We start from the raw sequence: 57,671 nt of genomic DNA on the forward strand, positions 1-57,671 counted from the left end.
CGGATGGCGATGCGGTCCTCGAGCAGCTTGTTGTAGATGAACCGGGCGCAGCCGATCGTCTTGATGAGGAACTCGGCCTGTGCCGGCGTTGGGTGAAGCCGATATTTGTAGGCTTTCAGCATGTCCGTCCCTCCTCCCTCCAGAAGATTGTGAATCATCTTCCTCATCAGATACCCGCGGAGGCGGAGGGAGAATCTGACGGAATCACGAACTTTTGTTCGCTACATCTGTCACAGGGAGAGAAGAGTTTTGGACCGGGCGATTCATCCTCCGCCTACGCCGGGCTACGCCCCGAGACGCTTAGAGGAGGGAGAATTCTCGCCTGATTTAGTTAAACAAACATTCGGCAGTATCTTTAAAAAACCAAAAGGTAAGGGCGACATAAGCCCGAGACAAGCTTTAACGTCAGCGCTCTCTTCAACAGTCGGGGCCGCGAACATCATCGGTGTGCCTGCAGCGATCATGTTCGGGGGACCGGGTGCCATCTTCTGGATGTGGGTCATTGACATCATCGGCATGGCCATCAAGTTCTCGGAGAGCGTACTTGCCGTCCACTATCGTGAAAAGAATGACGCCGGCGAATTTGTCGGTGGACCTGTCTACTACATATCAAAAGGCCTTCGTTGGAAATGGCTTGCGACTTGGTTCGCCTTTGCCCTCATGATCGAACTCATCCCGAGTATCATGGTACAGGGGAACGCCGTCAGCTCCGCAGTTCGTGAGACGTTCAACGGAAACACGCTCATCACTGGCATTGTCGTTGCCGTTCTTGTCGGTATCATCGTCTTCGGTGGTTTGAAACGGATTGCGAAAGTGACGGAGATCGTCGTTCCTGGGATGGCGCTCGTCTACGTCGGGGCAGGACTCATCATCGTGTTGATGAACTTGTCTGAGATTCCAAACGTGCTCAGTCTTATTTTCTCTTACGCGTTCGAGCCGATGGCCGCGTTCGGTGGTTTCGCCGGAGCCGCAGTCGCCGAAACAATTCGTTGGGGCTTCGCCCGCGGACTCTATTCGAATGAAGCCGGTCTTGGGACGGCACCAATCGCCCATGCCGCTGCACAGACGGATCATCCGGTACGCCAAGGATTCTGGGCGGTCATCGGAATCGTCATCGATACGTTGATCATTTGTAGTACGACCGCCTTCGTCGTCTTGTCTTCAGGTGTGTGGACAGCGGATGGAGCAATGGAAGACCCAGCAGCATTGACGACAATCGCCTTCCGTGAATACTTTGGGTATACGGGAAGTTTACTTGTCACGATCTCCCTCATTTTCTTCGTGCTCTCGACAATCATCGTCATTATCTTTTACGGCTCGCGTCAGGCGGAGTACTTATTCGGTTTAACGGCAGGAAAAATCATGAAGGCCGTCTATATCGTCTCGATTGTCATCGGTTCGATCGGAGGCGCCCAAATGATTTGGAACTTCCTCGACTTGATGCTCGCGATGATTCTCATCCCGAACATGATTGCCGTATTGTTACTCAGCAGCGAGGTGAAGCGATTAACGACCGAATTCTTCACGTCTGAGAAGTACTATAAGAAAGATATCGCTGAAGAAGAAGCATCTTAACCAACAATCCGACTGCTCACGCAGTCGGATTGTTTTGTTAGGAGGCCGGTTCGACCTTCTCGATTCCAGCCTTGACGGCTTGTACCGAGGCGTCAAACTTCTGTTGTTCTTCGTCCGTCAATTCAATCTCGATGATTTTGCGAATACCGCTTCGGTCAATCAAGGCCGGTACGCCGATATGCACATCAGTCGCCCCATACTCGCCGTCTAAATGAGCCCCAATCGTGACGACGGAGTTTTCATTTCGCACGATGGCCCGGATGATGCGTAGCAAGCCGACCCCAATCGCATAATAGGCGGCACTCTTATACTCAATAATCTGATAAGCAGCGTCACGCACATCTGTATAAATAAATTCCAAGTCCTCAAACTGATACTTCTTGTTCTCTGCCAATAGTTCATCAATACTCTTTCCGTAGATGCGGGCATTGTTCCACGCGACAAATCCAGTATCGCCGTGTTCCCCCATATAATAAGCGTGGCAATTTCGCGGCGACAGTTCGAAATAGTCTCCGAGTTTGTAGCGGAGTCGTGCCGTGTCGAGGACGGTCCCCGAACCGATGACGCGTTCTTTCGGTAGGCCCGATGCCTTCCAAGCGACGTGCGCCATCACATCGACTGGGTTCGTCGCAACGACTAAAATGCCGTCAAATCCACTCTTCATCAAGTCTTCCGTCACGGTGCGGACGACCTTCGCGTTTTGCTCAACGAGGTCCATCCGTGTTTGGCCGAGTTTTTGTGCGGCTCCTGCCGTGATGACGACGATATCTGCGTCTTTACAATCTGAATAATCGCCTGCCCAGATTCGGACCGGTGTCGGGGCGAACGAGATGCCGTGATTCAGGTCCATTGCCTCCCCTTCCGCCTTGGCATGATTCGAGTCGATTAAGACGAGCTCTTCACAAAGGGCTGCCGTCGATAATTGATAAGCAAAACTGACCCCGACCCACCCTGCACCGATGACGGCGATGCGAGTGATGTCTTTCGGGTCAATATCATCTTTATGCGGAATACGTGTCATGTGGATCCTTCCTTTCTATATATCATTCTCTTTTTAGCATACCCGACTCTTCCATCTTTAACGACAAAAGCCGCATGAAAAATACACGAATATATTAAATTTTATTGTACAAAAGGCGAGTGACCCAGCATCAATCGGGTCACTCGCCTTTTCTCTTTTATAAGCTAAACTTAGTCAGAGGTTTTTCACTGTTTTGAAGCAATGTTAAGATCTTACTTCAAAGATTTTTAAAAAATATAAAATACGGACAATTTTTAATATACTCCATAATGAGACAAATGAATATGTTGCCACAATACTCCAGTACAGTTTGGGATTACTGAGCTTTTCAAAGTAATAAACACTTAAAAATGTAATAAAAACAGAAAATACTGGAGCCCAAAAAAGAGCTGAAAGAAACAGTAGTGCAAAATTTTTAGTTGGAATGAATAAAATTAACTCATCAATTAGAATCCACCAAAAAATAAACGAAAGAAATATAAATAAAATTTTTTTCAATATAACCTCCATAAGCAACGATATTCGTTATGACTACTTTTATTTATTAAATATCCTACTTCGATTCAAAGATTCCTGTATTCCGAACATAACCAAAAATTTGAATCGTCTCACTTTCCAGAATGAACGGAATTTTTTCTCTCTCTAAAATTGAAATGAGTTCGGTGGACATATCACAAACATCTGGGTCAAGAATCACTCCCTTATAGAGCAGTACGCTTGGTCGCAAACGAATCAATTCGATGGAGCGTAAACGGGATTCCAGCCAAATCTCATCCCACTCTCCCCACGATATTTCATACTCGGATAACAAATCACTTGGAAATAACGTATCCTCCCTTAAGTATTTCATTTGATACGACGGCGCATGCGTCAACGCTTCAGAGACAGCTCGATTAAGACGTTGCCATTTTGTCTCGTTCATTACCGATGTCAATTGGTGTCTCTCTATGTATTGCAGTTCTTCTCGTCGGTTCATGCTGTTGAACCTTCTATCATAAGCTCTAATTTTTCAATCGTTCGTAATACTTCTTTACGATTCTGCTTGCGTTTCATCCAAGCGGGTAATCGACTTTCGAGACTACGGTTCGTTCCCTCGCTCGTCCGAATCTTTGCCTCGATATAATATTTAATATAGTTGAGGTGTTCACGGTTGTAAGCCCATAACACATGACCACAACAACCTGTTTGTAAAAATAGCGGCAAACCAAAATGAACATCGATTGGTTCTCCGACGTACTTCGTACCGCTCTCCTTCATTTGCAAATGACCGCAATGAAGACAACTGAGGCGCACCTCATCATTCTTCTCCCACACATCAGCCTGTCCCCCACATCTCGGGCAAATGACAAGCATGGGATTCATGAATGAATAAATCTCTCGGCTCTCTACTAAAAATCGATGGGTCACGTTATCGCCTCCTTATTTCATTATACAAAAAACCAGCGAAGCTTAGCTTCGCTGGTTTCAAAGTCACGATTATCCAATCGAACCTTCCATCTCGAACTTGATGAGACGGTTCATTTCGACCGCATATTCCATTGGCAATTCTTTTGTGAATGGCTCGATGAAGCCCATCACGATCATTTCTGTCGCTTCTTCTTCCGAGATTCCACGGCTCATGAGGTAGAAGAGTTGCTCTTCTGACACTTTTGAGACTTTCGCTTCGTGCTCGAGCGACACTTGGTCGTTCAAGATTTCGTTGTACGGGATTGTATCTGACGTTGACTCGTTGTCCATGATGAGCGTGTCACACTCGATGTTCGAGCGCGCGCCCTTCGCCTTACGGCCGAAGTGGACGATTCCACGGTACGATACTTTTCCGCCTTGTTTCGAAATCGATTTTGAGACGATTGACGAAGACGTGTTCGGCGCGAGGTGAATCATTTTCGCTCCAGCGTCTTGGTGCTGTCCTTTACCAGCGAGGGCGATCGAGAGTGTCATCCCACGTGCGCCTTCCCCTTTCAAGATGACAGCCGGGTATTTCATCGTGAGTTTCGATCCGATGTTTCCATCGATCCACTCCATTGATCCACCCGCTTCACAGACTGCACGTTTCGTTACCAAGTTGTAGACGTTGTTCGCCCAGTTTTGGATTGTCGTGTAACGGCAGTATGCGTCTTTGTTGACGAAAATCTCAACGACCGCTGAGTGAAGCGAGTTCGTTGTGTAAACCGGTGCTGTACATCCTTCGACGTAATGAACCGATGCGCCTTCGTCAACGATGATGAGCGTACGCTCAAATTGACCCATGTTTTCCGAGTTGATGCGGAAATAGGCTTGGAGCGGTTGCTCGAGTTTCACGCCTTTTGGTACGTAGATGAACGAGCCACCCGACCAAACAGCTGAGTTGAGGGCCGCGAACTTGTTGTCCGTCGGCGGGATCAACTTCCCGAAGTACTCTTTGAAGATTTCTTCGTCTTCTTTGAGTGCTGTGTCTGTATCTTTGAAGATGACACCTTTGGCTTCGAAGTCTTCTTGCATACTGTGGTAGACAACCTCAGACTCATACTGAGCCGAGACACCTGCCAAGTATTTTTGCTCTGCTTCTGGGATACCGAGCTTGTCAAACGTACGTTTGATTTCTTCTGGTACCTCATCCCATGAGCGTTCTGTCTTTTCAGATGGTTTGACATAGTAAGTGATTTCGTCGAAATCAAGTGCCGAGAGGTCTCCGCCCCATGTCGGCATCGCCATCTTGTTGAAGTGATCCAACGACTTCAAACGGAAGTCGAGCATCCATTGTGGCTCTTCTTTCATGCGCGAGATCGTCTCTACGATTTCTGTCGTCAAGCCGCGGCCTGAACGGAAAATCGAAACGTCCCGATCATGGAAGCCGTATTTATAATCGCCAATTTCCGGCATATTCTTTGCCATATCGGTCTCCTCCTTCTCCTTACGCGTCCTCGTCTACTCCTTTTTCAAGCGCCTTCCACGCAAGCGTGGCACACTTGATTCGAGCCGGGAATTTCGATACGCCTGAGAGCGCCTCGATATCACCGAGGTCAAACGTATCCGTGTCGTACTCTTTGCCTTGAACCATTTCAGAGAAGATGTTGGCGAGTTGAAGCGCCTCTTCTACTGTTTTTCCTTTGACGATTTGGGTCATCATCGATGCCGAGGCGAGACTGATTGAGCAGCCTTCCCCTTCGAACTTCGCATCTTTGACGATGTCGTCTTCGACTTGTAGTTGAAGACGAAGCGAATCCCCACATGTCGGGTTGTTCAAGTCCACCGTCACGCCATCTTCGATGACGCCACGGTTTCTTGGGTTTTTATAGTGATCCATGATGACCTGGCGGTACAACATGTCGAGATTATTAAAACTCATAATTGAAATACTCCTTCGTTTGACGTAATCCCTCGATGAAACGGTCGACCTCTTCTTTTGTGTTGTACAAATAGAAGCTCGCCCGCGCCGTCGATGATTGCTTCAAAAGACGCATGAGTGGTTGTGCACAGTGGTGACCGGCACGAACCGCGATGCCTTGCATATCGAGAACGGTCGCGAGGTCATGCGCATGCACGTCCTTCAAGTTGAACGTGACGAGACCGACGCGATCTTCAGGACCGTAAATCTCGATCCCTTCAATCGTTTTCATCTGCTCGATCGCGTAAGACGCGAGTTCACGTTCGTGTGCTTCGACGTTCTCAAGCCCTATTTCTTCTAAGAAATCGATGGCTGCCGCGAGTCCGACCGCCCCAGCAATAATCGGTGTTCCCGCTTCGAAGCGGTACGGGATGTCTTTCCACGTCGATTCATACAAATCGACGTAGTCGATCATCTCGCCACCGAACTCGACTGGCTCCATGTTTTTGAGAAGTTGTTTCTTCCCGTATAAGACACCGATTCCAGTCGGTCCGAGCATCTTATGTCCAGAAAAGGCAAGGAAGTCACAGTCGAGCGCCTGAACGTCCAGTTTACGATGCGGTGCACTTTGTGCGGCATCGACGACCATGACGGCACCAAACTCATGCGCGAGTCGAGCGACTTCGGCAATCGGATTGATCGTACCGAGCACGTTCGAGACGTGGCTCATCGCGACGATTTTCGTCCGATCCGATAAGACGGCTTGAACGGCATCCAATGTGACACGTCCGTCCGGCGTGAGTTCGACGTAACGAAGCGTCGCACCTTTGCGCTTGGCAAGTTGTTGCCACGGAATCAAGTTCGCATGGTGTTCCATCGGAGTGAGCACGATTTCATCGCCTTCACCGACATTCGCATCTCCGTAGCTCGACGCGACCAAGTTGATGGCCGTCGTCGTCCCACGTGTGAAAATGATTTCTTCAGGAACCGCCGCATGGATGAACGAGCGGACGCGTTCGCGTGCTCCTTCATACGCATCCGTTGCTTGCGTCCCGAGCGTATGGACGCCACGATGCACGTTCGAATGGTTGCGACGATAATAGTCCTCGATCGCCTCGATGACAGCGAGCGGCTTTTGTGAGCTCGCCGCGCTATCAAGATAAACGAGCGGGTGTCCATTGATTTCCTGATCTAAAATCGGAAACTGTTCACGAATCGAGGCGTTCAACATCTTAACGTACTTTCCCTTCGATGACTTCGCGGAGACGGTCTTTGACCGAATCGATTGCGAGTTCTTCGACGACAGGCGTCAAGAATCCGTGGATGATTAAACGCTCTGCCTCTTGGCGAGACAAACCACGGCTCATCAAGTAGTACAATTGAACATCATCGACACGGCCAACTGATGCCGCGTGACCTGCCATAACATCATCTTCATCGATGAGAAGAATCGGGTTGGCATCCCCACGTGCTTTTTCAGAGAGCATCAAGACGCGCTCTGTTTGAACACCGTTCGATTTTGACGCACCGTGGTGAATCATCGATGTTCCGCTGAAGATCGCAGTGGCTGCGTCTTTTTGGACACCGTGAATCAAGATGAACCCTTCAGATGCTTTTCCGAAGTGGTCGGTACGGATGTTGAAGTTTTGTTTTTGTGCACCGCGACCGATTGTCACAGCTTTTGTATCCGAATATGTGTTATCACCGACGAGGTGAGTCTTCGTCTCGACGACCGAGTTTCCGTCGTTCATGTGACCGAGCGCCCAATCGAGGCGACCATTCGCATAGACGACACCGCGACGGTTCATGAACGTGAGGGCAGATTCAGCGAGCTGATCGACACCACCGAAGACGACTTTCGCGTTCTCTCCAGCGAATACTTCCGTCACGACGTTGACCGTGTGCGGTTCGTTCGTACCAGAAAGGAAGTTTTCGATGTATGTCACTTCACTACCTTCGTCAGCGACGAGAATCGTGTGGTGATAGAGGGCACCGTTCGCCTGTTCCATCGTGAAGATCGCTTGAAGCGGATCTTTCAACTGTGTGTTTTTCGGTACGTAGATGAACGCCCCACCGTTTGTGAGGGCAGCATTCAACGCCGAAAGACGTTCTTCATCGACACGTACGCCTTCCGTCATGAAGTATTTCTCAACGAGCTCTGGATGTTGCTCCATCGCTTCTTTGATTCCCATGAATAAGACGCCTTCTGGCATCGACAATTCGTTATAGACGACATGACCGTTGCGTTCAACGAGCACGTTTGTCCGGTGGTCTCCGAGAAGTGATTCGATGTCAGCTGTCAAACCGTCTTTCGGTTCGAGATTGACATCACCCGCTGCGAAGTCCCACTTATCAATCTTAATCTTTTCAACTTTTGGCAAAGCAAGTGTCGGCGCAAGTTCTGCTGCCTCTTTACGACGGTTGACCATCCATGCTGGTCCGCCGAGCGCTTCTGCACGTGCCGACAACGCTTGTGCATCCAATTCAAATTGTACGGTCATCGTACAGCCTCCTTACGCTTCTGTGTCTACTGTCATTCCGAGATCTTGCTTCACCCAGTCGTAACCTTCTGCCTCGAGTCGTTGTGCGAGCTCTTTGCCACCAGACATGACGATTTTTCCGTCCATCATGATGTGTACGAAGTCTGGCTCGATATAGTTGAGGAGACGCTGATAGTGCGTGATGATCAAGCAACCGAACTCTTCTGAACGCATTTCGTTGACGCCTTTTGCGACAACTTTGAGCGCATCGATATCAAGACCTGAGTCGATTTCATCCAAGATGGCGATGTTCGGTTGAATCATCATCATTTGAAGAATCTCGTTACGTTTCTTCTCACCGCCTGAGAATCCTTCGTTTAAATAGCGGTGTGCCATTTCTGAAGGGATTTCGAGAAGTTCCATCTTCGCATCGAGTTCACGGATGAACTTCATAAGCGAGATTTCTTGACCTTCTTCACGACGTGAGTTGATTGCTGAACGCAAGAAGTCTGCGTTTGTCACACCACTGATTTCAGCCGGGTATTGCATTGCAAGGAACATCCCTGCTTGTGCGCGCTCGTCGACTTCCATCTCGAGGACATCTTCGCCGTTTAATTCGACGCTTCCCCCAGTGACCTCATAAAGTGGATGACCCATGAGTGCTGATGCGAGTGTTGATTTACCAGTCCCGTTTGGACCCATGATGGCATGAATTTCGCCACCTTTAATTTCTAGGTTAAGACCTTTGACAATCTCTTTTCCTTCGATTGAGACGCGGAGGTCATCAATTTTCATTTGTGGTACGTTAGACATTCGGATACCCCTTCCGTATTTTCTCGCCATAGTGAATGGCGTAGATTAGATATATTCTAATCTTAGACTAGTCATTTTTTTATTTCAAGCGACTCACCTTAGAATTCATTCTCAATAGAATGATAAAAGTTGAGAATGCTAATAGTAGGAAATCAAGACATTATCCGGCATTCTCTTCGACGAGTGCGAGGACGGCTTTCCGCTCTCGTACTGCGGCCGCGAAGAAGAAGGCACCACATCCCGTTAAGAGCGCCAAACTTCCGAAAACCGGAAGCGATGATTGGCCAAACGTATCCAGTAACACCCCACCGATAATCGGTCCGATTGTCTGACCGAGTGACGTCAATCCCATCGCCCCAAAATAAGTTCCCCGTAAATGTTCAGGAGCTAGTTCATCCGTCAATACGTCCGTCATCGTGAACATCAACACCTCGCCGACCGTGAAGATGGCCATCGCAACGAACAATACCCACTCCACCGTCGCAAATCCGATGAGTAAGAGTCCCAACGACAACGTCGAAATCCCGAAAAAGAGTGACTTGATCGGAGAGACACGAATCCCGAAACGCATAATCGGATATTGGACGATGAGAACCGTGATGGCGTTCGTCGTCAATAAGTAGGCGAATAATCTCGAGCCTTCTTCTAATCCATCGCGTAGCGCGATGAATTGCGGGAGCGTCGAATTGAACTGGCTATAACCGATAATCGCGAAGATCATCCCGATGATGACCGCACGGAATGTCCGGTCGTCTCGTAGGACGCGAAACGTCTCCGTCAAACGTGGCCGTGCCTTGACCCCATCCCCCTCTTTAAACGGATACTTATAAAACAAGATCGAGATGATAATTCCATACAATATGTACACTGCCGTCACAACAAAGAATGCGGTCTTCACACCGGTGAGCGACAAGACGACCGCTAAGAGTGGCCCGATGGCCGCGGCGATATTGATCATAAAGTAACGGACGTTATAGACGATGACCCGTTGGTCTGCCTGCGTCGTGTCACTGATGAGTGCGCGTGAAGCCGGTTCTAAGAAAGATCGCGACATGCCCATCAAGATCGATAGCATATAAAACCAAAACAGATCGGTCGCAAGCGCAAGGCCAGCGAACGTGACGGCATTGAGCACAATCCCAATCAGCATGAGTTGTTTTCGCCCATATCGGTCAGAGAGTGTCCCCCCAAAGAAGCTCATGAACAGACCCGAAAGTGCCGTCACGGCAAAGATCGTTCCAATCACACTCGCCGAAAATCCGAGCGTGGCCAGATAGATCGCAAAAAATGGCATGACGAAAAACGTCGCCAGTCGTGCAAAAAACGTCCCGAACAGGACGCCCCACGTCAGTGGATGAATCTGTCTGAGCTTCATCCAAATCCCCCCTTTTCTTTCATATATGTAGTGTACTTCTCTTTATGAAAGAACACTAGACAAAAAAAGACCCAGGGGATGATCCCTGAGTCGAGACTGCTTATTGTTTTACCGGTACAACCGCACCTTTGTATTCGTCTAAGATCCACTGTTGTGTCTCTTCAGAAGTCAATACTTCGAGGAGTGCCTTGACGCGCTCATCTTCTTCGTCCCCTTCACGTGTGACGATCAAGTTGACGTATGGTGAGTCTTCGCCTTCAAGTGCGATGGCATCTTCAAGTGGGTTGAGACCTGCATCGATTGCGTAGTTCGTGTTGATGAGAACCGCATCGCCTTCTCCGTTGTTGTAAGCTGTCGGAAGAAGTGCTGCTTCAACGTCCGTCTTGAATTTCAAGTCTTTCGGGTTGTCGACGATGTCAGAGACAGTTGCATCGACTGTTTTGCCTTCAGCAAGTGTGATGAGACCTTCTGATTGGAGCATCGTGAGGATACGCCCGTGGTCAGCGACCGATGAACTCATGATGATTTCTGCGCCTTCAGGAAGTTCGTCGAGCGATTTGTATTTTTGTGAGTACACACCGATTGGCTCGATGTGAACGCCACCCGCAGATGCGAATTTATAGTCTTTGTTTTCAGCCATTTGTGACTCAAGGTACGGCTCGTGTTGGAAGTAGTTCGCATCGAGCTCACCGCTTGCGAGCGTCTTGTTCGGAAGCACGTAGTCTTGGAACTTCTTGATTTCGAGTTTGTAGCCCTTTGCTTCATATTCTTCTTGTACGTGCTCTAAAATCTCAGCGTGCGGTACGTTCGACGCACCGACAATCAATGTTTTTTCATCGCCAGAACCTGTTTCTGCCTCTTCCCCGCCGCAAGCCGCGAGAACTGTGAATGCTGATAAAGCTGTCAATCCGAGTACTGTTTTCCAAGTTTTCATCATGAATCCCTCCAAATGGTATATGTGTTATTAAGCTGAACGTTTATCAATTTTTGTGACGAGTCGGTCACCGATGAACTGGATGACGAACACGATGATCAAGATGAGCACCGTCGCCACGAACGTGACGTCGTTTTGTGAGCGTTGGAAGCCTTCCAAGAAGGCCAAGTTCCCGAGTCCGCCGCCTCCGACGACGCCGGCCATCGCCGTATAACCGACGATTGCAACGATGGTCACTGTGAGTCCTGAAACGATTGCCGGAAGTGCTTCCGGAATCAAGACTTTGTAGATGATTTGCCATTTCGTCGCGCCCATCGATTCCGCTGCCTCAATGACACCGCGGTCGACTTCACGAAGGGCAAGTTCGACCATACGGGCGTAGAACGGTGCAGCTCCGATGATGAGTGCCGGAAGCGCCGCCGTCGAACCGAGCATGGTACCGAGCAGGAACAACGTGAACGGGATGAGTAAAATGATTAAGATGATGAACGGGATCGAACGAAATACGTTGACGATCGCGCTGACGAAGACGTAAATTGGACGATTCTTCAATAATAGCGATTCGTTTGTAATATAAAGAATCAAACCTAAAGCGAGTCCAATCACAAACGTCGCGACACCCGCGACGAGCGTCATGTATAACGTCTCCCATGTCTGTTCCATCATGATTTGCCAGTCTACGTTAGGAAACATCGCTTTCCACCTCCACTTCTACTGATTGCGAACGAATCGACGCGATGGCGCGTTCGATTTCTCGTGCTTCCCCAATCAATTGGATGAATAGCGTGCCGAGCGCACCGACTTGTGACTGAGTCACGTTCCCGCCGATGATGTTGAATCCGATGTCGTGCGTCTTAAGGACATCAGACAAAATCGGTTGTTCTGCCGTTTCGTTCAAGAATTTCAATTTGACGATTTGCCCACTCGGATAGCGTGCTTTCAAATGTTCGAACGTGAGCGACAGATCGTCGACCGCCCCAATTTGTTTCACGAATTCTTTCGTGATCGGCTGCTCCGGATGTTGGAACACATCAGAGACTTGACCCGTCTCGACAACTTTCCCTGCCTCCATCACGGCGACGCGATGACAAATCTTTTGGATAACGTGCATTTCATGCGTGATGAGGACGATTGTCAATCCGAGCTTCTTATTGATGCTGACGAGCAGTTCAAGAATCGAATCCGTCGTCTTCGGATCGAGCGCGCTTGTCGCTTCGTCACAGAGGAGCACCTCTGGATTTGTAGCGAGCGCGCGGGCAATCCCTACTCGCTGTTTTTGACCGCCGGATAATTGTGACGGATAGCTATCTTCGCGACCTGATAGTCCGACGAGCTCGACGAGTTCCTGAACCCGACGTTTCCGCTCACTTGCCGGAACCCCGATCAATTCGAGTGGGAAGCTGATGTTTTCTGCGACCGTGCGCGACCACAGAAGGTTAAAGTGCTGGAAGACCATCGAGACGTTCTTGCGAACCCCTCGTAATTCTTTCGGGCTGAGCTTCGTGAGCTCACTCCCGGCGACCTCTATTTCACCGCTAGACGGTGATTCGAGACGGTTGAGTAATCGGATGAGCGTCGACTTCCCCGCCCCCGAATATCCGATTATTCCAAAAATTTCACCGCGATCAATCGTTAGTGACACATCATCCACCGCCTGGACACGACCATTCTTCGTATCGAACCATTTGGCGACGTTTCGTAGTTGAATCAATTCCTTTCCCTCCTGACAACAAAAAAAGCGCGCACGTTTGAGCAAACGTGCGCACTTTATCGTACGGACAACGATTGCTCTCATCTGTCAAGGTTTCTCACCTTGCTGGAATTAGCACCATTTCGGATTGCTCCGCGGTTGCTGGGCGTCATAGGGCCAGTCCCTCAGCCTCTCTTGATAAGAGTGTTGTGTATTCGATTAGCTTTATCATAGCGACAGCTTTTTCTGCTGTCAAATCATTTTTTCAAAAAAATCAAAAAAAGGTGCCGTCCGAGGACGACACAGAACGTAGCACCTTGAGTCACGGAAGGACAGCCCATAGATGAAAATCTTTTGCCCGTTCAAGATTTACATCCTTATATGGGGGAGATTCACCAATCATCACTCGATCTTGACTTGGACCGTGCGATTATACGGAACGTCTTTCTTCGCTTGATTTTTTTGGGGGACAATCGAAGGGAAGACTGACGTGTATTCGTATAAAGGTAGCATCGGCTTCATCAAAACGTCTTGATGTCGGGAATATCGCGTCCTATTTTGTGTTCAAGTAAGATGTTGTAATGAATATACCATTCGTGAACTTTCTGTGTCAACTGATTATTTAAAATTTTCAGATTATTCTAATGTTCCTCTCTCACTTCACGAAAGAGAGGACGTGTTGAACGTTTTGAAAGGCATAAAGGCGATCCCGAACCTCGCCATTTTCAAGCTTTAACAACGCTGGGACGCTCATCACCTGATAGGCTTCAAGCTCGTTTGGGATATAGTTCGCATCGCGCTTTTCAATCTGAATTTCAGGGTCGACCGCCTCGACGACCGTCAACATTTTCTCCGCGACAGCGCATGTACCACACATTGGCGCGTATATATATAAGAATCCGTCTGTAATCATTTTTCTCACCTCTCCTGTCATTATAATGGTCGTTCGAGTCACGTTCAAAAATCGTGCTCTCGTGAAATTTCAGAATTTTTCAATGATTCTCTTGACTCTTCTGTCTGATAGGAATAATATGGATTCTAACTTTATCGCTTTTGTACATAACAGCAAAGAAGAAGGACAGGTGAATGAATGATGACGGAACAGGCAACAGGTACGACAAAGCAATTTACGATGAACGTCTTAAACGGTCTCAGCATGGCGATTCTGATCGCCCTCATCCCGAGTGCGCTGCTCGGCGAACTCACGAAAGCTATACTCCCTTATTTTCCGTCTCTTCAATTCATATTGGATGCGACGACGATTGCGATGCGCCTCCTCCCGGCCATTATCGGTCTTGCCGTCGCGATGCAGTTCGGACGATCGATTTTAGAGGCTGGAACAATCGCCATCGCAACCTATGTCGGCAGTGGCGCCGTTCGAATTAACGAAGGTGCGTTTGTGATGGCCGGAATCGGTGACGTGATCACAGCCGGTGTGACCGCTGCGATCGCTACGATTCTCGTCATGAAGCTCGCCCCACATTTGAAGACGTATACCGTCATCGTCATGCCGATGACAGTCATTGTCGTCGCAGGCGGCATCGGTGCCTTCTTATTGACGTATATTTCACAGATCACGACATACATCGGATACCTCATCATGACGATGACGGATCTTCAACCGGTTCTCATGGGCATCCTGATCGCGATGGCGTTCTCGCTCATCATCGTCTCGCCGATTTCGACTGTCGGGATCGCAACGGCCATCAGTCTATCAGGCGTTGCAGCCGGTGCGGCAAACCTCGGCGTCGTCGCCGCTGGGTTCGGTCTCGCCATCGCGGGTTGGCAGGCGAACGCGACCGGTACATCGATCGCCCACTTCCTCGGGTCACCGAAGATTCAAATGGCAAACTTCGTCCGACGCCCGATTATGATGCTTCCGATTTTGGCGAATGCGGCCATCCTCGGTGCGCTCGCTGGTATATTAAGAATCGAGGGGACTCCAATCAGCGCAGGGTTTGGCGTATCTGGACTCATCGGACCGGTAAACGCGCTACAACTCATGCCGGGCGGATTCGCCTTGTTCAACGTACTTCTCGTGATCGTCTTGTTCGGGCTTATTCCAGTCGGACTCGGGATTTTCTTCTATCGTGTGTTCGAACGGACGACGCTCGTCAAATCAGACCACTACCGTCTTGATTTCGAGTAAGCATTAAAAAAGCCGGCTTCTCCAATTAGGAGAGGCCGGTTTTACTTATCCTTGAATCATCGCTTCATATTCTTCTGCAGACATGAGCTTGTCGAGGTCTGACTCTTCCGTCAACTCAACTTCGATCATCCATGCATTTTCAAACGGTGACTCGTTGACGAGTTCTGGAGAATCTGCAAGGTCCTCGTTCACTGCTGTGATGCGTCCTGATACTGGCGCATACAACTCAGAGACCGTCTTCACTGATTCGACTGAACCGAATGGCTCGTCGAGCAAAATCGTACCGTCAACTTCTGGGAGTTCCACAAACACGATATCCCCTAGTTCGCTCTGTGCGAAATCCGTGATGCCGATGCGGGCTTTCGTTCCGTTCACTTCTACCCACTCATGTTCTTTCGAATAACGTAAATTTGCTGGTACTTTGCTCATCCTAACTTCCCCCTCAAATAAATTAGACTCACATCTGTATTATAGCACTTAGCCCCAAACGTCCGTAAAGGACTTTTCTGAAAATCCGACCGTCGTTTTTTCACCATTTGTGACGATTGGACGCTTCAAAAGCATACCATTGCTTGATAATAGCTCAAGTTGTTCGTCTTCTGATAGATTTGGCAGCTTGTCTTTGATGCCTTCGTTCCGATACACTTGCCCGCTCGTGTTGAAGAATTTCTTAAGCGGTAAGTCCGATTGTTTCCACAGCTCGGCGAGTTCTTCTTTCGTCGGTGTCGATTCGACGATATGAACGTATGTATAATCGACGCCTTGCTCTTTCAACCATTTTTCTGCTTTTTTACACGTACTGCATGGTGGATAGCCGTATAGTGTCACCATCTGTTCATCACCTCTTTCATCAATGTAGCATATCTAGAGAAATCAATTCACGTCTCAAGCAACCGTTCGATCTCTCGTTTCATCGTCGGATTGACGGAATGTCGCTCTTCCATAAAGCGAAGGATGACCGCTGCCGCTTCGCTTGACCTGCCGTATCCTAATACCCCGCCTGACAGGAAAGGAATCATCTCTGGATGTCTCGTCTCGACCCGACGTGTCGGGTTGAACGGGTCTCCTTGTCCACCGAGCGCCTTCAAGACGTTTTGTACTGCCGCGACTTGGACGAGTTCGAACCCGGCGAGCATCTCGCCCCGACGTTCCCGAAGCAAGCCGACATATAGGTTCGTCAATGCTTCTTCATAGTAGTAAGCCGTCGCTTCACGCGCGATCTCAAGACGCGGTGTCGCGAACACGTCGAGTGCTTCGTCCCGTCGCCAGACGACGCGTCCTGGTGTATAGGCGATCGCTGCGAGTTCATGTACTTCAAAGACGGCGAATTCACCGTAGATGCCATCGTGATACATGATCTTATGTCCGTCTTTCGTGTTTTGAAACTGATAGTGAAGCGGTTCGACTTCAAGCCAGTCGAGTCGGTCGATAAAGCGTGCCTTCTGTCCATCCTCGACAATCAAAAAGAAATCGAGGTCCGAGTAATCATCCAACCGCTCCGTTTCTTGTCCAATCGACCCTAATGCAAGCAGCATCAGCGTCCCTTCGTGTGCGGCAACCGATTCTCCGATTTGTTCCATTCGTTCAAGCAATCTATCGCGTGTTCTCATCGTCTCTCCCCCTCGTTTCTATTGTACGTGGCAGAGGTCAAAAAAAGAAAGGGCCGACCGCGTCCGGTCCACCCTTTCTGTCGATTGAATTACACGATAAACTTGTTCGCTTTGATGAGGCTCGCAGCGACTTCACGCTTCGTCCCGATCACATTGATCGGCTGATAGCGGCTGAACTTCTTCATTGCCGAGAGAAGCATGCGCTGCTCGTCACCAGACGCCGCTGCATACAACACTTCTTTCGCCATGAGTTCGACTTGTTTGAACACTTGTTCTGCAAAGATTTCTGTATAGCGGACTTTGAGAGTGTTCTTCTCTTCGCCTGTGCGTGCGATCGCCTTGTCTGTACGAGCGATGGCTGCTTCAAGCGCATAGATAGCACTGATCATGTCTGCAATCTTCGCCAAGATTTCTTGTTCGTTTTGAAGGTCTTGTTGGTACTTCTGAACCGCTGTACCTGCGACCATCAAGTTGATCTTCTTCATGTTCGAAAGGAGCATCTTCTCGCGTGCGAGCGGTGAGCCGTCCAATTCTTGCGGCATGTAGCTCATGAGCTCTTTTTGAAGTTTTTGTGCTTCTGCGAGGAGCGGCAATTCACCTTTCATCGCTTTCTTGAGAAGTGTACCCGGAACGATCAAACGGTTGATCTCGTTCGTTCCTTCAAAGATGCGGTTGATGCGTGAGTCACGATAGAGGTTTTCGACTTCATACTCTGCCATGAATCCGTATCCACCATGGATTTGAACTGCTTCGTCGACAACGTAGTCGAACGTTTCAGAAGCGAATACTTTGTTGAGTGAGCATTCGATCGCATATTCAGCAATCGCTTGTGCCACTTTTGATCCGTCGCGCATGTTCTCGTCACCAAGTGCGTCGAGGCTATCTTGGAACAAGCCGCCCGTGCGATACACTGAGCTTTCCATCGCATAGATGTTCGCTGCCATCGTTGCCAATTTCTCTTGGATGAGTGGGAATTGGCTGATCGGTGTCTTGAACTGCTTGCGCTCGTTCGCATATTGTACCGAGAGGTCGAACGCACGTTTTGATGAACCGACTGCACCGACTGCAAGTTTGTAACGACCGACGTTCAAGATGTTGAAGGCGATGACGTGACCTTTTCCGACTTCACCGAGAAGGTTGTCGACTGGTACTTCGACATCTTCAAGGATGAGCGTACGTGTCGACGATCCCTTGATCCCCATCTTCTGCTCTTCTGCGCCAGTTGAGACTCCTTTGAAGTCACGCTCGACGATGAAAGCACTGAACTTGTCGCCATCAATTTTTGCGTAGACGACGAAGACGTTCGCAAAGCCAGCGTTTGTGATCCATTGCTTCTCACCGTTCAAGACGTAGTGCGTGCCCGCTTCGTTCAAGACAGCCGTCGTTTTCGCACCGAGGGCGTCCGACCCTGAGCCTGGCTCCGTGAGCGCGTAAGCCGCGATCCATTCCCCTGTCGCGAGTTTCGGCAAGTACTTGTGCTTTTGCTCTTCTGATCCGAAGAAGACGATCGGGAGTGTCCCGATTCCGACGTGTGCGCCGTAGCTGAGTGCGAACGAACGAGCTTTCGCGAAACGCTCCGTGATGATCGAAGAAGAGATTTTATCGAGTTGGTAGCCGCCGTACTCTTCTGGAACGTCTGCTCCGAGAAGACCGAGCTCGCCTGCTTCTTTCAACAATTCGACAGAGAGGTCGAACTCGTGTTTCTCGATGCGCTCGAGAACCGGCATGACGCGGTCATCGACAAATCCCGCCGTCGTGTCCCCAATCATCTTATGCTCATCTGAGAAATCCTCTGGTGTGAAGAGACGCTCTGCGTCGAGTGCGTCAATGACAAAGCTACCGCCTTTAATCAATTCATGTTCTGTACGTTCCATATCCGATTCCCCCTTAAAGTAATTCGAAGACACCAGCCGCGCCCATTCCGCCGCCGATACACATCGTGACAACCCCATACTTCTCATTGCGTCGTTTCATCTCATGCAAGATCGAGACAGAAAGTTTTGCTCCTGTACATCCGAGTGGGTGACCGAGGGCGATCGCGCCACCGTTCACGTTCACTTTCGATGGATCGATTCCGAGTTCACGGATGACACCGAGTGATTGGCTCGCGAACGCTTCGTTCAACTCGAACAATCCGACTTCTTCTAACTTCACGCCAGCCATTTCGAGTGCTTTTGGAATGGCGACGACTGGACCGATCCCCATCACTTCCGGACGGACACCGCCGACTGCGAACGAGAGGAACTTCGCCATCGGTTGTAACCCTTGGCGTTCTGCTTCTTCACGGTCCATGACGAGGACAGCTGCCGCTCCGTCTGACACTTGTGAGGCGTTACCCGCCGTGACCGAACCTTTGATTTTGAAAGCTGGGCGAAGTTTACCGAGCGCTTCGATCGTCGAATCGGCACGGACACCTTCGTCATGCTTCACGACTTTCTCCACTTCCGCGACTTTACCGTCTTCACCGAGCACGTGTTCGATGACCGTCACAGGAACGATTTCTTCCTGGAACTTGCCACCCGCGATGGCTGCAGCCGCTTTTTGGTGGCTGTTGATGGCGAACGCATCTTGGTCTTCGCGCGAGATGTTATATTCAGCCGCGACACGCTCTGCGGTATGACCCATGCTCATGTAGTATTCAGGTGAAGTCTCCATGATGTTCGGGTTTGGACGGATGACGTGCCCCCCCATCGGGACTTGGCTCATCGACTCCATACCGCCGGCGATGATCGCCGTTGCTTGACCGATCATGATTTTCGCCGCCGCATCTGCGATGGCTTGAAGACCTGACGAGCAGTAGCGGTTGATCGTGATCGCTGGAACTTCGTGCGACAGTCCCCCCCGGACCGCCGCATAGCGAGCGATGTTCATCCCTTGCTCCGCTTCTGGCATCGCACAACCCATGATGACGTCATCAATCGGGCCTTTATATCCTGAACGCTCAAGCGTTGCCTTGATGGCATATCCCGCGAGCTCGTCCGAACGAACGTTACGGAACGAACCGCGTTTTGCTTTTCCGACCGGCGTCCGTGCGCCGGCTACGATGACTGCTTCCCTCATTTGTTATGTCCCCCTTTATCAGTTCCGTAGTGGTTTGCCTTTCACGAGCATATGTTGCATCCGTTGTTGTGACTTCGGCTCCCCGATAAGGCTCAAGAAGGCTTCACGCTCGATATCGAGGAAGTACTGTTCATCGACGAGCGTACCGTATGCCAAATCGCCACCACTGATGACGTGTGCGAGTTTCTTCGCAATCTTCAAATCATGCTCTGAAATATAACCGCCGTAGAACATTTCGTACGCCGCGAGTTCGAGCGTCGCTTTACCCGTTTGACCGACGACCGGTAATTTCTCACGAACCGGTGCCGTGTAACCGTCAGCAAGTTCGAGTACCGTCTGTTTCGCATCGAACGTCAAGTGATCACGGTTCATCGAGATGCCGTCGACCGCACGATGATAACCGAGCGTCTTCGCATCAAATGCCGACTTCGATACTTTCGCCATCGCGATGTTCTCAAACGTCTGTTGCGCAGCCTTCTCGATGTTTTGCATCGATTTCGGCGTCTGCTCGAGGAGACGACGATACGTGTTGACGTTTCCGCCCCCACCTGGGATGAGACCGACACCGACTTCGACGAGACCCATGTATGTCTCAAGCGCAGCTTGCATACGTGCTGCCGGTAAGCTGATTTCCGTTCCGCCACCCAGCGTCATGCCGTATGGGGCGGCGACGACCGGGCGACTTGAATAACGAATCTTTTGAACGACTTGTTGGAACTTGTTGATGATCCAATCGAGTTCGAACCAGTTCTCGTCTTCTGCTTCCATGAGCATCATCGCAAGGTTCGCACCGACACAGAAGTTCTTGCCGTCGTTCGCGAGAACCATTCCTTTGAAGTCTTGCTCGACACGGTCAATCGACTGTTCGATCATCTGCATGATGTCGACACCGATCGCGTTGTTTGGTGATGTGAATTCGAGTGCGACGACGTCATCGCCGATATCGACGAGGCGTGCCCCACCGTTCTCTAAGATGATGCCGTTTGATTTTGCGAGTGGCTTGAGTTTCAATTCTTTCGGGTTGACGGTCTTCTCGACATACGCCTTCGACGCTTTATCGTAATACTGGTCTCCCTTGTAGAATGACGTGTTGCCTGCAGCAAGCATCTCATCGATCCATGCCGGGACGTCGTAGCCTTCCGCTTTCATACGTTCGACTGATTTTTCAACACCGAGGGCATCCCACATTTCGAACGGTCCGAATTTCCAACCGAAGCCCCACTTCATCGCATCGTCAATCGCAACGATTGTGTCTGCAATCTCTCCAGTAAGACGTCCCGAGTAAGCGAGCGTCTTCGCCGTGATTGGCCAGAGCAGTTGTCCGACGCGACCTTTGTTCAAGATGGCACCTTTCAACTTCGCTTTCGAACCAGGAAGTGATTTGATTTGATCGAGCTCAGGACCTGTAATCGCTTTCAATTGTTCGTATTCGAACGTTTGAAGATTCAATTCCTGAATGACCTTTCCTTCTTTCTTATAGAAGCCTTGACCGGCCTTCTGTCCGATCCAGCCTTTTTCCACGAGTTGCTTCATTTCTGAAGGGACGTCGAACGTGTCCTTCTCTTCCCCAGCTTCGAGCGTCTCGTAGACGTTACCCGCCACGTGGACGAACGTGTCGATTCCGACGACATCGAGTGTGCGGAACGTCGCTGATTTCGGACGACCGATGAGTGGACCTGTGATCGAATCCATCTCTCCGATTGACGCGTTTTGCTTGAGCATCTCTTCGAACGTGACGAGGAGACCGTATGTCCCGATGCGGTTACCGATGAAGTTCGGCGTGTCTTTGGCTTCGACGACACCTTTCCCGAGACGGTCTTCCGCGAAGCGTGACATGAAGTCGATGACCGGGCGTGCTGTCTTCTCCGTCGGGATGAGTTCGAGCAACTTCAAGTAGCGCGGTGGGTTGAAGAAGTGCGTTCCGAGGAAGCGTGATTTCAATCCTTCCGGAAGGGCACTTGCCATCGCTTCGATGGAGATTCCTGACGTGTTCGAGCTGAGGATCGCATCTTCACGGATGTAAGGTGCAATCTTCTCGAAGAGCTGTTGCTTCACATCGAGGCGCTCGACGACGACTTCGATGACCCAGTCCGCTTCTTTCAAACGCTCTAAATCATCTTCTAAGTTCCCGACTTCGATGAAGTTGAGATGGTCGGCTGTCGCAAGTGGTGCCGGATTTTGTTTCAATAGCTTCTGACGGTTTTCTGAGGCGATGCGATTTCGTACTTCTGGTGACTCGAGCGTCAACCCTTTCGCTTCCTCTTTTGCTGTCAATTCACGTGGTACGATGTCGAGCATGAGCGAACGAATCCCCGCGTTCGCCAAGTGAGCCGCAATCCCCGCCCCCATTACTCCTGAACCGATGACGACCGCAAAACGAATTGAGTTCGTCAAACGGAGGTCGGTTGATTGTTCGATGTGACTCGTCATAGTGTTCCCCCCTAAAATGAGAATGAATAGTGATTCATTTCACGCGTAAAAAAAATCGCAATCACCATCGTGTTTACTCTTCTATCATAAATGAATGAACATTCATTCGCAAGCGTTCATTTTTCAATTTCATTCCATTTTTTGATTGAGCGATTAGTTTTCAATAAGTGTGGTATAGACAACAAGAGTCAAATTTAGAAAGGGGAATGTACACATGCATGATAATCGTTTAAACACTGTCGGTAGCCGAAAAGACTTTGAGTCGTTCAAAAAGAAAGCTCAAGAACAGGCACACCAACCGGGAATCGATTCAAAGATGGAACCCTTCCCGATCTATGAACGGGAAGACTATAAGGGAAGTGACAAGTTAAAAGACAAGGTCGCAATTATCACCGGCGGGGATTCCGGGATTGGGAAATCGGTCGCCATCTTCTTCGCCCATGAAGGTGCGAACTCGGTCATCGTTTATAAGGATCAAAACGAGCTCGAGGACGCGGAAGCGACGAAAGAACGGATTGAAGATTTGGGGCAAGCCTGCCTCTTGCTGCAGGGAGACATCGGGGAATCTTCCTTCTGTCAACAAGTCGTCGAGGAGACGCTTGAGACGTTCGGTTATATCGACATCCTTGTCAATAACGCTGCCGAGCAGCATCCGCAGGAATCACTTCTCGACATCTCGGACGAACAACTCGAGAAGACATTCCGCACGAATATCTTCAGCATGTTCTACTTAACGAAAGCCGCGCTTCCTTATTTAAAAGAAGGGGCGAGCATCATCAATACGACTTCGATTACGGCCTATGAAGGAAACGACCAATTGATTGACTATTCATCAACGAAAGGCGCCATCACCGCGTTCACCCGCTCGCTCGCCAAAAACTTGGCGGATAAAAAAATTCGCGTCAACGGAGTCGCACCGGGTCCGATTTGGACACCGCTCATCCCGTCAACATTTGATGCAGAGAAAGTGAAATCGTTCGGGGACTCTTCCGGTATGAAACGTCCGGGGCAACCGGCCGAACTCGCACCGGCCTATGTCTATCTTGCAAGCGATGACTCGACGTATGTCAGTGGTCAAGTCATTCACGTCAATGGTGGTACAGTGATTAACGGATAATAGGTGAGACTCAGCGATTGCTGGGTCTTTTTTTGTTAATTCCTTTTGTTTCCCTTCTCCATCTTTTCTATGTTTCAATAAGGAAAAGATTACCACTTTCTATAGAATGGAGGAAACGTATTGATCACTCACTATCACTTAACGGAGCACGATTTTTTCGCTCTTCAAAAAAGTTCCTTTCACCAATTACCATTTCATAAAAAAAGACGAATTGCCTTTACAGTGGTATTAGAAATACTCGCCATTTTTTATGGGATTTTATTATTGGCTAATGTATTTCCTCAGAGGATAAACAAATTAATCCGAGCTGAATGAAGTTCTCGAACGCCGAAGCCTTCAATACTTAGTCGGAGGACACACCTACAGACAACTCATCATCAAAAAAAGGCACATAACAGCTCTGTCATGTGCCTTTCCTCTTATCGTTTGACCATTCCTTTTAACACGAACGCCACGTTTGCCGGACGCTCCGCGAGGCGGCGCATGAAGTAACCGTACCAGTCACGGCCGTATGGCACGTAGACGCGGACTTTGTATCCTTGGCGCACCAGCTCGAGTTGACGCTCGACGCGGATGCCGTATAGCATCTGAAACTCGAACTGGTCGAGCGGGATGTTGTTTTCTTTGACGTGCTCGATGACGGCGTCAATCATATGGTCATCGTGTGTCGCGATGGATGCATAGTTCCCGTTCGCAAGATGGAGTTTAACGAGCTTCACGTAGTTATGGTCGACGTCCTCTTTCTCAGGGAACGCGACCGTCGCCGGCTCTTTATATGCCCCTTTGACGATCCGGAGGTTCGGCTTGAGCGGTGCGAGGTGATTGATGTCATCTTCCGAGCGATACAAGTACGACTGGATGACCGTCCCGAGACCGTCAAATTCAGCCTTCAGCTTCTTGAACAATTCGAGCGTCTTCTCACAACGCTGCTCGTCTTCCATATCGATGGCCACAAAGACCCCGACTCTTTGTGCGACCGTCAAAATTTGACGCATGTTGTCTGCAATCAATTCGTCCGAGATGTCGAATCCGAGTGACGTCAATTTAAGGGACATATAGGCGTCCAATTGCTCTTCTGCCATAATTTCAATCGCACGAATGATTTCGTCACGATTCGTATTCGCTTCCTCGACCGTCTTAATAAATTCCCCGAGGTGGTCGACCGTGACCGACAACCCTTTCGCGTTCAATTCGCGAATCGTCGGAACGGATGCTTTAAAGTCTTCCCCTGCTACAAAGCGTGATGCACCAAATCGTAGGCCATATTTCTTTGCCAAACTGTTGAGTGTTTTGTTTTGTGACATGTAGATAAATCCATCGCGCAACACTTTTTCCATCTGATTTTCCCCCTTACTTTTACACCCATCTATCTCTATGATGATGTCTGCAATTATTATGACACACAAACGTCAATTCGTCTGTATTTTTGTAACCGTTTGCAGCACTTTCTTCCCAACTTTTCAAAAAAGACAGACGCCCCGTAGGACGGCTGTCTTATAGGCTTGTCGAAGGTGCGACATAGAGCAAAATACTTAGGAAGATGAACACGCTTCCGGCTAGGACGAACAAGTGCCAAATCGCATGGTTGAACGGCAGTTTTTGCCACACATAAAACACGATTCCGACCGAATAGGCGATCCCTCCTGCGAGGAGAAGCATGAACCCTTGATGACCGAGTGATTCATATAACGGACGGATGGCGATGATGCAGATCCAGCCGAGTGCGAGATACGTCACATTCGACACCCACATATACTTCCCGGTCGAAAACAGTTTCCAGACGATTCCGAGAATCGCCACACCCCATACAATCCCGAACAACGTCCAGCCGAGCGTCCCATGAAGCGTCACAAGGGCAAACGGCGTATAGCTTCCGGCGATGAGTAAGTAAATCCCCGCGTGGTCGAACACTTGTAGCACCCGCTTCGCCCGTGGATGCGGGATGGCGTGCATGAGCGTCGAGAATAAGTAGAGTAAAATCATCGATGCCCCGAACACGCTGACCGCCGTGACGTTCCACGTGCTCCCACTTTCCGTCGCACTCATGACGAGTAAGACGAGGGCGACGATGCTGAAGATGACTCCTAAGCCGTGCGTGATTGCGCTCGCGATCTCTTCCCCGAGCGTGTCGGCATGGAGCATCTCTTTGAGTTGTTCTTGTTTCATATGCTCCCACCTTCCATAACTGTTCCCTCTAGTATGGACATTTCCCGATTTAAACGCAATCGAAAACACAGGCTACCGATTAGCCCGTGTCGAGATTATGCGACTTCTTTCACTGGAACGTCACATTCCATTTGTGCAGCCCGCATCGCGCGTGCCCGCTTGTGGAACAAGACGAGCAACGTCAACGTTCCGAGTGTCGAGATGACGTACGGAAGAACTCCGTCCAGCTTGAAGCCGATCGGTGCCGTCAAGATGTAGAACCAGACTGCATACAACATGAACGTCCCCGGTAGGAGCGCGATGTAGTGGTTTTTCCCTTTAATGTAGAGGTACATCGCCCCGACGAACAGTGCGATGACCGCTGTCGTCTGGTTCGCCCAGTTGAAGTATTGCCAAAGCATCTGGAAGTCCATGTTCGTGAGCACGTATGAGATCGCGAAGAGTGGAAGTGCGATCCAGAGGCGTGACGAGAACTTCTTCTGTGCGATCGACAAGTAGTCCGCGATGATCATACGGGCACTACGGAATGCCGTGTCGCCTGACGTGATCGGTAAGACGATGACACCGAGAATCGCGAGCGTCCCACCGATGCTACCGAGCATGAGTGTCGCCACTTCTTGGACGACGAGTGCCGGCGTCCCTGAGTTGATGAGTCCGAGCAATTCACCTGGCTCGAAGATGGCCATCGCAGCCCCAGCCCAAATCATGGCAATGACTGCTTCGGCGATCATCATACCGTAAAAGATTTCACGCCCGTTGCTTTCTTTCATCGTCGTCCGCGAGATGATCGGCGACTGTGTCGCATGGAAGCCAGAGAGCGCCCCACACGAAATCGTGAAGAAGAGGAGCGGCCAGATTGGCAAGCCGTCCGGATGCATGTTCGTCAATGTCATTTCTGGGATTTGGTAGCCTTGTGCGAACAAGCTGACCGCAATCCCGATAGCACTGACGACGAGTAGTGCCCCGAAGAACGGGTAGATGCGCCCGATAATCTTATCGACCGGGAGAAGCGTCGCCAAAATATAGTAGGCGAATACGCCGAAGATGACGAACATGAGCGTCGATGCATTCCCATCGAACAAGTTGTTGATCATGTTACTCGGAGACGTGACGAACACCGTTCCGACGAGTAAGAGAAGTAAAAGTGCGAATCCGTTGACGATATGGCGGAGCGAGCGTCCGAGGAACTTCTCCGCTAGTTGTGGCAAGTGTGCCCCGTTATTCCGAAGGGAAATCATTCCTGTCAAATAGTCGTGTACCGCCCCAGCAAAAATCGACCCGAAGACAATCCAAAGAAATGCGACCGGTCCGTAGAGCGCCCCCATGATCGGTCCAAAGATTGGTCCGACACCGGCGATGTTCAGTAATTGAATCATCGAGTTCCGTTTTTTACCCATCGGCACGTAGTCGATGCCGTCCTGGGAAGCGTAAGCGGGCGTCGTCCGCTCTTCCTTGATGCCAAACGTCTTCTCGACGTAACGACCATATACCAAATACCCGACCAAAAGTAGTGCGAGTGCGACAAAGAATGTAATCATCTGTCAGTCCCCTTTTCCGTCCATATGTAGCTGATCCCCGTCAGCTCTTCGGTTTACATGTGTCATGTAACCGATTACATGATTGATTATACAAGAAAAATCTATGGGATGTAAGGGTTTTCATTCACATTTTTGCCACAAAAAATGAGCCCCCATTCAGGAAGCTCATTTCCAATTAACGAAGCGCTGGTTCACCGACGTGGCCGGCACCGACGACTTTCATTTCTGACTTCGTCTGACCGTCTTTTTCACTGACGACTTCGACTGTTTGGCGAAGCTTGAGCGGTTTGACAGACAGTACATATTCCCCTTTCTCATTTGCGACCGTCTCAGCCAATAGACGATTGCCGTCGCGAAGCGTCACGTCAGCTCCAGGAGCCGTCATACCCGTCACGCGTTTTGAACCTGGTTTGATTGTATCTACCGTGAGGGTCAATACGAACTCTGGTGCTGTCGGCTCGAGACCGAGCGTATACGTCCGGAAGAGACGCCCCGCTGCGTCCGCACGAGTCGCGTCTGTCGCTTCGATGCCTTCGTAAAGGTTCAAGTATTGCTTGCCGGCATCTGCTGTCTCAAATGTCACAGAACGTTTTGCGTCCGTGACAATCTTCCAGTTGTTGTCGGCTTTATAGTCCAAGTTGCTGCCACTCGACACGATATAGTCCGAGATGACGTTACGTGTCTCATACGCTGAGCGATAGACGATGTTCTTCCCGCCACCGAGACCCGGGAACGAAGACGAGCCGGCACGGTAGTTGTTCGTCGCGACCAAGAACTCTTGGTCCATCGTGATCGGTTGACCGTTATACTCGACGTTCTTCACACGATTGGCGTTCTCGTTGACGAGCTTCCCGCCGACATCGAACTTCGCCGGACCTGTGACATCGATCTCATACGTCAAACCGTCGAGGACGTCGAAGTTATAGCTACGGAACTGGAGGTTGAGGAGATTTTCCCCATCTGTCTCGATTTGGTCATATGCCCCCGCTGACATCTCGAGCCAGTCCATGACGTCTTTCCCTGTCACTTTGACGACTTCAAGCGTGTTCGGATAGACATATAGGTCCGCCACGTTCTTCAAGGCGATTTGACCTTTCGGGATGTTCGTGTAATAGCTTGCGTCCGTCAACTCACGCCCACCCGCTTTGAACGGTGCCCCTGCCGACAAGAGTGGCAGGCCTTTGTAAGGTGAAAGCTCAGGGTTCGTCTCGAGTTCTTTCTCGACGTACCATTTCTGTGCGTTCGTCACGAACTGGACCGACGCATCGTCACGGACGAGCGCGAAGTAGCTTTGAATATCGTCTTGAATTTGACCGACCGGCTGGTTGATGTAGTCAATCGTCGCCAGGTGGTCGTCTTCGATCAACGCCTGGATTGTCGGGTCGACCGCCGTATCAGCCGTCACCGTGTCGAGCGCAGCTGATGCGTCAAGAATCTGCCATTTGCCGTCGACGAGTTCGAGTTCGAAATCGATGACACCGAGGTCTTTCCCTTGGTTGTTCGCCATGACGACCGGTTTGCCGTTGATCGTCCCTTTTGCCATATCGACGTTCGGGAACGAAGCGAACATGCCTTTCGCATCCGGGAAGCGACCGTGCTGGTGCCCCGTCATGACCATGTCGAGCCCATCAATCTTCGTGAGCGCATATCCGACGTTCTCTTCGCTGTCGAGCTGTTCGTCCGCGAGTGCCGCACTTTCGCCGATGCCTGAGTGCGCGAGCGCGACGACGACGTCTGCTCCTTGGTCTTTCAACTTTTGAACCGATTCACGCGCCGATGGGATGATGTCCTCTGCCGTCACGCGGCCTTGTAGGTTCCCTGAATCCCATGACATGATTTTCGGCGGCACGACACCGAACACACCGACTTTGATTGTATGTATTTCCCCGTCTGTGTCCGTGACCGTCCGTTCGATGATTTGGACCTCTTGTCCATCCACGTTGAACTTCGAGACGATCGGGTTGCCTTCTAAGTCTTTAACGTTCGAGTTGACGAAGCGGAGCTTCCCTTTCGACCCTTCCATCGCGTTGTACAAGAATTCGAGCCCGAAGTTGAATTCGTGGTTCCCGAGTGTGACAGCGTCATAGTTGAGTGCTGCCATCGCCTTATACATCGGATGTTCGAACGCTTCATTTTTCCCAGCTTGAAGCTCACGAACATAGTCGCCAAACGGTGTCCCTTGAATCGTATCGCCGTTATCGAACAAGAACGTGTTCGATTCCCCAGCGGCTGTACGATGTTCATTGATGAGTGTCGCGACTTTCGTCAACCCGATCGTGTTGTCGACCTTGTCTTGGAAGTAGTCATAGTTCGTGATGTTCGTATGTAAGTCTGTCGTCTCTAAGAAACGGAGCTTGACGATATCCTCGTCGACTTCTGCCAAAACGTTTGGTGCCTGTAGCGGTAAAACGGTTGGTAACACGAGCGCGGTCGCGATCGACCATTTTAATGCACTTTTCATGTGATTGTCCCCTTTGTCTGGTTGATAAGTGTCTAACCATACTCAATATAACACCAGCCTCGTTGACCTTCTATTAAAATTTTGTATAAAAAAGACCCAATTTCCTTTACAGAAATTAGGTCTTTCGTCTTATGAGCGTTTAATCCGTACGGTGAACGGGCCGTCCCCTTCCACGTTCTCGAACGTGACGGAAATCGGGTAGGCATGTTTGCTGTGAACCGGGTTCTCGAGACGGATTGTCGTGAGACCGACAACTTCTTCTCCACTCATGAGTTCGAGTGGGAGTTGTTCCACATTTAAATCGTGGGCATAGCCGTTTCGGAGAAGGAGTGTCGTCGTGACGTGCGTCTCATCTTGTTCGACGGCGACGAGCATCATGTTGAACTCGTCTTCTCCGACCGGTGGAGTCGCAACGTTCGTGCGCATCACTTGTTGCCACGCCCCTGGCGAGAACTGTTCCATCGCCTCGCGTGAGATGGCTTGGATCGCGTCGATCGGGTTCATTTGGAAGACGAGACGAAGTGGTGATGACGTTTCAATCTCGCCAAACAATTCATCTTGAAGGAAATCGAGGTAGACGGGCTTACTCGTCCACGGCTCGAAGTTCGGGAGCGCCGAACGTTCCAATACTTTTCGACCGAGCGGCATGTTGTTCGCGTCGAGCAACAAGACCGGAAGTTCGTTGATTTCAAACGAACTCGGGAGCGTGTTGCGGAACAACGCGACAATCGACAAGTCCTGACCGAGCGACTCGGCGCTCAACAGTTCGATTGAGAGCTGGTTGTCGAGGAGTGCCGGGAGTCGTTTCGCATGATAACGGAAGACGTACTCATCTTCTTTCGGGATTCCCATCTCATCATCGAAGACGAGCGTCAACTGACGCCCTTCTTCCGTTTTGCCTGTCTCGATTTGTTTTCGCTTACGAAATCCTAACATTACACTTCCTCCTCTGCCGTCTCGACGAAGTACAGGTCGAGCTGGCATAGTTCTACCGTCACGTCACGGGCGATGTTGACATACGTCTGTTCGAAGATGTCCAACCCTTCTTTGCTGAAGAGACGACTTGGATCTTCTTGGGCATAGCTCCGTAGACCGATTCCTTCTTTCAATCCACTCATCATCGTCAAGTGGTCCGTCCATTTCGTATCAAGGGCACGAAGGAGCGACTCTTTCGTGAATAAGACGACGTCTTCTCGCGTAAGGCGCGCTTCTGTTTTTTGGATGATTTCTTTCATCCAATCCTTCAACGCTTCTTTCAACTCGTACGTATCCGCGATGTCGTTCGACCAAGTCGGCTCTTGCATCGTCAAATAGCGCAAGTCTTCTTTCAATTCGGCGACTGGCCATTCTTCCGGAACGAGTTCGTCCGAGACGTGCATATCGATACTGTTTTCGAGGGCGAGACGCATCATGCTGAGCACGTTTTTCGTGATGGCATCCGCATCGGCATTGACGGCCTGGTCGCGAATCGTATAGATGATGTTCCGTTGTTCGTTCAAGACGTCATCGAGCTTGAACAAGTAGTCACGAATCGATACGCCGATTCCTTCAATCGTCGTCTGGGCGTATTCCACCACATCGATCGCTTCTTTTGACGAGATCTCACCGGTCGCGTTCGGTTTCAGTTTCTTCTCGACGCGCTCTAGTTTTTGCGCGGCATATCGTTTCACAATTTCATCTTCGAGCGAGACGAAGAACTCAGTCTCCCCTGGGTCACCTTGGCGCCCGGAGCGTCCACGAAGCTGGTTGTCGACACGTTGCGACTCATGACGTTCCGTCCCGACGACGAATAGTCCACCTGCTGCTTTCGACTTCGCATCGAGCATGATGTCCGTTCCGCGTCCGGCCATGTTCGTCGCAATCGTCACTTTCCCGAACTGCCCAGCATCGGCGATGATGTCGGCTTCTTGTGCGACCGTCTTCGCATTCAACACGTCATGTTTAATCCGTTTCTTTTTCAAATGTTTACTGATTGCCTCGGATTGCGCGATCGATGTCGTCCCAATCAAGACCGGACGTCCCATCGCATGCAATTCGTCGACTTTTTCCGTCACGGCCGCATACTTCTGTTCGATCGTCATGAAGATACGGTCCGGATGGTCGATTCGTTTCCGTTCACGGTTCGTCGGCACTTGCACGACGTCCATGTTGTACGTCTTCAAGAACTCTTGGCGTGACGTCTGTGCCGTCCCCGTCATCCCGCCGACGAGCGGATACATGCGGAAGTAGTGCTGGATCGTGATCTCCGCCGTCGTCTTGTTCTCCTCGGTGATCGTGACGCCTTCTTTCGCTTCAAGCGCCTGATGCAATCCTTCCGAGAGACTACGTCCTTCCATGATACGTCCCGTGAACAAGTCGATCAGCTCGATCTTGTCGTCACGAACGATATAGTCGACATCGAGCTCGAACAACACGTTCGCACGAAGCGCCTGGACGAGATAGTGGTAGAGCACCTGATGCGACGCACTGAACAAGTTGTCGATGGCGAACAACTCTTCAATCTTGGTGATTCCGGCTTCGGTGAACGAGGCCGCCTTCGATTCCAAATCGACTTCATAGTCCGTCTCTTCAAAGTTCGAGATGACTTGTTGTGCGAGCTGTTTCAAGCGGATGTGCGAGCGGTCCTTTTGTGCGATGATGAGCGGCGTCTTCGCCTCATCAATCAAGATGCTGTCCACTTCGTCGACGAGGGCGAAATGGAACGGGCGCTGGACGCGCTCTTCTGGCTTCCCGACAAGGTGGTCACGCAAATAGTCGAACCCGAACTCGGTTCCGACCCCGTACGTGATATCTGCCTGATAAGCGGCGCGCTTCTCGTCTGGTTCGATGTCCGGCACGTTCAAGCCGACCGTCAAACCGAGGAAGTCATGGATTTTACCGATTTGTTCGGCGTCACGTCTCGCCAAATAATCGTTCACGGTGATGACGTGGACGCCTTTTCCTTCAAGTGCCTTAACGTAACTCGGCAAAGCGGCGACGAGCGTCTTCCCTTCCCCTGTCGGCATCTCCGAGATGTTTCCTTCGAGAAGGGCGAATCCACCGATGAGCTGGACGTCGTAATGACGCATGCCGAGCACGCGGACCGATGCTTCGCGGACGAGGGCGAACCCTTCTTCGGCGATGTCATCGACTTTCTTTCCATCTAAGAGACGTGCTTTGAGCGTCTCCGTATATGTACGCATCTCGTCATCCGAGAGTGCTTGCATCGTTGTCTCTAAGTCGTTGATTCGCGCGACCCGTCGTTCGTACGCTTTCAAACGCCGGCTTTGATCATTCGTTAATTGTTTTACAAATTGGATCACACTAATAGCCTCCATCTTTCTGTCAATTCATCTGTTACATACTCGTCTATTATAACGAAAATCGAGTGAATTCGGAGATTTTTTTACGAAAACTTCCTAAAAGTTGGTTTTTGTCATGTTAAAAACCTATAAATTTTGGTTAATTTTCAAAAAGTCTTTGTAAAAATATTTTCAATTCACTATTTGAGACGGCGTGAGACCGTGTTACGATGAGAAAAACAGAACATTTGTTCGTAAAAAAAGGAGTGGTGACGATGCGCAGACGAATCTTTTGTATCGACAGCGTCTCGTTCTATGCCAGTTGCGAGTGTGCCGCGCGCAACAAAAATCCTTACCGCACGAAGCTCGTCGTCCTCTCGAATCTACAGGATAGCGGGGCACTCGTCCTGGCGGCGACCCCGAAGATGAAGCAACTCGGCATCAAGACCGGATCGCGTCGCTTCCACATCGACCGCCTCCCGTGGCACGAACGACGGGACGTTTTGTATGCCGAGGCACGGATGAGTCATTACTTGAACGTCTCCATCCAAATCATCCACATCCTCCATCAGTTCGCCCCGCCCGAAGCGATTCGCGTCTACTCGATTGACGAGACGCTCGTCGACATGACGGGAACGGAGCGGTTGTTCGGTAGTGACGAGCACGTCGCCCACCTCATGCGTGCGACGATTTTTCGCTATACGGGCATCCCTGTGACCATCGGCATCGGACCGAACAACGTCCTCGCCAAGCTCGTCCTCGACTTGCATGCGAAAAAGAAAGGTGTCGCCACATGTTTCCTCCATGACGTCGAGCGACTGATTCACCCTGCCCCGATTGAGAAGATGTGGGGCGTCGGGGCGAAGATGGCGGTCCACTTGCAGCGACTCGGCATTTTCACGATTGGTGATTTGGCCCGCTATCCGCTCGAGTCTCTTCATGAAAAATTCGGCGTGATCGGTGCCGAACTCTGGCATCACGCCTGGGGCATCGATGAGTCGCCGACCATCTTGCCGGCGAGTTCCTTGTTCGGGGCGAAACGGACGCGACCGAAGTCGATTGGACACGGAATCACCCTCATGAAAGATTACACGACGTATTCCTCGATCCGGCTCGTCCTACAAGCGATTGCGGTCGAAGTCGGGATGCGGACCCGGCAAGCAGGACTCGTCGGGGGAACGATTCATCTCGGGGTACGTTATACGCGGACGAGTGACCGAGGTGGGTTCAGCAAACAAAAGAAACTCCCCCGCTTCACAGCGGACGAGCAAGAATTTTTACCGATCTTATTGCAACTATTTTTAGATGGCTGGGAAGAGACGGAAGCCGTCCGTTACGTCTCGGTCGCACTCGGCAAACTCGAGCCACGGAGCGACCACGTCCAATTGTCGTTCTTCGAAGACGAATGGGCGAAGGCGAAGCGGCTCGACTTCCTCGATTTGATTGACGGTTTGAACGTCCGGTTCGGTCGCGGCACGATCCGACCGGCGTCAAGCTTACTGAAAGACAGTCCGCTTCGGACGCGCCAACGCTTAATTGGCGGACATAAACAAGGAGGCGATTCCTCATGAGTAAGACCCGCTATCGTGACCGGGGTGAGTTGAAATGGATCCCATTTCTCATGCCCGAGCACGTCGCCCTACTGAAACGTTACTATGCCCAAATCCAAAAGATCGAGCTGCCCGACTTGGACGAACAGCTTCTCTATCTCTGGCAGACCGAGCTCGAACGCGCCATTCGTGAAGGCGACCAGGTCGAGGTGACCTTGTTCGTGGACGGCTTGACAAAAAGCATGCGCGGCTACGTCCACGCCATCTATTATGCCGAGCGCGAAGTCGAACTGTTCGACGGTGAAATACGGCGCGTCCCATTCGGAGAGATCTTGTCCGTTCGTTAAGACGCCTCGATTGCCTCTTGTGTTGTCTCGAACGTCTCGATCCCGTCGAGTAGTCCATAGTGAGCAAGCGTCGCACGGACCGATGGCGACAGATGCGCGAAGATGACGTGACGGTCGGCCGCTTTCAGTTCGATGACGACACGACGCAACTCCTCGACCGCGGTCACATCGATGACCGGGCAGCGGTGGAAGTTGAAGATGAACACGCTCGGTTCCCGATGAATGTGATGGAGGACGTGCTCGAACAGCTCGACCGCACCGAAAAAGAGGGGGCCTTCTACACTGAAGACGATTTGTCCGTCCCGCGTGACGTACCGTTCTGTCCGTTCACGCACGTCGATCGTATCCGCCATCCGCTTCGCGAAGAGCGCGAGCGCACAGATGACCCCGACCTCGACGGCGACGACCAAATCGACGAATACCGTCAACAGTAGCGTGACGAGAAGGACGAGCGACTCGGATGAACGATGACGTAGCATCGCCATCACATGATGACGCTCGGACATGTTCCAGGCGACACGCATCAAAATCGGAGCGAGTGCGGCGAGCGGCACGTAACTCGCGAATGGTGCGAGGACGAGCACCGCAACGAGTACCGTGATGCCGTGAATGACGCCGGCACGTCGGCTGACCGCTCCCGCCTGAATGTTTGTCGCCGTCCGAGCGATGGCACCTGTCGAAGGGATTCCACCGAAGAATGGTGTGATCACGTTCGCGAGCCCTTGCCCGAACAGTTCCTTGTCTGGCTTCATCTTCGTCCCCGCCATCCCATCGGCGACCGTTCCCGAAAGAAGTGACTCGAGCGCACCGAGGAAGGCGATGGCGAACGCAGACGGAAGGAGCGTGGTAATCAAGTCGACGTCAATCGCGAGCCAGTTGAATTCTGGCAGTCCGCTCGGGATACCGCCGTAGGCACTCCCGATGGTCGCGATCTCACCCGGGATGAGGAGACTGACGAACGTCGGGACGAGCATCGCCATGAGTAAGAGCGGTAAACGAAACGGCAGCTTCGGCACGAGCCAAAGCGTCAAAAAGCCGATCCCGGCAATGACAATCGGCCACATCGATGCTTCGGGAAGCGCCTGACCGAGACGAAGCAGATTCTCATGAAAATGTGGCGCCTTTTTAAACGTGACCCCGAACAACTCATCGAGCTGGTCGACGAAGATGACGACGGCAATCCCTGCCGTGAAGCCAATCGTGACAGCACGGGGCATGAAGCGGATGAGCCGTCCGACCCGAAGTACACTCATGAGGAGCAGTAAGATCCCCGCAAGAACGGTCGTGACGAGCAATCCCTCATATCCGTATGCGAGAACGACACCCGAGACAATCGGGATGAACGCTCCCGTCGGCCCGGCAATTTGGAACGTCGAACCCCCGAACAAGCTGACGAGGATTCCAGCGAAAATGGACGTGTAGAGCCCGTACACCGGCGGGACCCCTGAGGCGATGGCAAATGCCATGGCGAGCGGGATGGCGACGACACCGACCGTGACCCCGGCCGAGATGTCTTTTTGCCACATCTCACGTGTGGAGAGTGAGTCTTGCATCATACATTCCTTCTTTCCAATCAGTTCAAAAGCGAGTTCAGTGTACGCCTGGAAAGAGGGCTTGTAAACGGGTTGAGAAAAACGTTAACAGAATGTACAAAGAACAGCATCCCTCTTTGAATGTTTCTGTATTTTGCATATGTACATTTTGAAGATTGGAGACATTTTAGGACTTTTTAAAAGCATTTGAGCAGTTTGGTTTATTTTTACTTTTTAATGATTTTTATGGTTATCATTATTTTCTTTTATGCTATTCTTTTTCTGTACCACAATATACTTGAAATGGGGAATGATGATGAAGCGTAAGTCGATGATCTCAATGGGGTTAGCTGTAGGATTGTTAGCACTCGGGGGAGCTGCTCAGGCAGGTACAACATATTCAAACTATGACACCACAGTCGCATCGTTTAACGGGAGTGGATACACAGGGTATCAGACAAAATCTTCTTCAAATGCTTCGGGAACACTTTCATCAAAAACAGTTGGCGGGTCTTATACTGTCGATGCAAGAATGACTGCCTCTTCTGGTACAGGTTCTTGGGTTCGCTCTGTATCGGATAATGAGACTCGTTCATTATCAAATTCAATCTCTTCAGGGAGATCAACGCGTGTTCAATTCAGTAACGATTTGACCACACCAGTGAGTGTTCAAGTCACAGGTCAATGGAAGAGTAACTAACGCTAATAAAGCGCGGTTTCGTTCTAAACGAACAATTCCGCGCCTTTTTGATTCATACAATTTTCTCAAGCTTGCCACGGTTGATTCGATAGACATCCTCACATAAGTAATCGATATCCTCTTGATTGTGACTCGTCATTAAAATAGTCTTCCCTTCTTCTCGGAAAGCAAGTAATAGTTCACGTAACGATTCGACACTATCATGATCTAATGCATTGAACGCTTCATCCAAAATCAAGATATGTTGGTTTTCCATAATCGCCTGTGCGATAGCAAGTTTTTGCTTCATTCCAAGCGAATAGTTTTTCACTTTTTGTGAATTGTCTGGGTTTAATCCCAACATCAACATTGTCTTTCGAATTCTCTCTTCATCAATCTGATTTTGAATTTGTGCCAGTTCTTTTAAGTTTTCAAATCCTGTCTTATTGGCAATATAACCTGGACGATCGATAATCATACCGACACCTTCCGGGAACCGTTGCTCTTTTCCAATTTGTTTCTCCTCAACGTAAACCTCTCCATGATCAGGGAACACAAATCCACACATCATTTTGAACAAGACGGATTTGCCAGATCCGTTCGGTCCGACAATTCCGACAATCCGCCCTTGTGGAACAGTCAAATCCACCGCATCAAATAACAAATTGCCTTTGTAGGATTTCGTTACATTTTTTAATTCGATCACTGCAGTCATATTCATCCTCCTTATACATGCAAACTTCTTCTTAACAACAACGTAATCCCGAGCATCAGTACAATCAGTGCTCCAATCAACTGTATAAACACGGTCCACATCGAAGTAGACTCAAGAACGATTAACGCGTTCATTCCGATTGGTAACCAGTTGACATGCAGACTTGGAAATAAAAATAAAGACAACAGACCGATAACGGTCGGTACAACATATACTTCTCGAATCATCCAAGACAGCATGAAGCAGAGCAACGTATACACGAGACACTGCAAAACAGTACTCACAAACAGAAAACCTAAAACGCTCGCGAAAGCATACCCCTGATAAGTTTGATGGACGTCAAATGGTACATTCGACAGAAATGCCATTAGTAAGGTCAGTCCGATTAAACTGAGTGTAAGGATTGAGAAGAACACAGTCTCCTGAAGGAGAATATTGCGAAACCAACGATGCGGACTCTTATAACGAATCAACTTGTAATGACTAATTTCCAAAAGTTCTCGCTGCATGCGAAGTTGACTCATATAGGTTGCCCCAAAAAAGAGAATCACATAGGACATAAAGGACAAATAAGAAAAATAATCTGCCCCCACCCCAATGAAGGTTGCTACGATCACTTCATCAGCCGTCGCCCCTTCTCTCCTATTCAAAATTCCGTTGTAAGAAATATGAAGGATGGCCAACCCAGCATATAAAAGGTATGCTCCGTTCCCTCTCCATTGCTTCCACTCTATTCGTTGAATCGTTGAAAGTTGACGGAACAGCAGCCCTTGACCCAAGATCATTCCTGTCAGGATGAGCGCGGCCATAATCAAATTTGAATACGAAACGGACGTCATTGAAATAGATAAATATGTCGTCGGCGACAGAAATGAGAATTGCTCGGGAAATAGTTTAAATCCAACGACCCCAAGTAAAAATGTGAAGATCGCCTGTGTGTATAACCATCCTTTTTTAACATGAAGAAGAAAGATCCCGGCTAACGAAAAATGAACTGTCGTCAGGAAAAGGAACCATAGACAAAGTTGAACGGGTAACGGGTACCAAGGGAGCGAAAAGCGACTTTGCAATACACTCGTCGCATTGACTTCGGTGACCATCTTCGTGTAATCACTCCAACCGGCTTCATATGGTAGTCCAATCATCATCAACGTACTGAGTATAAACAACACGGTAAATAGCGGTGCGGCTTCTACAAAAAATAGTTTTAGCGTTCGGTAAATCCAAGCTTGTGGAGTCAACATTCGAATGAGTACCTCATGACGATACTCCCGAATCAAAATCCCAACTGATAAAAATAATATGACAGGAAAGACAAAGTACGTCAGAAGATACATATCCGTCATAAGGGCATAAAATCCGTCCCATACATTCACCTCAACCTGATTCAAACGTACCGTGTCTAGTATCTGTCGTTTTACCCTCAAACTATAGAGAAAGATGATGACCCCAACAAAGAGCCAGCTCCTTTTTGTAAATTCATTCATCAATCGATCAACGACCATCATTTTTCCTCCTCAAAAACTCCACTCCCGGCGTGGCCGTAGATGGAATAAATAGATGCCGAAACCAATGGAGAGAAAAAGAAGGAATGGAACGAAAATTGTCCAAATCGGTTGTGCCGTAATATTAAACGGAAATAGTGTGCTAAGTGGCGAGAATTGCGGAACCTGAAAAATCCCTGCCACAAAATTAAGAATGTGGTATGCCAAAAATGGGATAGAGATGGCTACAAATAAGTTGTCGAGTGTCAAAATCAACAGGTACGCCATCGTCGCATACAACGACCCGTTCACACCAATCCAGACAGCATAAGAAAATCCATAGAGCATCGGATGAATCTCTTGCAAAAAGGAAAACGTCGTAGTCGGGATCACTACTCCATCTGTCACAGCGGTGTACTCAACTAAATGGAATAGAGGTTCCACGTACATGACAAATAAAAACGTCATGAAAATCATGGAGAATAGCACGATCCCGCTCAAAATCGCATTAACCAAACCTTTCGCAACCAGATACACAGATAAATCGATACGTGTTCGTGTATACGTCAAAAAATTGTGCCGATATTCAGCCAAGATATTTGGCAAAAAGATTAAGATGGCTAGCACCGGAAACAGCATGGCAGGAATGGTAGATACACTTTCTTCAAACACCTCGATTGGGCTAAAGAACTCATACCGATCCCGAACGGTCATAAATTGCACGAACGGCACGATGAAAATGATACCGATGTATACCATGAGAGAACGCGGTGTCCATAAATTAGTGAATTCACGTCGAATAAGCTGCTTCATTCGTTAGTCCTCCTTTTCCGTGGAGACCAATTGATTGGCCATCCAATAACCGAGCACGTTCAATAAAAATAAAAGCGTAAGACTCCACACGTTCAATCGTCTGTTTATATGTAGATTGATCACACCCCATACCATCGATAAGACCAGATAAATCGTCAATCCAATCAATAAAAGGAAGCTGCCGATTTTACGTGGATCAATGACATCAATGACAACCAGCAATCCGTTCTCCAAATATGAGATTTCATTCGAGATGAGTCCAACAGTACCCGACCACCGCTTAGCATCTGAGAAGACCTGTTCAGAATTGCTGTAGTCTGAAATCGTCACACCATGAATCAATCGACTCGTCTCGAGAATGGCTTGACTCATTTCTTCATCTGTTGAAGATTCAACAATATTCAGGTATACGGCATCCGCAAACACCAAATCATAACGCCCACCAACGACAATCGACGTGATGAATAGGAACATCGATACGATCGCGATGCTAAATCCGATTTGAAGCAGTTGTTTCGCAAAACGATTTTGTTGAATTTGCATCATATGTATGATCGATTCCGCTTGCTCAGCCCCTCCAAACCGATTGAATGCAATGCGAGTGGCATCTGACTCTGAGTGACCTTTAATCATCAAATCATGAATCGACTGCTCTAAATGAGTTCGCGTCTCCTCTTTTAATTCAATGGTTTCTTGCAGGCGGGGGTCTGCGTTTTGATAGAGTTCGTCAATGTATTCATCCACGTGCTTCAAACAAATCACCTTCTTCATGCAAAAATAGGTCCATCAATTGTTTCACAAGACGCCATTCCACTTTCTTTCGTGCCAAGACGGCTCGTCCATCTGTCGTGATCCGATAATACTTCCGTCTTCCCCCGGGCCCTTGCTCGTCTCCCCAATAAGATTCCACACTCCCTTTTTTCTCAAGACGTTTTAAAGATAAGTAGAGTGTCCCTTCCTTTAACTCGAACGCTTCATCAGTACGTGTGTGTACGACTTTGGCGATTTCGTAGCCATACATATCCTGATTGTTGAGTAACGACAGAATCATCGTATCGATATGACCTTTCAGCATTTCTTTATCGATTTCCATAGTGCCCTCCATTCATCATCTAATTCAACTTACCTAATTTTCCCATGCCAATACCTCGTTATGCAATGTATTTTTATTTTTGAGTCTTCTGGGTACATTAACATTAAAAATCAGATGAAAATCGAGACCATTGGGCATAAAAAAGAAGACAGGGTCACTGTCTTCCTCTACTTCATCACATTTAATTCGTCGGAGCCTCTACGACTTGATCACCGTCTTCCGCGTCTTTCGCCAGCAACTTCACGTGACGGCCGAACAACCACATGACGACGAGATGGGCTTTCGCCTGAGTCTTCGTATAGAACCACCACGGAAGTGCCGGTACGAACTCATGGATGGCGACGAGTCCTTCATCCGATTCCGGTAAGCGTCTAAATTCGAGACGTCCCGTCTTATCCTCTTCACTCAATTTGACGAACTTGCCCCCGTCAATCGCAAAGGATGCCATATCGTCCGTCGCTTCCTGTTCAAGCGATAGATGAAGCGCGACGAACGACGGATCGAGAAGCGCAATCTCCCAATCATCGTCTTCTTTTGTCGTCTGAATGAGCGGATACATAAAACGACCGAGCCATTCAAAGTACGTATCCGCCATCCAAATTGCCGACTTCTCTTCCGGCAGACCGAACCGCTGAATCGAGCGGACCGTGTACGACTTCGGTTGCTTTTTCTTCTTGCCGCCCGAGGACTGTTTCTCCTCTTCCTCAAGCGCATGTTCGACAGCCTGTTTGAATGGAATTTCACCTTGTCCGATGCCTTCGACGGTATCTTCTGCCACCATCGCGTGCCCCATGCTCTCGACGAGCGGATAGACGGTTGCCTTCGGTTCACCCGTGACGGCCATGACCCATAGGCGCGACAGTTTGATTGTCGGGAATGGGAAGTCGATCAAGACGCGACGCTTGTCCATGACTTCGGCCGTCTGTTCGATCATCTTCCGATAGGTCATCACCTCGGGACCCCCGATGTCGATATGACGGTCATAAAGCGATTCGGCACCGACGACCGAGATGAGGGCCTGAACGGCTTCACGGATGTCGATCGGATGCGTCTCCGTCTTTGTCCACCGTGGCAGGATCATCGACGGCAATCGTTTAACAAGCTTCGCTAAAATCGGGAACGATGAACCTTCTGGACCGATGATAAGCCCAGCCCGAATCGTCGTCACCGGGACGCCTTGTCCGCCGAGGATACGTTCGACCTCGAGCCGACTCTTCAAGTGACGTGACAACGTCTTCTCTTGTTTCTGAATGATGCCGCTCAAATAGACGATTTGCTCGATATCGTTCGCCTTCGTCGCCCGGGCAAAGTTATCGGCAATGAGCGCATCCATGTCTTCAAACGTCGCCTGCGTCAAGCCACCATCCGGAATCATCGAGTGGACAAGGAACATGGCGTAGTCCGCTCCCTCACATGCTTCTCTTGTTGCCTCATATGAAAATAAGTCACAGGCACGCCATGTGATATGGGCTTCATCTTCTTTATTCTTCGTTGATCGCGACAACGCGATGATATCGTACTCTTCTTTCAGCTGTTCCATCACATTCGAGCCGATATAGCCGCTCGCTCCCGCAATGACAATCGTTTTCCGCATAAAGCTCACTCCCCTTCATTTTCACATAGAGGTAATGTACCCGTCTTTTCGAAAAAATAAATCAGTCTAAGTATGTAGAGCCTGCCCGTTCAATACGTAATAAAATGAGAATAATTAGAAAAAGGAGGAATATTCATGGGATTCTGGTATTTTCTTTTGCTTGGATTGGGAATGATCCTCGTCGTGAGAGGGATTGTAAGTAGCGCGAAACAAGGTGGATTGATTTTAGTCGGGCTTGTGATGATCGGAGTATCCATATTTATGTTCCAAGATGGCAGCGCGGACTTGGTCGCAAGTTGGTTTGATCAAATCACGGGTCGATAGACCAGCAGTGGAATAAATCGATATCACCAGTTATCAGATTGGTAACCAATAGACTTCAATTTATGTGGAGGGAACACGACGATGAAACGGTTCAAACGAGTAAGTGCCATGGCGTTATTCGCCTTGATTGGGTTTGTTCTTTTCCACTATGCGACAGAGTCAAAGACAGGATCCGCTACATGGACGACAGAAGCTGCGACACATCACTTCAAAGACATCTTAGACGCGCAACGAGTAGCAATTGAAGCACATACCCCGCTCGAAGATATCGAGCGAACGAAACTGTCGCACGAAGATGATCTCGTTCGACTCGTCCTCGGTCAGCGGGATTGGGTCGAGCAGTTCCAATATACAATTCAGGATGTGCAAGTGGAGGAAAAAAGCGGTTTCTTATATGCGAATGCATATGTGACGAGACATCTTACATTCCAAAACGGTTTAACGACTGGGCTTGGTGACGAGATGACGATTCAATTGAAATCTCCGAATGAGGCAATAGAAGAAGTCGAGCTTAATAATCATAGTGTGACACAATCGGAACAACCTTTTTTCAAACGCTGGATCAACCGAGTATTGGATTGAATAAATCCCACTATCCGATTGGAAAGTGGGATTCTTGTTAAAACGATAAATTAAGACCAGTACCGTCATCTAAAATTTCTCCGTTTTTAGCAGTATAGTCGACACGAATCTCGGCTCGCTGCAAGATGTCGTTCTCTTGTAACGCAGACATCCATATTCGAACGCGTTCTTTGTCATCAGCTTTCGGCTCTCGATGAAGCGTCAATAAGATTGTCGGCGACACGTCGGCTGTCTGATAGGCGATTGGATTTGCCGAGGAGACATCAAGTTGTCGGATACTTTCTTCGTCATATAGGACGACGTAGGTGACGTCTGAACCAAACGCCGTGTCAATCGAATCTTCAATCGCCTCTGTGACCGCATCTTCCCATTTGGATGAGAGAAACGTATCAACAATTTCTCCGGTCGACTCATCCTCGTAGACATAAAACTCCGTCCCCGTCACCGAATCCACCGCAATCGCCGCATACTCAAACGGAAAGTTTCCCATGTTGTCGAATAATACGTCCTCTGTCACTTCAGCGTCTTTGAATCGCTCGAGTACATATGATTCAGCCATCTTCATCACTTTTGCTTCCTCATCGGGATCTGGTTGCATCGACCGATAAAAGGCAAATACCACCCCCGCCACCCCAATCACAATCACACCAAATCCAATCAAAAGCCACTTCAAGTAACGTTTCATATCGACTCCTCTCATAACTGTTTGTTCATGGCGATGGACGCTTCTTGGAATCCGAGTCGTTTATACAATCGCTGTGCGTCTGGGTTCGTACCGAATACACTTAATCCAATGGATGTTGCACCAAGTTCTTCTGAGGCGACTTTCTCAAGTTTCTCAAACACTGCTGTCGCGTATCCTTGTCCACGGTACGTCTCTTCAATCAAAATGTGATAAATGAAAACACGTTTCGATTCAGCTTGAAACGCATACCACAAAATCCCGACACGAGTGTCTTCGTTCATCACATGAACAACGGTCTGCCCTTCCCCGAGTCGATTATCTGGGAAGAGGTCGTGAATCAATTGTGTCGATTCCTCTTGCGCCAATACTATCGGAAGTTGATAGTTTCGTGCCACATCTTTTGCATAATCGTCAATCAACCAAGTCACATAATTCACGATTTCTTGTTCCCTCATCTTGTCAAAATGAATAGTCATCTGTTTACCTCTACTCGTTTTCCTTTAGTGTAACATACAATTTTTGGAATAAATGTTTTTAGTGAAGTTAACGTATGCTATAGGAGTGAATTTAATTTCATAAGCTTTACCAAACCCAACTTGCAAACTTTTCGAAAAAAGTCGCCTTCACTATTATGTTGTTCCTCCTTGATTTTCCATCTTGTAAGGACGTTCACGTCAATACATTCTCCGAATCGACTAACCCATTCTTGGAAATCACTCTTCAGTGCGTCAGAAATCGTGAACACATCTACCTCTATCTTGTATATACAGACCGAATAGCATATCGGATCCGCTACCATATCAGCCTCTATCGTATGTCTTTTTCAAATTTTCACAATCACAAATCCTTTTTATCAATTCGCTACCTTATTTCTTTTTAATACACGTCCAGACATAAATACATTATCTTCTTCGTTCATTCATTTTAGATTTTCTAGTGTCTGACTATAATGAATACTAAACAAAAGTCGAACCTAATTGATAAGGTTCGACTTTTTCACATCTTCGGTGCCCAACTATTTTCAAATCCATTTTGAACAGCGTAATGATACAAATGAATGAGTTTTGACTCTTTGTATGTAGACAAATGTTCTGACGTACGCAGTTCATGATTTCGTTTTACCAAAGTATAAAGATAATCAATCTTCGCTAATCGATTATTCTTGCTTGTATTGCACGTCGGACATGCAAGAACAAAGTTCCATAAGACATCGTTTTGCATATAAGACCAAGGAATGAAATGATCAACGTGAATCTGTTTTACCGGCTTTAAGCAATAAAAACACGTTGAATGACCGTGGCTTAATAAAAGTTGTTTAAACTCTTCAAGCGATTGACGCACAGACACAAACTCCAGCTTACTCAAGATCCGTTTCATCGCATCTTGTGAATTGTACTTCTCTAAGAAGACGGCTAACTGATAGTTTGTCACGTTCATTAGAATGCGTTTGTATTTTTCAAAAAATACAACATACACCGGAACGAGCTGAATCCACTCTTCTTTTCGATTAAAGGAGTAAATCGTTTCGTTAAATGAGCGATAGAAAGAACCATATACGTATTTTTTATAAAATTGATTCACGTTCCGGATCAATTGATTTTGTTGATGTTCTGGTAAGCGATCGAAGTTCCAATCTCGTGGGATGTCATTTTCTTTCTGAAAGGAGACCATAGCTTTTTCAACAGCGCTCTGCTTTCCTAGTTGATTCATCTGTGTCAAACCATGTGTCACAATGAGATTCCAATAGATTTTCGTCACATGTTTAGCAATCTGATGGAATGACACGACACCTGATTCATTTAATTCTGTTGTACATTCAAGTAACGCCTTCATCAATACATGTTTGTACGTAGTCGTGTGAGAAGCGTTCATCAGAAATTGTTGCGTAAAGCGCCATAAGTCAGATTCGGTTAAATACGTATCTTTTGCCTCAGCGACACTTAAATCCCATCCCAATGGCTTCACCTCCATCTACTCGTTGCACTATTGATTATAACGAATACAGATAGGAAGTGGATCGTGGTGCTTCATACAGGAGCAGAAAACTCTCTTTTGATTTGTTCGATATCAATCATTGTTTTTTCATGAACGTACTGAACGAGCACATCATACTGTTCGACCGTATTCAGTTTTTTGAATTTCTCCACATCCCCTTTAAAGCCCGTGAAATAATCACTTTGATACTCCGGGTTGTTGAAAAGTCTCAAATATTCCATATAGTCTTTGATTGTTATTTGACTCACGATGTAAGAGAGAATGGCTTCCCACTCTTTTATCCGCCCCTCATGAATCTGTTTTTTGATAACGATGTCTTGTGCTTGCTCCATTTTGATTTTTTGAATACATTGCTCCACTTCCAACTTATATTCAAGTAACTCATCGCGATTTCGAGTATCCAACGTAGGAATCACTTCAGTTAAATAGTACTGATACCGTTGCTTTCGAGGATGCTTGTTCTTGCCTTTAGCTACTTTAGAGCTTTGATTGAGATCATCGGATTTATTTAATCGTTTCTTTAAATTGATTGACTCTAAAGCTCCAATGATTTCTTTGTTATGTTTTAATGCAAGTTCGACCACTGTCGGACCATATTTTTTGACTCCATTCACAACAAGTTCCGTCGATTTTTTAGACATGAGGAATTCTCCTTTGATATGTAAATTTCATGACGATTTTCAAAAAACAACTCGTAGTTTCTATTCAACAAAGGAATGCTCAATCCCTTGAATCCATTCAAAAACCTAATAATCGGTTTTCGCTATCCATAAAAAAAGGATTAATGAGCAGGCACTCAATAATCCTTCGTCAAATCACTTCTTCTCTTGTTGTTTCTGCAAATACGCTTCACGAAGCTTGTTCAATCGTTCCTTCTTGTTCGAAACAGTCGGCTTTTTCCCGTCTTGGTATTTCGCCGCAGCTACTTTGCTTCTCGTGTCTAGTTGATATTTCCCCATGCTCTTCACCTTCCTTTCTTCATGGCTGACTCTCAACAAAAAGTAAAGACCCTCTAATCTCAATGAAATTAGAAGGTCTTCATGAAAATCATTGATCGCAGTCGTTACAGACTGCTTCAAAATGGAGACGGCGGGAGTCGAACCCGCGTCCGAAGGCATCGTAACGTATGCTTCTACGTGTGTAGTTTATCTATTGAATCTCGATGTGACACTGCCGATAAACAGGCGTTGTCGCATCCAGTCTGTTTCATCTCTTCTTCGCGCCCTCAGACGGCGAGGTTGAAGCGTAGCTTGCTTAGTTTGAGACCCTGAAAGTCATCCACACAAGCGATGGATGTCAGGATCCGCAGGGCACTTAGGCTGCTGCGAGTTGTGTGTTAGTTTTGCCAGTTATAGGCGTTTGCGTTTTAACGAGGCCGACCCCTCGACACGCCACATACGACCGACCTACCCCCGTCGAATCCATAACGTCCCCGGGGTGGTAATTGGTACTATATTTAATATACCACAATCAGGATTCGTTGTCAGTATTTTTGCCGATCGCGCATCGCACGGTCGACGTCACGCTTCGCGTCTTTCTTCTTCAAGTCCTCGCGTTTGTCGTACTTCTTCTTCCCTTTTCCGACGCCGAGCAGGCACTTGGCGAACCCGTTCTTGATATACACTTTGAGCGGGATGATCGTGTAGCCGTCACGCCCAGATGCCCCGATAAGCTGATTGATTTGCTTCTTATGCAACAATAGCTTTCGGACGCGAAGTGGCTCATGGTTGAAGCGGTTCCCCTGGTCGAACGGGCTGATATGACAGTTGTGAAGCGTCGCCTCGCCCCCGTCGAACCGGACGTACGCATCCGCGATATTGATCTTCGATTGACGGACCGACTTGATCTCCGTCCCTGTGAGCACCATGCCTGCCTCAATCGTATCCTCGATCGCGTAATCGAAGGACGCCTTGCGGTTTTGGGCGAGTGCGTTCGAATCTTTCTTCTTGGCCATACACATTCAGTCCTTTATCTACAAGATACGGAGGAAGGGACGAGCCCCTCCCCGTCAGCGACGCTTCTTCGCACCTCGTTTGGCGTCGCCTTTTCGTTTATGCTTGTCTTTCTTCTTCAAGTCGAGTGCCGAACGGCCTTGGGAAGACTTCTCCCCGTCACGTTTCGGTTTCTCACCTGGTTTACCCGGCTTCCCAGGTCTTCCTGGTTTGCCGCGCTTCTTCTTGTCGTCTCGACCGCGACCGCCACGACGGTCCTTCTCGTCCTTCTTCGGACGACCGCCTTTTGCTTTGATTGTCGTCGGTTGGCGACGCGTCGATGGTTCCCGTTTCGGCATGCCGACGACCGTGAAGTCAATCGTTCGCTCGTCTAGATTGACGGCGTCGACTTTGACACGGACGGCGTCCCCAATCCGGAACTGACGTTTTGTCCGCTCCCCGAGCAGCATGAGCTGTGATTCATCGAAGTGGTAGTAGTCATCCATCGACTGAAGACGAACGAGCCCTTCAATCGTATTCGGAAGTTCGACGAACATCCCGAAGTTCGTGACGCCGGCGACGACACCATCGAACTCTTCACCGAGATGGGCTTCCATGTATTCGGCTTTCTTGAGCGCCTGTGTCTCGCGTTCTGCGTCGACGGAGCGACGTTCCCGTTTCGATGCCTGTTCGGCGATCGCCCCGAGACGGTCCTCGTACTTCGCAATCGTCTTCTCCGACAAGTCGTTGTTGAAGACGTACGTGCGCATGAGACGGTGGACAATCAAGTCCGGGTAACGACGGATCGGTGACGTGAAGTGCGTATAGAAGTCCGTCGCGAGTCCGAAGTGACCGAGCGATACGTCATCATATTTCGCCTGTTGCATCGAGCGAAGCATGATCGTGCTGATGACCGGCTCTTCCGGTTCCCCGTCAATCGCCTTCAAGATTTTTTGAAGCGTCTTCGGTTCGACCGTCTGTCCTTTGATGCGTTCGATGTGAACGCCAAAGTTTGCGACGAAGTCGAAGAAGAAGTCGAGCTTGTCCGGCTTCGGATTATCGTGGACACGATAGATGAACGGCACGTCCATCTTATGGAAGTGTTCAGCGACCGTCTCGTTGGCCGCGAGCATGAACTCCTCGATCAACTTCTCAGCGACCGAACGTGGACGAAGCACGATATCCGCCGGCTTCCCTTCCTCGTTGACGACGACTTTCGCCTCGGCGAAATCGAAGTTGATGGCACCGCGCGAGTTGCGTCGTTTCCGAAGGACTTCTGCGAGCTCGGCCATGAGATCGAACTCACCGATGAACGGCTCGTACTTTTTCAACGTCTCCTCGTCATCGCGCTCGATGATCTCACGGACGTTCGTATACGTCATCCGTTCCGTCGTCTTGATGACACTCGGGAACAAGTCATGGCTGACGACCTTCCCGTTTTGCGGGGAAATCTCCATGACACAACTGAGCGTCAAGCGGTTGACGTGCGGGTTGAGGGAACAAATCCCGTTCGAGAGTCGGTGCGGCAACATCGGAATGACGCGGTCGACGAGGTACACACTCGTCCCGCGCTCGAGCGCCTCGACGTCGAGCGGCGAGCCCTCTTTCACGTAATGCGAGACGTCGGCGATATGGACACCGAGCTCGTAGTTCCCGTTATCGAGTTTTTTGACGTGGACGGCATCGTCCAAGTCTTTCGCATCTTCGCCGTCAATCGTGAAGATCGTCTCGTCACGAAGGTCGACGCGACCGATGAAGTCTTTCTCATCCGCCTCGTCCGGCACCGCGTTCGCCTGCGCGATCACGTCCTCCGGGAACTCCGTTGGAATGCCGTGTTTATAGACGATCGACAAGATGTCGACGCCTGGGTCGTTCTTATGCCCGATGATACGGACGACGTCACAGGCACCGGCGAAGCGTCCGTCCGGATACTTCGTGATGCGCACGACGACTTTATGTCCGTCGACGGCACCGAGCGATTTGTCCGGGTTGACGACCGGCCAGAAGTTGATGCGCTTGTCATCCGGCTCGATGAAGGCGAACTGGTCGAGTCGACCGCTCGGGAGCGTATACGTCCCGACGAACTCGGAGAGTCCGCGCTTCAATACTTTCAATAGGATTCCTTCTGTCTTGCCACGGTTGTCCTCGCGTTTTTTGACGAGAATCGTATCGCCATGGTAGACGTCTTTCAGTTGGTCGGGCGGCAAGAACACATCTTCCGCTTCCCCTTCGACCGACAAGAAGCCGAATCCGCGCTGGTGGATCGAGATGATCCCTGCGACTTGGCCGAGCGAGGCGAGCGTCCCGTAACGGTTCGTCCGCGTTCGACCGATGGCACCCTCTTCCTCGAGGGCATTCAATGTGCGGATGAGTTCTTTGAAGTCATCCGTCGACGCGAGCTGTAATCGCTCGGTCAGTTGATCGACAGAGAGCGGTTTCTCGCTCGCCTGTAAGATCTCTAGTAATTGGTCACGTAAATTCAACGTGACACCTCCTTCTTAGACTGACCAGTCTAACGTTTCGAGAAAATCGAGCACGTCCTGGTGCAGTTTCTCTTTTTCTTTGTCGAGCGTAATCACATGTCCCGAGTTCTCATAGATGAGCAACTCTTTTTGGAACGTGTTGACCGCCTCGTAAATTTGATTCGCCGATTCCGGGTCGATCATGTTGTCTTTGGCGCCTTGGACGACGAGTGTCGGGACGAAGATGTCCTCGAGCTTCGACGCCGTGTCGCGGACGAAGGCACGGAGGTCTTTTAGTGTTGGCATCGGTTTGAACTCTACCATCTCCTGCTCGATCTGTTCCGGCGACTTTTCTTCTCTACCCTTATATTCTCGGGCATATGCCTGGACTCCTTTGTACAAGCGGTCCTCGGCATCGATTCCAGTCGGCGCGCACATCGGGATGACCGCCTTGACGTCTTTCTCCTCGGCGAGACGGAGTGACATCACGCCACCTAGCGATAGTCCGCAGACGACGATTTCCTCATGGCCTTTGTCGACGAGTGTCTGGTAGGCGTTCAAGACGTCTTCCCACCAGTCTTCTGGTCCATATTGGAGTAACTCTTCCGGTGGGACGGCATGACCACGATAGATCGGTCCCATACATGTGTATCCTTCTTTTTGAAGGAAGCGACCGAGCATGCGGACATCCGCGCTCGATCCAGTGAAGCCATGTAACATCAACACGGCACGTTTTCCGCCTTCGAAGAAGAACGGTTTTGGTGCAGTCACTTTCATTTTATCTGTCATCTCCTCGTATCTACATTATTCCCAAAAAATAAATCGAAAAAACAAAAGCTGACCGCCTCACGTGAAAATCGAGAACGATCAGCCTTATCATCATAATGATGCGACTAGTAATCCTAAAATGAAAAACAAAGTGCCTAGTACAGCTGCAGTTCGGTTCAAAACAGCATCGAAGCCGCGCGCTTTCTGGCGTCCGAACAACTGCTCCGCGCCACCTGCAATCGCTCCAAGACCTTGCGACCGACCTGACATGAGCAGTACGACGACAATCAATAAGACAGCCACGACAAGTAGGCTGATTGTAGCGATCGTTTGCATAGTAGTCAGTTCCTCCTTCTATTTACACGCCTTTTATTATATAGAAGTTATCGTCAAAACACCAGCATTCAAATTATCGGGACGGGTAGCTGAATCCTTCGCCGATGACTTCCTTCACTTGGTGGATGACGACGAAGGCGCGGTCGTCCGTCACTTGGACGATTTTTTTGAGTGGCGCGATCTGACGTTTGTCGACGATCATATACAACATGTTCTTGTGTTGCTTCGTGTAATAGCCGTGTCCATGAATGATTGTCGCCGAGCGACCGAGCGTCTCCGTCAAGACGACGGCGAGCTCTTCTTGCTTGTCGCTGATGATCGTGACGGCCTTGCGGATATTGAGTCCCTCTGCGACGAGGTCGATGACCCACGAGCCGATGATGATGGCGATGAGCGTATAGAGGACGACCTGTTCCCCTAAGAAGAAGCCAGATGTCGCGACGACGATCGCATCGATGATGAACATCGAGACGGCGACGCTCAAGTGGAGATAGCGCTCCATGAGCCGGGCGATGATGACGCCCCCTCCTGTCGTCCCGCCGACACGGAGCACCATGCCGATCCCGACCCCGATCATGATTCCGGCATAGACGGCCGCGAGCAGCTTATCCTCGGCAGGGCTGCCCCAGTCGTGCGTCAGACTGAGGAAGAATGACGTCGCGACGACGGCGATGACCGAATAGACCATTGTCCGGCGGTCAAGCAGCTTATAACCGACGATGAAGAGAATCCCGTTCCCGATGATTGACGTGAGTCCGAGGTCCCAGCCGAAGACGTAGTACAGGATGATCGTGACCCCGAGCAGGCCACCTTCTGAGAAATCGTTCGGTACGGTGAAGTAGTTGACCCCGAACGAGAGAATGAATGAGCCCGCGATGATCCAGGCAATGTCCTTCACCGAGATGGTTTGTAGCTTGCGCCATACTTGTTGGCGCAATAGATGTTGCTGTTGACGTTTCATAAATTGTCCTCCTTCCATATAAAAAAGACCGCGGCCAAAGCCGCAGTCTTAAGATTGTACTGGCTTTGGCGCACCGTCTTTCATAATCGGCAACTTGCGCTCCGCTGCGTTCGCGTAGACATTCAAGAGTGCCTCTTTTTCCAAATCCCAGTTATATTTCTCACGCGCGGTCTTCGTGTTCTCTTTGACACGCGCATAGAGTGCTTGGTCTTCAATCATCCGGTTGACGCCGTCTGCGATCGATTGTGGATCGTGCGAGTCGACGAGCACCCCGACATCGTTCCCCGCAACGACCCGTTCGATCTCAGGGAAGTCACATGAGACGACCGGTACTTCGGCCATCAAATACTCAAACAATTTGTTCGACGATGCCGAGTAGTGGTTGAAGCAGACGTTGTTCAATACTTGGAAGCCTAAGTAGGCGTTCATCGTATAGTAAGGTAACGCTTCGACCGGTACTTTGTCAATCATCTTGACACGATCGCCGACGCCTTCCGTCTCAATCAACTGTTGAATCGTCGGTTTGAGCTTCCCGTCCCCGATCATGACGAGCGTACCTTCTTTGAAGTCTTTCGCCGCGAGCACGAGCTGTTCGAGACCACGACCTGCTTGAATCCCACCTTGGTACAAGAGGATCTTCTCGTCTTTCGGCAAGTCGAGAAGCGCATGCAAGTCCTTACGGAGCGAGAAGTCGAGCGGACGATAGAACGGATAGTTGTGAAGCACGTACGGATAGAATCCGTATAACTCTTCGTTATGTGCCGCACGCGTATGGTTCTCGACCATCATCGTATCGACGAACGGCAAGAGCCATCCTTCGAGGTTACTTTGGATGTAGCCGTAACCGGTACGGTCCGTCTGTACTTCGTGCGAATCGTAGACGATTCGACCTTTGTTGAACACTTTTCCGGCGAGGAGTGCCTGCGGGAGCGTGTTCAAATCGTTCGCATGATAAAAGTCGTATGACTTCTTCGTCGACGTGAACACCATCTCGAGCATCGCACTCGCGTTGACGATTTGCTTACGTACTTGCGGCAACAAGATTGTCCCGACCGCTGCCCCGAGAGCGAGCATCGTGAACGGTGCGAGTAGGAATAAGCCGGCACCGACAAGTCCGGCACCGATTTGACGGGTCCGTTTCTCACTCACCCATTGATACGTCTTCTTCGCGAACTTGAGCGCGTTGACGAGAATCGATGGCTGACGCTTCACGCGGATGACACGGAAACCTTCCGGACGCATCTCTTCTTTCGGTAACTCTTTATTTTTCGGGTCCTGGAGCGCAATCAAATCAACTTCATAACCTGCCTCGGCGAGTGCCGAGCATTCGCGAAGGACGCGCGCATCATTCGTAAAATGGTTCCATACAAACATACATACTGACTTCATTGTCTTTCCTCCATCACTAACTGTTGTACGACTTGATCTAACACGTCGATATTCTCTTCCCAACATAAATTCTCTTTGACGTAACGTATCCCGTTCGCCCCGAGCGCCTCCCGAAGGTCCGGTCGGTCGAGGAGCTTGCGGAGGATCCGTTCGATCTCATCGATATCCCGTCTCCGAGAGACGAATCCGACTTCGGCCGCTTCAATGACATTCGCCGCATGGCCTGACACTGCTGCGACAATCGGTTTGCCGACCGCCATATAGTCGATGAGTTTCCCCGGGATGACCGTATCGAACACTTCTTGCTCGATCAGGCTGACAAAGGCGACGTCCGCATTTTTAATCGCCTGGAACGCCTCCGTCCGTGGCATCGCTTCAAGGAACAAGAAGTTTTGGAAACCACGCTCCTTGATCGTCTGCTTCAACTCTTCTTTCCGATATCCGTAGCCGATCAGCTTGAAGTGAATCCGCGGTTCGTCACGGAACCGTTCGGCGAGTTCGAGTAAGAGCGAGACGTCTTGCGCGAGACCCATGTTTCCGGCATATAGAATCTCCATCCGGTCGTCCGGCGGGATCGTCCGCTCAAGCGCTCGTTCCGACTCCCGAATCGAGTTCGGCATGTAGTGGATTTTCTCGTTCGGGACACCGCGTTGACGCAGATAGCTACGGAAGCCTTCCGAGTTGATGATGACCTCGTCAGCTGCACGATACAGTCGCTTCTCGAGCCAAAATGCCGGCGTGAGCACCCAGTCGCGCTTGAACACGCCGACCCCTTTCACCGATTCCGGCCAAAGGTCACGAACGTCTAAAATGAGGGGGACACGATACTTGCGTTTCGCATATACCCCGACAAACGCCATAAAAAAAGAAGGGGTCGTCGCAAATACGACGTCTGGCTTCAATTTTAACTGACGGACGGACCCGATTCCTTTCACCATCTGTTCAAGGAACAAGAAGAGACGGCTGACCATATTGGACGTATGTTTCCGCTTCTTCGTGATGAGTCGTTTGATGAACGGTTGGTCGTTCAGCTCCCGGTCATTCCAGAAACGGTCATCCTGATACATATCAAAGCTCGGGTACGAAGGAGCGGCCGTGATGACCTCGACTTCATACCCACGCTGCTTCATCAAATGCGTAATATTTTGCATCCGGTTACCGGCGCTGCCGATCTCCGGATAATAGTTTTGACACACCATGAGCATTGTTTTCAAAAATAACACACCTTACTGTTGATCAAGTTCGTCCACGAGCCGTTTTAACAATGCATGGACGTCATCTTTTAAATCAGGATCGCTGAGCGCGTGGCAAATCATCGTCTCGACGAATCCAATCGGCTCCCCGACGTCATAGCGTCGACCATCAAATTCGTAAGCAAAGACCGTCTGCGCTTCATTCAAGCGTGCGATCGCATCCGTCAATTGAATCTCGCCTCCTGCCCCTGCTTCTTGTCCTGACAACGCCTCAAAGACGTCCGGTGTCAGCACATAGCGACCAAGGATGGCAAAGTTCGATGGGGCCTCACCGACGGGCGGTTTCTCGACGAACGTCCGCACCGGGATAAGCTTCCCTTCAACGGCAAGCGGGTCAATTATACCATATCGGTTCGTCATTTCATACGGGACACGCTGCACACCAATGATCGAGCGTTCATGCGCCTCATATTGGTCAATCAATTGTTTCGTCGCCGGCACGTCGGATTCAATGATATCGTCCCCGAGTAAAACCGCGAACGGTTCGTCCCCAATGAATTTCCGAGCACACCAAATCGCATGACCGAGACCTTTTGGCTCCTGTTGGCGTATGTAGTGAATGTTCGCCAAGTTCGAGGAGTGTCGGACCGATTCGAGTAAGCGGGTCTTCCCTTTTGACTCCAAGTTTTGTTCCAACTCGAGCGCACGGTCAAAATGATCCTCGATGGCGCGCTTGTTCTTGCCCGTGACGATGATGATGTCTTCGATTCCTGAAGCGACGGCTTCCTCGACGATGAACTGAATCGTCGGTTTGTTGACGATCGGCAACATCTCTTTTGGCATGGCTTTCGTGGCTGGTAGGAAGCGTGTGCCGAGACCGGCGGCTGGGATGATCGCTTTACGTACTCGTGTCATTAGCATTGGCTCCTTTACTCATTATGTAATGAGTATACCCAATACTTGTGTGTTCTGACACAAAATAGAGGTCATGACAAAAGAGTCATGACCAATCGTCGTCACGCTTCGTTTTTAGATAATACCATACCCCAAATGCGATCAGACCGATGACGAGAAGAATTCCTAGCATCATCATGAGAAACGCCTCCCCATTCATGCTTCAGTAATCTATTCCCTTCCTACATCGTTTCAGAACCACTTCTGGCCATGCGTTTGAATAAAACGAAGTTCTTCTTGATAATGATTGTAGTGCCCCTCATCCATCATCTTTTGGAAGGCGATATCCCCTTCAGCGGCTTTCCGCTTCATCAACAGACAGAGTGCCTCGATACGTAGCTGTAACATCTCAAACCAGTCTTCCTTAGGGTTGTCCCAACCATATGCCTTTAAGAATAATGAAACACGCTCTTGATACGACTCATCATCTCGAATCGCATCGTAATAGATGACCTCTCCCGATTCAGCTTGATGCCGGCGACTAAGCGGAACGAACGTGTATAGTGCGTAGACGATATCCCAAGCTCTCGGACCTGGTGCAGCCAAATCAAAGTCGATGATCCCCGATACTTTCCCCTCATGAAAAATCGTATTGTAGACGGCAAAGTCATTATGGCAAATGACCTCTAGCGGTTGAGGCGTGTTGTCAATCGGTGCCCAATCTGACGACCACTCAAAATCTGTCGACGCATCATGCAGACGTCTCATTAGTCGTGCAACATCTTGAATCGCCTCATCGGACCACATGTAAGACTTCAACGGATAGTCTGCGGTTTCTCCTTCCAAGTAAGTTAACACTTCTCTCCCTCGATCATCGATTCCAATAAAACGCGGCACTCCGGAAAGTTGCTTTGCCTCCAAGTGACGTAACCATCGATGAATACGCTCGCTGCCTTCCTTTTGAGTGCGATAGACATAATTCCCCTTTTTATGGACAGTCGACACGTTCCCGCCACTCAATCTTTTTTCTTGTTCATTCGCTTGGTCCATCCAATCCCCCCTATTCTTCATCAATCACGTTCAGTATACAGCAACACAGGGTGTCGATGACGAGGAGTTCAGACACAAAACGTTCGCACCCGTTGAAGCGGTACCGTGACTCTTGCAGGAAAGCAATCTCGCGGAGACCCCGCAAGCGCATAAGCGCGAGGAGGCTCCGTGGATTGCCTGCAGAAAGCATCGGTGCCGCAAAGACGGGGTTACGACTAATTAGTCGCCCCATCTTCGAGCAAACGCCAACTTAATCCACAAAAAAACAGGCCCGCCATTTGGCGAGC

The 57,671-nt window shown here is 49.5% G+C and carries 56 protein-coding genes, 1 other RNA gene and 1 riboswitch; of the genes, 8 read left to right on the top strand and 49 right to left on the bottom strand.

Annotated elements, in window-relative coordinates; translation table 11 throughout:
- On the bottom strand, positions 1-167 hold a 167-nt coding region (locus KNP62_RS12905; RefSeq protein WP_483299218.1), incomplete at its 3' end, for a helix-turn-helix domain-containing protein.
- A gap of 82 nt (positions 168-249) precedes the next feature.
- Here KNP62_RS12905 and KNP62_RS12910 point away from each other — a divergent pair.
- Positions 250-1,575 (top strand): alanine/glycine:cation symporter family protein, encoded by a 1,326-nt coding sequence (locus KNP62_RS12910; protein WP_251125715.1) that lies wholly within the window; start codon positions 250-252, stop codon positions 1,573-1,575.
- 37 nt (positions 1,576-1,612) lie between these two features.
- On the opposite strand, the gene KNP62_RS12915 is transcribed toward KNP62_RS12910, so the two are convergent.
- The 13 genes from KNP62_RS12915 to KNP62_RS12975 all read right to left on the bottom strand — a co-directional run bounded on the left by KNP62_RS12915 (position 1,613) and on the right by KNP62_RS12975 (position 14,108).
- Positions 1,613-2,596: an L-lactate dehydrogenase gene (locus KNP62_RS12915; protein ID WP_214785789.1), complete on the bottom strand. Its 984-nt coding sequence runs from the start codon at positions 2,594-2,596 to the stop codon at positions 1,613-1,615.
- Positions 2,597-3,149: 553 nt separating this feature from the next.
- Positions 3,150-3,572: a DUF6678 family protein gene (locus KNP62_RS12920; protein WP_251125716.1), complete on the bottom strand. Its 423-nt coding sequence runs from the start codon at positions 3,570-3,572 to the stop codon at positions 3,150-3,152.
- Positions 3,569-4,003: a hypothetical protein gene (locus tag KNP62_RS12925; RefSeq protein WP_214746219.1), complete on the bottom strand. Its 435-nt coding sequence runs from the start codon at positions 4,001-4,003 to the stop codon at positions 3,569-3,571. Before KNP62_RS12925 ends, KNP62_RS12920 begins: the two co-directional genes overlap by 4 nt.
- Before the next feature lie 69 nt (positions 4,004-4,072).
- Entirely contained in the window at positions 4,073-5,470 is a 1,398-nt protein-coding gene (gene sufB, locus KNP62_RS12930; protein ID WP_047795116.1) for a Fe-S cluster assembly protein SufB, read from the bottom strand.
- Between the two features lie 19 nt (positions 5,471-5,489).
- On the bottom strand, positions 5,490-5,924 hold the full coding sequence (gene sufU / locus KNP62_RS12935; RefSeq protein WP_026825487.1) for a Fe-S cluster assembly sulfur transfer protein SufU: 435 nt from the start codon (positions 5,922-5,924) through the stop codon (positions 5,490-5,492).
- Positions 5,914-7,134, bottom strand: a complete 1,221-nt coding sequence (locus KNP62_RS12940; RefSeq protein ID WP_214785790.1) for a cysteine desulfurase — start codon at positions 7,132-7,134, stop codon at positions 5,914-5,916. Before KNP62_RS12940 ends, sufU begins: the two co-directional genes overlap by 11 nt.
- A 1-nt stretch (position 7,135) precedes the next feature.
- Positions 7,136-8,404: a Fe-S cluster assembly protein SufD gene (gene sufD, locus KNP62_RS12945; RefSeq protein ID WP_214693478.1), complete on the bottom strand. Its 1,269-nt coding sequence runs from the start codon at positions 8,402-8,404 to the stop codon at positions 7,136-7,138.
- Positions 8,405-8,416: 12 nt separating this feature from the next.
- A complete protein-coding gene (gene sufC / locus KNP62_RS12950; RefSeq protein WP_214786046.1) occupies positions 8,417-9,178 on the bottom strand; it encodes a Fe-S cluster assembly ATPase SufC in 762 nt (253 codons plus the stop codon).
- A 178-nt stretch (positions 9,179-9,356) separates the two neighbouring features.
- Positions 9,357-10,571 (bottom strand): MDR family MFS transporter, encoded by a 1,215-nt coding sequence (locus tag KNP62_RS12955; RefSeq protein WP_214785791.1) that lies wholly within the window; start codon positions 10,569-10,571, stop codon positions 9,357-9,359.
- Positions 10,572-10,671: 100 nt separating this feature from the next.
- Complete coding sequence (locus KNP62_RS12960) at positions 10,672-11,505, bottom strand: MetQ/NlpA family ABC transporter substrate-binding protein (RefSeq protein ID WP_285800619.1); 834 nt, start codon at positions 11,503-11,505, stop codon at positions 10,672-10,674.
- A 30-nt stretch (positions 11,506-11,535) separates the two neighbouring features.
- A complete protein-coding gene (locus KNP62_RS12965) occupies positions 11,536-12,198 on the bottom strand; it encodes a methionine ABC transporter permease (protein WP_012726857.1) in 663 nt (220 codons plus the stop codon).
- Positions 12,188-13,216, bottom strand: a complete 1,029-nt coding sequence (locus KNP62_RS12970) for a methionine ABC transporter ATP-binding protein (protein ID WP_214693486.1) — start codon at positions 13,214-13,216, stop codon at positions 12,188-12,190. Before KNP62_RS12970 ends, KNP62_RS12965 begins: the two co-directional genes overlap by 11 nt.
- Before the next feature lie 77 nt (positions 13,217-13,293).
- A riboswitch (SAM riboswitch) is annotated at positions 13,294-13,400 on the bottom strand.
- Between the two features lie 450 nt (positions 13,401-13,850).
- A complete protein-coding gene (locus tag KNP62_RS12975; protein WP_214785793.1) occupies positions 13,851-14,108 on the bottom strand; it encodes a thioredoxin family protein in 258 nt (85 codons plus the stop codon).
- Between the two features lie 180 nt (positions 14,109-14,288).
- Between KNP62_RS12975 and KNP62_RS12980 the strand changes: the two genes are divergently transcribed.
- Positions 14,289-15,344 (top strand): PTS sugar transporter subunit IIC, encoded by a 1,056-nt coding sequence (locus KNP62_RS12980; protein WP_251125717.1) that lies wholly within the window; start codon positions 14,289-14,291, stop codon positions 15,342-15,344.
- 45 nt (positions 15,345-15,389) lie between these two features.
- On the opposite strand, the gene gcvH is transcribed toward KNP62_RS12980, so the two are convergent.
- The 6 genes from gcvH to KNP62_RS13010 form a co-directional block, all read right to left on the bottom strand.
- Positions 15,390-15,773, bottom strand: a complete 384-nt coding sequence (gene gcvH, locus KNP62_RS12985; protein ID WP_012726861.1) for a glycine cleavage system protein GcvH — start codon at positions 15,771-15,773, stop codon at positions 15,390-15,392.
- A 48-nt stretch (positions 15,774-15,821) separates the two neighbouring features.
- The gene (locus KNP62_RS12990) at positions 15,822-16,175 is read right to left on the bottom strand and encodes an arsenate reductase family protein (RefSeq protein WP_214785795.1); all 354 of its coding nucleotides are present in this window, start codon (positions 16,173-16,175) and stop codon (positions 15,822-15,824) included.
- A 47-nt stretch (positions 16,176-16,222) separates the two neighbouring features.
- Positions 16,223-16,954 (bottom strand): hypothetical protein, encoded by a 732-nt coding sequence (locus KNP62_RS12995; RefSeq protein ID WP_214785796.1) that lies wholly within the window; start codon positions 16,952-16,954, stop codon positions 16,223-16,225.
- An 89-nt stretch (positions 16,955-17,043) separates the two neighbouring features.
- Positions 17,044-18,828 carry an acyl-CoA dehydrogenase family protein gene (locus tag KNP62_RS13000; RefSeq protein ID WP_214785797.1) on the bottom strand — a complete coding sequence of 595 codons (1,785 nt, stop codon included), beginning with the start codon at positions 18,826-18,828 and terminating at the stop codon, positions 17,044-17,046.
- A 13-nt stretch (positions 18,829-18,841) separates the two neighbouring features.
- Complete coding sequence (locus KNP62_RS13005) at positions 18,842-20,014, bottom strand: acetyl-CoA C-acetyltransferase (RefSeq protein WP_214785798.1); 1,173 nt, start codon at positions 20,012-20,014, stop codon at positions 18,842-18,844.
- Positions 20,015-20,032: 18 nt separating this feature from the next.
- On the bottom strand, positions 20,033-22,444 hold the full coding sequence (locus KNP62_RS13010) for a 3-hydroxyacyl-CoA dehydrogenase/enoyl-CoA hydratase family protein (protein ID WP_214746155.1): 2,412 nt from the start codon (positions 22,442-22,444) through the stop codon (positions 20,033-20,035).
- Positions 22,445-22,658: 214 nt separating this feature from the next.
- Between KNP62_RS13010 and KNP62_RS13015 the strand changes: the two genes are divergently transcribed.
- Positions 22,659-23,561 (top strand): SDR family oxidoreductase, encoded by a 903-nt coding sequence (locus KNP62_RS13015; RefSeq protein ID WP_214785799.1) that lies wholly within the window; start codon positions 22,659-22,661, stop codon positions 23,559-23,561.
- Between the two features lie 419 nt (positions 23,562-23,980).
- On the opposite strand, the gene KNP62_RS13020 is transcribed toward KNP62_RS13015, so the two are convergent.
- The 6 genes from KNP62_RS13020 to secA2 all read right to left on the bottom strand — a co-directional run bounded on the left by KNP62_RS13020 (position 23,981) and on the right by secA2 (position 33,028).
- Positions 23,981-24,898, bottom strand: coding sequence for a proline dehydrogenase family protein (locus tag KNP62_RS13020; RefSeq protein WP_214785800.1), 918 nt, complete (start codon positions 24,896-24,898; stop codon positions 23,981-23,983).
- Positions 24,899-25,055: 157 nt separating this feature from the next.
- Entirely contained in the window at positions 25,056-25,727 is a 672-nt protein-coding gene (gene trhA / locus KNP62_RS13025; RefSeq protein WP_051829405.1) for a PAQR family membrane homeostasis protein TrhA, read from the bottom strand.
- Positions 25,728-25,822: 95 nt separating this feature from the next.
- Positions 25,823-27,265, bottom strand: a complete 1,443-nt coding sequence (locus KNP62_RS13030; RefSeq protein WP_214746137.1) for a carbon starvation CstA family protein — start codon at positions 27,263-27,265, stop codon at positions 25,823-25,825.
- Positions 27,266-27,440: 175 nt separating this feature from the next.
- Complete coding sequence (locus KNP62_RS13035) at positions 27,441-29,726, bottom strand: bifunctional 2',3'-cyclic-nucleotide 2'-phosphodiesterase/3'-nucleotidase (RefSeq protein ID WP_251125718.1); 2,286 nt, start codon at positions 29,724-29,726, stop codon at positions 27,441-27,443.
- 129 nt (positions 29,727-29,855) lie between these two features.
- Positions 29,856-30,662, bottom strand: coding sequence for an SLAP domain-containing protein (locus KNP62_RS13040; RefSeq protein WP_214785801.1), 807 nt, complete (start codon positions 30,660-30,662; stop codon positions 29,856-29,858).
- On the bottom strand, positions 30,662-33,028 hold the full coding sequence (gene secA2 / locus KNP62_RS13045) for an accessory Sec system translocase SecA2 (protein ID WP_214785802.1): 2,367 nt from the start codon (positions 33,026-33,028) through the stop codon (positions 30,662-30,664). Before secA2 ends, KNP62_RS13040 begins: the two co-directional genes overlap by 1 nt.
- 254 nt (positions 33,029-33,282) lie before the next feature.
- On the opposite strand from secA2, the gene KNP62_RS13050 reads away from it, so the two are divergent.
- Both KNP62_RS13050 and KNP62_RS13055 read left to right on the top strand, forming a co-directional pair.
- Complete coding sequence (locus KNP62_RS13050) at positions 33,283-34,578, top strand: Y-family DNA polymerase (RefSeq protein ID WP_214785803.1); 1,296 nt, start codon at positions 33,283-33,285, stop codon at positions 34,576-34,578.
- Positions 34,575-34,904 (top strand): YolD-like family protein, encoded by a 330-nt coding sequence (locus tag KNP62_RS13055; RefSeq protein ID WP_214785804.1) that lies wholly within the window; start codon positions 34,575-34,577, stop codon positions 34,902-34,904. Before KNP62_RS13050 ends, KNP62_RS13055 begins: the two co-directional genes overlap by 4 nt.
- Here KNP62_RS13055 and KNP62_RS13060 read toward each other — a convergent pair.
- Entirely contained in the window at positions 34,901-36,457 is a 1,557-nt protein-coding gene (locus KNP62_RS13060) for a SulP family inorganic anion transporter (RefSeq protein ID WP_251125720.1), read from the bottom strand. The genes KNP62_RS13055 and KNP62_RS13060 overlap by 4 nt on opposite strands.
- A gap of 295 nt (positions 36,458-36,752) precedes the next feature.
- On the opposite strand from KNP62_RS13060, the gene KNP62_RS13065 reads away from it, so the two are divergent.
- Positions 36,753-37,136, top strand: coding sequence for a hypothetical protein (locus tag KNP62_RS13065; RefSeq protein ID WP_074033560.1), 384 nt, complete (start codon positions 36,753-36,755; stop codon positions 37,134-37,136).
- A 52-nt stretch (positions 37,137-37,188) separates the two neighbouring features.
- Here the strand turns inward: KNP62_RS13065 and KNP62_RS13070 are convergent, their stop codons facing one another.
- The 6 genes from KNP62_RS13070 to KNP62_RS13095 all read right to left on the bottom strand — a co-directional run bounded on the left by KNP62_RS13070 (position 37,189) and on the right by KNP62_RS13095 (position 42,814).
- Complete coding sequence (locus KNP62_RS13070) at positions 37,189-37,830, bottom strand: ABC transporter ATP-binding protein (RefSeq protein ID WP_214785807.1); 642 nt, start codon at positions 37,828-37,830, stop codon at positions 37,189-37,191.
- An 11-nt stretch (positions 37,831-37,841) separates the two neighbouring features.
- Positions 37,842-39,335 (bottom strand): hypothetical protein, encoded by a 1,494-nt coding sequence (locus KNP62_RS13075; RefSeq protein ID WP_214785808.1) that lies wholly within the window; start codon positions 39,333-39,335, stop codon positions 37,842-37,844.
- Between the two features lie 12 nt (positions 39,336-39,347).
- Entirely contained in the window at positions 39,348-40,127 is a 780-nt protein-coding gene (locus tag KNP62_RS13080) for an ABC transporter permease (RefSeq protein WP_214785809.1), read from the bottom strand.
- Positions 40,128-40,130: 3 nt separating this feature from the next.
- Complete coding sequence (locus KNP62_RS13085; RefSeq protein WP_353047537.1) at positions 40,131-40,871, bottom strand: permease prefix domain 1-containing protein; 741 nt, start codon at positions 40,869-40,871, stop codon at positions 40,131-40,133.
- Entirely contained in the window at positions 40,864-41,220 is a 357-nt protein-coding gene (locus KNP62_RS13090; protein ID WP_214785811.1) for a PadR family transcriptional regulator, read from the bottom strand. The genes KNP62_RS13085 and KNP62_RS13090 overlap by 8 nt, the downstream gene beginning before the upstream one ends.
- A 181-nt stretch (positions 41,221-41,401) precedes the next feature.
- Complete coding sequence (locus tag KNP62_RS13095) at positions 41,402-42,814, bottom strand: NAD(P)H-binding protein (protein WP_214785812.1); 1,413 nt, start codon at positions 42,812-42,814, stop codon at positions 41,402-41,404.
- A gap of 135 nt (positions 42,815-42,949) precedes the next feature.
- Here KNP62_RS13095 and KNP62_RS13100 point away from each other — a divergent pair, with 135 nt between their 5' ends.
- Both KNP62_RS13100 and KNP62_RS13105 read left to right on the top strand, forming a co-directional pair.
- Entirely contained in the window at positions 42,950-43,138 is a 189-nt protein-coding gene (locus KNP62_RS13100; protein ID WP_214785813.1) for a hypothetical protein, read from the top strand.
- An 81-nt stretch (positions 43,139-43,219) separates the two neighbouring features.
- Entirely contained in the window at positions 43,220-43,720 is a 501-nt protein-coding gene (locus KNP62_RS13105) for a hypothetical protein (RefSeq protein ID WP_214785814.1), read from the top strand.
- Between the two features lie 37 nt (positions 43,721-43,757).
- Here KNP62_RS13105 and KNP62_RS13110 read toward each other — a convergent pair whose 3' ends face one another.
- The 16 genes from KNP62_RS13110 to KNP62_RS13185 all read right to left on the bottom strand — a co-directional run bounded on the left by KNP62_RS13110 (position 43,758) and on the right by KNP62_RS13185 (position 57,616).
- Positions 43,758-44,405: a hypothetical protein gene (locus KNP62_RS13110; RefSeq protein WP_214785815.1), complete on the bottom strand. Its 648-nt coding sequence runs from the start codon at positions 44,403-44,405 to the stop codon at positions 43,758-43,760.
- A gap of 11 nt (positions 44,406-44,416) precedes the next feature.
- Entirely contained in the window at positions 44,417-44,881 is a 465-nt protein-coding gene (locus KNP62_RS13115) for a GNAT family N-acetyltransferase (RefSeq protein ID WP_214785816.1), read from the bottom strand.
- Positions 44,882-45,401: 520 nt separating this feature from the next.
- Complete coding sequence (locus KNP62_RS13120) at positions 45,402-46,361, bottom strand: HNH endonuclease (protein WP_214785818.1); 960 nt, start codon at positions 46,359-46,361, stop codon at positions 45,402-45,404.
- Between the two features lie 71 nt (positions 46,362-46,432).
- On the bottom strand, positions 46,433-47,041 hold the full coding sequence (locus tag KNP62_RS13125; protein WP_214785820.1) for a hypothetical protein: 609 nt from the start codon (positions 47,039-47,041) through the stop codon (positions 46,433-46,435).
- A gap of 174 nt (positions 47,042-47,215) precedes the next feature.
- Positions 47,216-47,359: an alcohol dehydrogenase gene (locus KNP62_RS13130; RefSeq protein WP_214746089.1), complete on the bottom strand. Its 144-nt coding sequence runs from the start codon at positions 47,357-47,359 to the stop codon at positions 47,216-47,218.
- Positions 47,360-47,478: 119 nt separating this feature from the next.
- Positions 47,479-47,834, bottom strand: a transfer-messenger RNA (tmRNA) gene (gene ssrA, locus KNP62_RS13135).
- A gap of 49 nt (positions 47,835-47,883) precedes the next feature.
- Complete coding sequence (gene smpB, locus KNP62_RS13140; protein ID WP_214693541.1) at positions 47,884-48,354, bottom strand: SsrA-binding protein SmpB; 471 nt, start codon at positions 48,352-48,354, stop codon at positions 47,884-47,886.
- Positions 48,355-48,408: 54 nt separating this feature from the next.
- Positions 48,409-50,814: a ribonuclease R gene (gene rnr / locus KNP62_RS13145; protein WP_214693543.1), complete on the bottom strand. Its 2,406-nt coding sequence runs from the start codon at positions 50,812-50,814 to the stop codon at positions 48,409-48,411.
- A 15-nt stretch (positions 50,815-50,829) separates the two neighbouring features.
- Positions 50,830-51,570, bottom strand: coding sequence for an alpha/beta hydrolase (locus KNP62_RS13150; RefSeq protein ID WP_214785822.1), 741 nt, complete (start codon positions 51,568-51,570; stop codon positions 50,830-50,832).
- Between the two features lie 102 nt (positions 51,571-51,672).
- Entirely contained in the window at positions 51,673-51,897 is a 225-nt protein-coding gene (gene secG / locus KNP62_RS13155) for a preprotein translocase subunit SecG (protein WP_012726902.1), read from the bottom strand.
- Positions 51,898-51,970: 73 nt separating this feature from the next.
- Positions 51,971-52,858, bottom strand: coding sequence for a YitT family protein (locus KNP62_RS13160; RefSeq protein WP_214785824.1), 888 nt, complete (start codon positions 52,856-52,858; stop codon positions 51,971-51,973).
- Positions 52,859-52,906: 48 nt separating this feature from the next.
- The gene (locus KNP62_RS13165) at positions 52,907-54,247 is read right to left on the bottom strand and encodes a glycosyltransferase (RefSeq protein WP_214785826.1); all 1,341 of its coding nucleotides are present in this window, start codon (positions 54,245-54,247) and stop codon (positions 52,907-52,909) included.
- Complete coding sequence (locus KNP62_RS13170; RefSeq protein ID WP_251125725.1) at positions 54,244-55,452, bottom strand: glycosyltransferase family 4 protein; 1,209 nt, start codon at positions 55,450-55,452, stop codon at positions 54,244-54,246. Before KNP62_RS13170 ends, KNP62_RS13165 begins: the two co-directional genes overlap by 4 nt.
- A 21-nt stretch (positions 55,453-55,473) precedes the next feature.
- Entirely contained in the window at positions 55,474-56,355 is an 882-nt protein-coding gene (gene galU / locus KNP62_RS13175; RefSeq protein WP_214785830.1) for a UTP--glucose-1-phosphate uridylyltransferase GalU, read from the bottom strand.
- Between the two features lie 231 nt (positions 56,356-56,586).
- Complete coding sequence (locus KNP62_RS13180) at positions 56,587-57,384, bottom strand: phosphotransferase enzyme family protein (protein ID WP_214785832.1); 798 nt, start codon at positions 57,382-57,384, stop codon at positions 56,587-56,589.
- A 10-nt stretch (positions 57,385-57,394) separates the two neighbouring features.
- A complete protein-coding gene (locus tag KNP62_RS13185) occupies positions 57,395-57,616 on the bottom strand; it encodes a hypothetical protein (protein ID WP_214785834.1) in 222 nt (73 codons plus the stop codon).
- Between the last annotated feature and the right edge of the window lie 55 nt (positions 57,617-57,671).

The organism is Exiguobacterium sp. s183, from assembly GCF_018617655.1.
GTDB classification, from domain to species: Bacteria; Bacillota; Bacilli; order Exiguobacteriales; family Exiguobacteriaceae; genus Exiguobacterium; species Exiguobacterium aestuarii_A.

Excerpts from the sequence above, each read along its gene's own strand:
- KNP62_RS12915 (WP_214785789.1), bottom strand. The coding sequence starts at position 2,596 with ATGACACGTATTCCGCATAAAGATGATATTGACCCGAAAGACATCACT.
- KNP62_RS12920 (WP_251125716.1), bottom strand. The coding sequence starts at position 3,572 with ATGAACCGACGAGAAGAACTGCAATACATAGAGAGACACCAATTGACA.
- sufB (WP_047795116.1), bottom strand. The coding sequence starts at position 5,470 with ATGGCAAAGAATATGCCGGAAATTGGCGATTATAAATACGGCTTCCAT.
- sufU (WP_026825487.1), bottom strand. The coding sequence starts at position 5,924 with ATGAGTTTTAATAATCTCGACATGTTGTACCGCCAGGTCATCATGGAT.
- KNP62_RS12940 (WP_214785790.1), bottom strand. The coding sequence starts at position 7,134 with ATGTTGAACGCCTCGATTCGTGAACAGTTTCCGATTTTAGATCAGGAA.
- sufD (WP_214693478.1), bottom strand. The coding sequence starts at position 8,404 with ATGACCGTACAATTTGAATTGGATGCACAAGCGTTGTCGGCACGTGCA.
- sufC (WP_214786046.1), bottom strand. The coding sequence starts at position 9,178 with ATGAAAATTGATGACCTCCGCGTCTCAATCGAAGGAAAAGAGATTGTC.
- KNP62_RS12955 (WP_214785791.1), bottom strand. The coding sequence starts at position 10,571 with ATGAAGCTCAGACAGATTCATCCACTGACGTGGGGCGTCCTGTTCGGG.
- KNP62_RS12960 (WP_285800619.1), bottom strand. The coding sequence starts at position 11,505 with ATGAAAACTTGGAAAACAGTACTCGGATTGACAGCTTTATCAGCATTC.
- KNP62_RS12965 (WP_012726857.1), bottom strand. The coding sequence starts at position 12,198 with ATGTTTCCTAACGTAGACTGGCAAATCATGATGGAACAGACATGGGAG.
- KNP62_RS12975 (WP_214785793.1), bottom strand. The coding sequence starts at position 14,108 with ATGATTACAGACGGATTCTTATATATATACGCGCCAATGTGTGGTACA.
- KNP62_RS12980 (WP_251125717.1), top strand. The coding sequence starts at position 14,289 with ATGACGGAACAGGCAACAGGTACGACAAAGCAATTTACGATGAACGTC.
- gcvH (WP_012726861.1), bottom strand. The coding sequence starts at position 15,773 with ATGAGCAAAGTACCAGCAAATTTACGTTATTCGAAAGAACATGAGTGG.
- KNP62_RS12990 (WP_214785795.1), bottom strand. The coding sequence starts at position 16,175 with ATGGTGACACTATACGGCTATCCACCATGCAGTACGTGTAAAAAAGCA.
- KNP62_RS12995 (WP_214785796.1), bottom strand. The coding sequence starts at position 16,954 with ATGAGAACACGCGATAGATTGCTTGAACGAATGGAACAAATCGGAGAA.
- KNP62_RS13000 (WP_214785797.1), bottom strand. The coding sequence starts at position 18,828 with ATGGAACGTACAGAACATGAATTGATTAAAGGCGGTAGCTTTGTCATT.
- KNP62_RS13005 (WP_214785798.1), bottom strand. The coding sequence starts at position 20,014 with ATGAGGGAAGCAGTCATCGTAGCCGGCGCACGGACGCCGGTCGGAAAA.
- KNP62_RS13010 (WP_214746155.1), bottom strand. The coding sequence starts at position 22,444 with ATGACGAGTCACATCGAACAATCAACCGACCTCCGTTTGACGAACTCA.
- KNP62_RS13015 (WP_214785799.1), top strand. The coding sequence starts at position 22,659 with ATGCATGATAATCGTTTAAACACTGTCGGTAGCCGAAAAGACTTTGAG.
- KNP62_RS13020 (WP_214785800.1), bottom strand. The coding sequence starts at position 24,898 with ATGGAAAAAGTGTTGCGCGATGGATTTATCTACATGTCACAAAACAAA.
- trhA (WP_051829405.1), bottom strand. The coding sequence starts at position 25,727 with ATGAAACAAGAACAACTCAAAGAGATGCTCCATGCCGACACGCTCGGG.
- KNP62_RS13030 (WP_214746137.1), bottom strand. The coding sequence starts at position 27,265 with ATGATTACATTCTTTGTCGCACTCGCACTACTTTTGGTCGGGTATTTG.
- KNP62_RS13035 (WP_251125718.1), bottom strand. The coding sequence starts at position 29,726 with ATGAAAAGTGCATTAAAATGGTCGATCGCGACCGCGCTCGTGTTACCA.
- KNP62_RS13040 (WP_214785801.1), bottom strand. The coding sequence starts at position 30,662 with ATGTTAGGATTTCGTAAGCGAAAACAAATCGAGACAGGCAAAACGGAA.
- KNP62_RS13050 (WP_214785803.1), top strand. The coding sequence starts at position 33,283 with ATGCGCAGACGAATCTTTTGTATCGACAGCGTCTCGTTCTATGCCAGT.
- KNP62_RS13055 (WP_214785804.1), top strand. The coding sequence starts at position 34,575 with ATGAGTAAGACCCGCTATCGTGACCGGGGTGAGTTGAAATGGATCCCA.
- KNP62_RS13060 (WP_251125720.1), bottom strand. The coding sequence starts at position 36,457 with ATGCAAGACTCACTCTCCACACGTGAGATGTGGCAAAAAGACATCTCG.
- KNP62_RS13065 (WP_074033560.1), top strand. The coding sequence starts at position 36,753 with ATGAAGCGTAAGTCGATGATCTCAATGGGGTTAGCTGTAGGATTGTTA.
- KNP62_RS13070 (WP_214785807.1), bottom strand. The coding sequence starts at position 37,830 with ATGACTGCAGTGATCGAATTAAAAAATGTAACGAAATCCTACAAAGGC.
- KNP62_RS13075 (WP_214785808.1), bottom strand. The coding sequence starts at position 39,335 with ATGGTCGTTGATCGATTGATGAATGAATTTACAAAAAGGAGCTGGCTC.
- KNP62_RS13080 (WP_214785809.1), bottom strand. The coding sequence starts at position 40,127 with ATGAAGCAGCTTATTCGACGTGAATTCACTAATTTATGGACACCGCGT.
- KNP62_RS13090 (WP_214785811.1), bottom strand. The coding sequence starts at position 41,220 with ATGGAAATCGATAAAGAAATGCTGAAAGGTCATATCGATACGATGATT.
- KNP62_RS13095 (WP_214785812.1), bottom strand. The coding sequence starts at position 42,814 with ATGCGGAAAACGATTGTCATTGCGGGAGCGAGCGGCTATATCGGCTCG.
- KNP62_RS13100 (WP_214785813.1), top strand. The coding sequence starts at position 42,950 with ATGGGATTCTGGTATTTTCTTTTGCTTGGATTGGGAATGATCCTCGTC.
- KNP62_RS13105 (WP_214785814.1), top strand. The coding sequence starts at position 43,220 with ATGAAACGGTTCAAACGAGTAAGTGCCATGGCGTTATTCGCCTTGATT.
- KNP62_RS13110 (WP_214785815.1), bottom strand. The coding sequence starts at position 44,405 with ATGAAACGTTACTTGAAGTGGCTTTTGATTGGATTTGGTGTGATTGTG.
- KNP62_RS13115 (WP_214785816.1), bottom strand. The coding sequence starts at position 44,881 with ATGACTATTCATTTTGACAAGATGAGGGAACAAGAAATCGTGAATTAT.
- KNP62_RS13125 (WP_214785820.1), bottom strand. The coding sequence starts at position 47,041 with ATGTCTAAAAAATCGACGGAACTTGTTGTGAATGGAGTCAAAAAATAT.
- KNP62_RS13130 (WP_214746089.1), bottom strand. The coding sequence starts at position 47,359 with ATGGGGAAATATCAACTAGACACGAGAAGCAAAGTAGCTGCGGCGAAA.
- smpB (WP_214693541.1), bottom strand. The coding sequence starts at position 48,354 with ATGGCCAAGAAGAAAGATTCGAACGCACTCGCCCAAAACCGCAAGGCG.
- KNP62_RS13150 (WP_214785822.1), bottom strand. The coding sequence starts at position 51,570 with ATGAAAGTGACTGCACCAAAACCGTTCTTCTTCGAAGGCGGAAAACGT.
- secG (WP_012726902.1), bottom strand. The coding sequence starts at position 51,897 with ATGCAAACGATCGCTACAATCAGCCTACTTGTCGTGGCTGTCTTATTG.
- KNP62_RS13160 (WP_214785824.1), bottom strand. The coding sequence starts at position 52,858 with ATGAAACGTCAACAGCAACATCTATTGCGCCAACAAGTATGGCGCAAG.
- KNP62_RS13165 (WP_214785826.1), bottom strand. The coding sequence starts at position 54,247 with ATGAAGTCAGTATGTATGTTTGTATGGAACCATTTTACGAATGATGCG.
- KNP62_RS13170 (WP_251125725.1), bottom strand. The coding sequence starts at position 55,452 with ATGCTCATGGTGTGTCAAAACTATTATCCGGAGATCGGCAGCGCCGGT.
- galU (WP_214785830.1), bottom strand. The coding sequence starts at position 56,355 with ATGACACGAGTACGTAAAGCGATCATCCCAGCCGCCGGTCTCGGCACA.
- KNP62_RS13180 (WP_214785832.1), bottom strand. The coding sequence starts at position 57,384 with ATGGACCAAGCGAATGAACAAGAAAAAAGATTGAGTGGCGGGAACGTG.
- KNP62_RS13185 (WP_214785834.1), bottom strand. The coding sequence starts at position 57,616 with ATGGGGCGACTAATTAGTCGTAACCCCGTCTTTGCGGCACCGATGCTT.